Source organism: Polyangium sp. 6x1 (assembly GCF_029946515.1).
Lineage (GTDB): Bacteria > Myxococcota_A > Polyangia > Polyangiales > Polyangiaceae > Polyangium.
The window spans coordinates 115,344-173,014 of the sequence record NZ_JARZHH010000015.1; the positions used below are offsets into that span (position 1 = coordinate 115,344).

Here is a 57,671-nt window from a genome sequence, read left to right on the forward strand (position 1 = left end):
GGCGGGCTCGAGGCCGCGTCGTTGCTGACGAGGATCTTGTCGCTCGTGTGGTTGAAGGCGCTGAAGGTGCCGCCGAGGCCGGAGCCGGGCGGGATCGCGCCGTATTGCGCAGGGGCCTGCGTGAGGTCGACCGTGATCTGCGGGAAGGGCGTGCCCGTGTCGAGCGTGGCCATCATGGTCTTGCCGTCACGGCTGACCGTGTGGCAGCCCCAGCAGCCGCCGGGGTTGAAGAACTCCTCGGGCGTGGCGGAGTCGGGCTTGATCTTGAGGATGCGGCCGTTCGAGTTGCCGCCGCAGTTGCCGGGCAGCTCCCAGTAATACACGGCGCCGCGGACGCGGCCCTGCGCGACGTGCCAGGTCTGGCTCGTGGGCGCATACGCGCCGCCGCCGGGCGCGAGGCGCGAGAGCTGCACCATGACCGGGTCGCTCTGCGCGCCCGTGCCGGAGGCGCCGATGTACTCCCAGTCTTTCTGGTCCATCAGATACCGAGCCGGCGCGCCGGCCTGGAAGTACGCGACGTACTCCATGTGCTTCTCGGTGATCTTGAGGCGGTAGGTCTCGGTGCCGCCGACGCCGTTCCACTGCATCTCGGGCGCGAGGACGCCGAGCGGGAAGACGGTGTCGTGGTACGGATAGACGATCTGGACGCCCGGGTCGGGGCCGATGGGGTTGTCGAAGGCCGCCTGTTGCGCGGGATCGAGGCCCGCCCCGTTGACGGTCTTCTTGACGTTGACCGTGACGTTGGTGTTCGCCTCGGCGTTGTTGAGCTTCGCCGTGAGGACGCCGGTGCCGCCGACGTTGCCCGTGGGCGCGAAGGTCGCGCCCGTCATGTCGCCGATGTCCGGCCGCTCGTAGACCCACGAGACGAGGTTCGTCACGTCCTGGCCGGCCTGGGTCTTCACGGTGAAGACCTGCGTCGGCTTGTTGAGGTCCACGACGCTCAGCGTGGGGTTCAGCGGCGTGATGATGAGCTGCTGGACGTTCGGGTCGGCGCCACTGCCGCCCTGTCCGCAGTTGAACAGGCAGCCGCCCTCGCCGCCCTGTCCACCCGAGCTGGTGTTGCTGCTGCTCCAATCGCCGGCGTCGCCGCCGTCACCGCCCGAGCTGTTCGAGCTGTTGGCGCTGCAGCCATAGGCGAACATCGCCACGCCGAGCGCGCTCACGATACCAAGAAATGCGAAGCGTCTGCGCATGCCCCTCTCCAACGTGTGGTGTCGCCGACCGTACCTGGCGGGCGAGAGGGCAGAAGGATACCACTGAGCGGAGAGGCTCTACAGGGCGAAGTGGCAACTTTCCAACGGGATTGCCCGACGCGTCAGGCTTTTCGATCTGCGCGGGAACGTGGAGTGCCGGGCAGGAGGCGGAGGATCAGCGGCGGGACGGCCTGCGGCGAAGCGCGAAGGCGGCGCCGAGGATCAGGGCGGCGAGGGGCGCGCCCGAGGCGGGGGCCGGGGCGTCGGCGACGCGGCAGCCGCAGCCGCCTTGCTTGGGGGGCTCGGAGGGAGGCGCCTCGGTGGGCGTCTCGCCGGTGGCCGCGGGCTCGGAGGGCGTCTCGGCGGCGGCAGCGGGCGCGCCCTCGCCGTCCTTTTTCTCGGCCGCGGCGTCGTCCTTCTTCTCCTCGGCGGGCTTCTTCTTCTTTTCGCCGGCGAAGACGATGGCGCGGCGGTCGACGATGGGGTTGTCGCCCTTGAGGATCAGCTTGATGGTCTGGCCCATCTGGGCGCCGTCGGTCTGGCGGGTGATCTTGAGATCGTATTCGCCGGCCTCGAAGCCCTTGTCACGACGGATCACGAAGTCGAACTTCGTGATGTTGAAGACCTTGCCGCTCGCGTCGGAGAAGCCGACGTCCATGCTCTCGTTGATGCTCGGCTGGCCCTTCAGCGGGAGCCTCGTGAGGATGGGGCGCTCGGGCGACTGGTCCGTGAGCGAGCGCTCGTAGAGCACGACGGGCGTGAAGCTGAAGATCATCGGGATGTACGAGATGTCCGGCTTCGCCCCGTAGTTGATCGTGAAGTTCAGCTTCCACTTGCCGTTGACCTCCTCGGGCTCCCGCGTGGCGAGGGTGACGGTGCCGGCGGCGCGCGCGTCGGTCGGCGCGAAGAGCACGAACGCGAGCGCGAGGGCGGCGAAGAGCGCGCGGAGGAGGGCCGCGCGACGCGGCGGTGGCTGCTGGATATGCGCTGATTTCATGGCGGAAAACCTATCAGGTTCGAGAGGTCACGGGAACCAGAGGAGCTTGTCCTCGGCGCTCTTGTAACAATCGGCCTGGGCCTGCTCCTCGTTGTCGCCGCAGCCGCCGCCGAGGCAGCTCGCGATGTCGTGGAGCGCGGCGGCGTTGTACCGCGTCGTGAACATGGCCTGCTGCGCGGGCTCGAGGCGCTTCATCGCGGCCTTGCACTCGGCGAACTCGACCTTCTCGCAGCGCGTGGCGCGGTTGCAGCGGGCGTCGATGACCTCGTCGACGCCGGGGCCACTCATCGGGAGGTCGACGAGGGCCTTGTCGTTGCACTCGGAGAGGAGGAGCGCGCGATCGGCGGCGGCGGGATCGCCGGCGGCCTTGGCCTCCTCGACGCGGTCGAAGTAGCACTTCGTCATGCCGCGGATGTACGCCGGGGAGGCCTTGGGGGAGGCGCCGCGGCACTCGGTCATGCGATCCCAGGCGCCGCCCGGGCCCTCGGACTTGGCGAGGGCATCGCACCACGCGGCCTGCGCGGTCGTGACGTCGGGGCGGTCGGGGAAGTTCGCGTTTCCGCCGCACGCGACGATGGCCAAGCCGGTGACGAGCAGGGCCACGGCGCGGTGCGCCGCGCGCAAGCGATCCTTGGGAGGGGAAGGGACGTCGTGCATGACGCGACGGTACCACGCACGCGCCGGAAGGGACGAGTTCGTCTGCTCGGGCGACCGCGGTTCGGCCGTCAGCCGCCGCCGCGGATGCGCGCGAGGACGGCGCGCGCGGTCGTCGAGAGGCCCTCGGGATGCAGCGCTGCTTCCATCACACGCTGCTTGTGCGCGACCTCGAACGCCTCGGCGCGGCCGGCGTCGTCGAGGTCGTGAAAGGCCGGGTGGGTGCGGACCTCGCCGAGCGCGCCGCGCGCCCGGTAGGCGGAGGCGAGGGCCTCGATCAGCGCGTCGCGGTCGTCGCCCGGGTTGCCGCTCATCGGAGCTCCACGGAGAGGTCGACGTGGTGTTTCTCCAGGCACTCGGCGAGCATTTTTCGCGCGCGGGTGAAGTTCTGGAGGAAGGTGTTGATGCGCATCCCGAGGCGCTCGGCGAGCGTCTCGTCAGGCTCCGTCCCGCCGCTCGCGAGCCGGGCCGCGAGGACCTCGGCAGGTTTGTCGGGGAGCTTTTCGTGGCAATCGGCGATGAGCTTGCGGAGGAGCGGATCGGGGGCGCGGGGCTCGACGGGGTCGATGTGCGCCTCGTCGAGGTCGTCGGTCTCCACGGGCGCGAGCCGGGCGCGGCGGAGGTCGTCGATGCAGAGGTTTCGGCCGATGCGGATGGCGAGGCGGAGGAGGCTGTTCGGGCGGCCGTCGGGCGCGTGGCGAGGCGCGACCTGCCAGACGCGGAGGAGCGTCTCCTGGAGGACGGCCTCGGTGTCGACGCGGGTCGCGTAGGGGCGGAGGCTCGCGCGGACGCGGCCCTCGGCGCCGGCGAGGAAGCGCCCGAAGGCGTCGGCGTCGCCGGCGGCGATGGCAGGGAGGAGGGCGTCGAGGTCGAGCATCACGCGGGGGCGATCGTGGAGACGGGCGCGGGCAGGAGGCCCTGTCTGCCCGGCGCGGCGGGCGGCGCGGCGGGCTCGCGCAAGGCGTAGAGCAAGCCGGCGAGGAGCGCGAGCAAAACGAGCACGAGGAGGACGAGGGCCCGGCGCGAGGCGTGCTTCTTCGGCGCGGCGAGATCCGCATCCACGGAGAGGGACGGCACCGGCATGAGGGGGCTCTGCGGGGACGGCGGGGTCGCCCGGGGCGCGGCCGACGGCGCCGGAGGAAGTCCGCGGGGCGCGGCCGACGGCGCCGCGATCGCGCTCGGCTTCACGAGCGGGCCTGCGGTTGCAGTGCGCTCCGCCATGGGCGTCGTCTTGCCGAGCCGCGCTTTGAGGTCGATCTTGGGCTTGGACGCGGCTTGCTTGGGGCCCGCGACGGGCGCTTGCGCCGGGCGGAGGCCGAGGCCCTCCGCGGACATGCCGTGCGGCAGCTCGTGCGGCATGCGTTCGCGGAACCGCGCGTCGTCGGGGTCGACCGTCACGTCTTGCGAGACCGCGAGCCACGAGGTGAGGCGCGTGGCGATCTTGTAATCGAGACCGATCTGCTCGATGGCTGCGTCGATCGTGTGTCGAGCGCCGCCCCGGGCGAGCGCGAGCTCGAGGTCCTCGACCTTCTCGCGGCCGAAGAGCGCCGTCGCCGGGCCGTCCTCGTCTCCGTCGATCGCGGGGACGTCGAGGCGCTTTTCCCAGGTGCCGTCCCGCGTTTGTCCACGGACGAGGAGGCTGCCGCCCTCGGGGCGGAGCGCGAGCGCGACGAGGACGGGCGCGGCCGCGAAGAGGTCGGGGAGGCGCAGAGGCGCGTGCTCGACGAGCGCAGAGCCCGAGATGTCGAGGTTCACGAGCACCGGCGCGGTCGTCCGCGCGACGAGGCGCGCGGCGGCCCGCTCCGGGTCCTCGCCGAGGCCGAGGACGACTTCGAGGCCGCGGCCGGCGCGCGCGGCCGGCGCGGTGAGGGATCGGTTCACGGCCGAGCCCACGCCCACGGTGTGCAGGCGCGACGAGGCCGGCAGGTTGTCGAAGATCGCCCGGAGCACCTCGGTCTCGAAGCCGATGTGACCGTCGGTTACGAGCACGACCTGGCGCTGCGCGTCGGGCCGGAGCGTGTGCAGCGCTTCGAGGATGCCCGCGCGCATCTCGGTGCTGCCGGAGGCGCGGAGCGCGCGCAGCCAGGCGAGCGCCTCGCGCTTGGCCGAGGTCGTGGCCCGGACGGGCTGGTTTTGCCAGCGGCGCGGCGCGCTCGAGAACTCGATGAGCTCGAGCTGATCATCGTCGCGCAGGGTGTCGATGAGGGCGGAGACGACGCGCCGTGCTTGATCGAGCGGCTCGCCGTCCATCGATCCGCTCGTGTCGAGGAGGACCACGAGATCCCGCGGCATGGGGCGAAGCGCGGGCGATGCGGCGGGCGGGACGATGGTGAGAAGGCCGTGGGCCGTTTGCGCGAGATCGCCCGGCCGGCGCGAGGTGTCGAGCGAGAGCCCGACCTTCGGCGTGGCGACGGGGATGCGCACGACGAGGTCGCGATCGAGCCGCACGCCGGCGCGCGCGCGGAGGTTCACGACGAGGCCCTGCTTCGGATCGCCGCTGATGTCGAGGGCATGCGAGGGCGACTCGGGGGTCTTTCCCTCGGCGAGTTTGTCGTGGACGAGAAGCGTGAGGCCGAGGCGCGCGGGCAGCGGGCCGTCGGCGACGTCTTGCGTGAGGCGCGCGGCGTCGGGGACGCGGCCTTCCTCGCCGAGGAAGCGGGGCGCGACGACGGTGGGGAAGCGCCACTCCCACGCGCCCTCGTCGAGCCAGGCGAGGCGCTGATCGATCACGATCTCAGCGACGATCTCGGCGCCCGGCGGGATGTTGCCGATCTCCTGCGTGAAGAGGCTCGACCGGTCCTGTTCGAGCAGCGCGGCGCTCTTGCCCTCGACGAGGGCTTGCTCGTAGCGCGCGCGGGCGTCGTCGCGGCCGCGGATCTCGCCGACGATGCGCTGATCGCCGATGCGGAAGGAGAAGGCGCTGACGGCGCCGTCGGCCGGGAGCGGGAGGCTGTAGGTGACCGCGAGGGGGATGTCGTGCGGGTTGGCGAAGCGCTGCTCGAGGAGGACGCGCGCGACGCCGCCTTTGGCGTCGGCCTGGAGGGTCGCGCCGCGGAGAGGCAGGACGCGGCCGTCGGTCGCGACGAGGCGGGCGCCGTTCGTGGGCGCGGCGGGGACGAGGTTCGGGGACGAGGGGGTCGTGCGGGGGAAGAGTGCCAGGGTCATCGGTGCCTCCGCCCGACCAACGAGAGGGGCCGCAGGCTGGTGACAAAAAATCGTACGGGCTCTCGAGCGAGGTGACCAGACGGGACAGAGGGGGCGCCGGGGCAGGTGGCGAGGCCGTCGGGAACGGATCCGTTGGCCGTCAAAGCAATGGCGATTCGTGAAGGATGTCCGTGCGTTCTCCATAATGGGCGGCGCAATCTTTACGCTTGCCTTTCTCACCTATGTCTCCGAAGGTGATGAACGAGCGTCTGCCGCCATGACGAACACCCCGGAGACCATCTCCGCAGCGCGAACCGTGAGCGGCTGCGACGTGAACGAGCCTCCAGATCCGGGCCTGCTCATGTTCGGGCGTGGCATGAGCCGCGCGAAGCACGTGAAGGTCACCGATCTGCTCGATCCGCGGCGTTTGGGGGCCGAGCTGCGGGCGCCTGATCTGGCGAGGGGCCCGCCGTCCGAGCGCGCGGAGCCATAGCCGGGGCAGCGCAGAGCCGCCGCCGCGTCCATTTCGTGTCGTCTTCACGGATCGGGCGCCGGCGGCGATCGGCGTTCCGCGCGCCTCGTCCTTTGGGATTCGCGTCGTCGCCACGAGCGCCGGGATCTCGGTCGGCACGGAGCGCCTGATTTCGTTCGGCGCGCCGGCGAGGGCTGGATCCACGGGCCTTCGTGCGTGCGCCGCGACGCCGCTCGTCCGCGATTTCGATCCTGGAGGGGACGATGAGGTTTTCGTACATTCTCACGCGCTCCGAGCTCGTGCTTTTCGTGAAGCTCGGGCTGTTCGTGTCTTGCGTCGTCGGATTGCGGTCGCTCCTCCAGGTCCTGGGCCCGGAGGGCGACGACGATACGCCGGACGAATGATTCCCATCAGGCGTGGCGCGCGCGTCGTGCCGCGCCCGAGCGTCGCCATTTCATCTCGTGCCCCGGGAGGTCCACGCCCATGTACCCCACTGCTCCGAACCTCGTGATCACGACCCAGAACGCAGAGCGCCTTCGCCTGGTCGTCGAGCTGCATCTCGAAGGCGCCACGCGCGCCGCCGCAGAGGCGCTCGACACGGAGATCGCGCGCGCCCGCCTCGTCGCGCCGGCCGCCGTGCCGGGCGACGTGGTGACGATGAACAGCCTGGTGCTTTATCTGGACGAGGTGACGCAGAAGCGCCGCGAGGTGGTGATCACGTATCCACGGGACGCGCGCGTCGAGGAAGGGCGCGTGTCCATTCTTTCGCCCATTGGAACGGCGCTGCTCGGGCTCTCCGTGGGCCAGGGCATCACGTGGCCGATGCCCGCGGCGGGTTCCAGGCGGCTGCGCGTGCTCGCCGTCCCCTATCAGCCCGAGGCCGCGGGGAATTTCCAGCTCTGACGCGCGGGTCTTTGGGCTCGTCCGGCGGCTTTCGTGGCAGAAGCCTTGCTTGCGAGCGACGTGGAACGGAGGGTGTCATGGCAAGCGAGCTCGGGGGGATGCGGGTGGCGATTCTCGTGGAGAATGGCTTCGAGCAGAGTGAGCTGATGGAGCCGAGGCGAGCGCTCGATTCGGCAGGCGCGCAGACGGCGATCGTGTCGCCGGTGAGCGGGCAGGTGCGGGGCTGGAAATCCGGCCAATGGGGAGATTCGATCAACGTGGACGTGCCGCTCGCGCACGCGCGGCCCGAGAATTTCGACGCGCTCCTCCTGCCGGGCGGCGTGATCAATCCGGACAAGCTGCGGATGAACCGAGCGGCCGTCCAGTTCGTGCGCGCGTTCTTCGACGCCGGAAAGCCGCTCGCGGCCATTTGCCACGGGCCCTGGATGCTGGTGGAGGCCGACGTGGTGCGGGGTCGTCAGGTGACGTCGTGGCCGTCCGTGCGAACGGACCTCGTGAATGCGGGCGCGACGTGGGTCGATCGGGAAGTGGTGAACGACAATCAGATCGTGACGAGCCGGAAGCCGGACGACATTCCCGCCTTCAACAACGCGATGATCGCGCTCTTCGCGAAGACCCGGATCGGGGTGAGGGCGGCGTAGCGTCCGAGCGACCGTACGTCGGGGCAAGCCCTCACGGGCTCGAACAGATCGCCACGTCGTGGCGCCCGGCCTCCCGCACGATCGCCGCGCCGGGGGACGGAAAACGCACGCCGAGCGTCGCATTTTTCTGACGCAATCGGACTTCGAGCCCCTCCAAGCAGACCCGGCCGGCCGAGACGGCGACGAGGGCCGTGGCGCCGAGGCTCGAAGCGTCACGATCGGGGCTCGGCGGGTCGAACTGGACGTCGACGAGGACGTCGGCGAGGAGGCGGTAGGCGTCGGGGTCCGGGCGGCACGTCGGGGAGGCGTCGAGGTTCGTGAGGCTGCCGGCGACGTGGACGGGGCCGACGGTGGCGCGGGCGAGGTCGAGGTCGGCGAGGAGGATGTCGCCGGAGGTGCCGGAGACGGCGCTCAAGGCGAGCCGAGGGGACGCGGCGTCGCCCCCGCGGCGGCGCGCGAGGCCCATGCGGAGGCGGGTGGCGTCGAGGACGCGGTCGATCTGCACGAGGCGGCGGAGGAGGCCGCCGCGGAGGAGGGAGAGGTCGCCGTTCGCGGCTTCGAGCGCGAGGAGGTCGCCGTGGCCGAGGTCGGCGGCGACCGTGAAGATGCCGTGGTGGCGGAGGGCGACGGGGTCCTTGCTCGTCGGGGCGCCCGGGAGGCCGAGGTCGAAGCGGAGCTCGGTCGTGCGGAGGAAGAGGCCGACGGGCGAGGCGTCGGGCGCGAGGAGGACGGGGACGAAGGCGCCCTCGACGCGGGGAGAGGGAGGGGCCTTGAAGGTGGCGCGGCGCGGGGGGCGCGGGTCGAAGGGGAGGGCGACGTCGACGTCGAAGTTGCCGGCGCGGACGACGCCGACGGCGACGCCGGGCGGAAGGAGAAGCGAGGCGGGGAGGGGCGCCGGGCCGGCGTCGGTTTTGCCCGCGTCGCGCGGCGCGGGGGCGCTAGGGCGTTCGATGCGGCAGCGGAGGGGGAGGGAGCCGAGGCGCTTGACGGGCGGCTCGGCCGCGGGGGCGATGTCGGGAGGTGGAGGCGGCGGGGCCGCGGGCGGGGGGCTTCCCCAGCCGAGGCGGACGATGCCGTCGCCGAGGGCGCAGCCGAGCTCGGAGCAGCCCTGGATGAAGCTCGCGTCGTAGGCGGCGTTGAGCTCGCCGACGGGGGGCGGGGCGACGGGGCGGAAGGTGCGGCCGCCGTCGGTGGTCTCGTGGTAGGTGGCGGCGCCGTCGGCCTCGGCGCCGCGCGCGAGGGCGAAGGGGCCGCCGCGGATGAGCTCGACGACGCCGGGCGGGAGCGGGTGGACCTCGACGCGGCCGTCGGGCTGGATGTGGACGCCGGCGAAGCGGCCGCCGAGGCGCGTGGAGACGGGGAGCAAACGCTCGGAGCGGCCCTGGGGGATGGGCTCGGGGCGCTCGGCGTCTTCGGCGGACTCGCCTTCGGGCGGCAGGACGATCCAGCCGTGGATGGAGCCGTCTTTTTCGTCGAGCCAGAAATCACGGTCGATCGAGCGGTAGGGCGGCTCCTCCATGGGCGTGAGGACGGCCGGGAAGGCGGCGCCGCCGAGGGCCGGATCCTCGGGGTCGACGCGGATGACGCGGACGCCTTCGGGCGCGGGTTCGGAGGCGGGTTTCGTGTCCTTGCTGCGGAGGACGAGGGCCGTGGCTGTACCGCCATCGCCGGGGAGGAACCGGTACAGATGGGTCGCGTCGTCGCCGGTGAGGCGTCGCTCGGTCCAGGCGCCGTCGGCGCCGCGGACACAGACGTAGGCGTCGTCGGCGGAGGTCGGGTCGAGCGGCTCGGGCGGGTCGGCGGGGGGCGTCTCGACTTCGGTGGGCCCGAAGAGCTTCGGCTGGCCGTCGTTGACGGGCGGGGCGCCGCGGAAATCGGCGACCGTGGGGACGAGCGCGCCACATCGTCCGGTGAACGCGAAGCGCTGGCCGAGGCCCGCGAGGAAGGTGGAGGGCTCGGGGAAGGTGGCTTCGAGGCGCGGCGCGGAGGGGTCGTCCTGGAGGGCGAGGACGTGGGCGCCGTGGGGGTGGGTGCAGGCGAGCAGGACGTCGGCGCCGCGGGGGATGGGCTGGCAGTGCGCGAAGGGCTCGGCGACGCCGGTCAGGAGGGCGTCGTCGAGGGCCTGGCCGGTGGTGAGGGCGAGGACGCGGACGGATTGCTCGCGGGTGACGAGGGCGCGTCCGCCCGGAAGGCGGGCCCCGGCAAAGACGGCGCTCGCGAGCTCGGAAGGGGCGAGGTTGCGGCTCGGGGAAGGTGTTTCTTCCGTGGCGGAGAGCATCGTGCCCCAGCCGAGGTCATTCGGCGGGTCCGGGGTGATGGGGACGAGGCCTTTGGCAGGGTCGAAGGCGACCGTAGGTTGGCGGCTGCTGTTGAGCAGGAGGAGCCTGTCCGATGCGCCCTCGTCGAAGCCGTAGGTGCGCACGCCGCGCTCGGCGGTGAGGTCGCGGAAGGTCTTGCCGCCGTCGGTCGTGATCTCGGTGCGGCCGAAGGCGTCGAGGCGGACGCCATGTTTGCCGTCGAGGGAGACGGCCTCGGAGAAGCGCGCGAGGTCGGTGCGGCGGAGGGCGGGGCTCGGGGCGCGGGGGTCGAGCTCGAGCAGGCCGAGATCGGTGTGCAGGACGAGGGTGTCGAGCCAGGGGCTCGCAGACACGGCCGCGATCTGGGCGATGGGGCGGAGCTCGCCGAGGAAGGTGTCGGCGCGGTAGGTGCGCGCCTCCGACCAGAAGACGTAGCCGCCGCCGAGGCGCGCCGGCAAGGAGCGGAAGCCGAACAGCATCTCGGGGCCACGTGCCTCGGCAACGACGAGGCCGCCCTCGAGGAGGAGGCGGTTGCCCGAGGCGACGGCAGGCTCGCGGCGCGGCAAGGCGGAGGCGCGGCCGGCCTGGTCGAAGGAGACGCCGACGCCCTCGGCGAGGATGTACCGGGCCGGGCCGAGGAGGGGCTCGGGCGCGGCAGCGGGGGTTGGGCGCAGCGGCGAGGGCGGCGGGGCAGCGGCGTCCGGGCGCGCGGGCTTCGCGGAGCAGGCGGCGAACGAGGCGGCGAGGGCGACGAGGGCGATGGGCGCGGCCCCGGGGAAGGCGCGTTTCTTCATCGGACGATGCCTTCGCAGGTGAGCGGCTGGCGGACCTCGGCGCCGAAGCCGAGGACGACGAGCGTGCCCTTGCCGGGCCCCTTGCCGTCGAAGCGGGCGATGAGCTTGCGGACCGTGCCCGGCGGGTCGTAGTAGCCGATCTCGGTCTCGTGGCGCTCGTCGCGGACCGCGAGCTCGACGGCTTCGAGGCAGACGCGGGACGGCGACCAGCGCAGGACGGCGAACCCCGCCGATCCGCTCGCCACGATGCCGAGGAGCGTGCCCTGCGCGAGGCCGATCTCCGTGTCGAAGGGCAGGACCACGCGGGCGTCGTCGGGCTGGGGCGCGCAGCGAGGATCCGAGCCGGCGGCGAGGCCTTCGAGGGACGCGAGGCGTTTCTCCGGGCCGAGGGTGCCCCGATCCGGGTCGAGCGGCGCGAGCACGGCCTCGCCGCCCGCGTCCACGGCGACGACGACCGGGTCCTGCCCGCGCAGGCCGGCGGCGAGGTCGAAGCGGCTCGCGCCCTCGGGCGGGTGAAGCTGCCCGAGCTCGCGTCGTACGCCCGAGACGACGCCGCGGCCGGGCGTGGGCGCCCCGCGCGGCAGCTCCACGGCGGAGACGGCCTGCCCCTCGCCCGTCCCGCTCACGAGCAGGGCGCGGCTGCCGTGCACGACGCCCACCGTGGGATCATCGATGCACCCGCCGATGGGGAGGGTCAGGCCGGCCTCGTCGACGAGCGGAGCGGCGCAGCGGCCCATGCCCGAGGTCGCCACGGCCCGCACCTTCGCGCCGTCGAGCACGTAGCCGAGGCGGATCTCGTACGGGTGGAACGGCGTCGGACCAAGGCGCGAGAGCGGGATCGTGGCGCGGGTGATCGGCGCGGCGAGGTCGAGCAGGGGCACGTAGGCGATCTCGGCGTCGCCCGTCGTACCCGCGGGCTGCGGGCCGTTCCAGGGGATGAACATCCCGCCCGTGAAGCCGATGCGGCCGGGCGCCATGCGCGCGATCGGGGTCTTCGTGTAGCCGAGGCCAAACGATTCGGGGATGCGCTTGCCTTCCCCCGGCCCGGCGTACCGGCAGGCGAGGCGCACGAGCGGGGGCGCGGGGATCGGGCGCTGGTACTCGGGGTTCTCCTTGGGCGGGGCCGTGTCCTTGGCCTCCGGCGCGGACCCGTCGTTCCAGCCGATCCGCACGAACGTGCCGACCTGGCAGCCGACCTCGCTGCACGACATGGGCTCGGAGATGCTGCCGCTCGGCGGGGGCGCGACGAGGCGGAAGCTCCGGCCGTAGTCCGTGGTCTCGAAGAGGCGATCGGCCTCGGTGCGGACGAGGCCGAAGCGGCCCGCGGTCGCGATGCTGACGGTCTGCGCCGGGAGGGGATGCTGCCGCGGGCGGCCCTCGGGGTCGATGGTCACGGCCGCGAGGTTCGACGCGCTGTGCGCCGAGGGCAGCCAGCCCTCGATGGTGCCGTCGGGCGTGACGTGGAGGTCGCGCTGGAGCAGCCCGTTCATCTCGGCGCCGTAGGTGGTGATGTCGAGCGGCGGCTCGTTGCGGGCCACGCGCACCACGCGGAGGGCGCCGCGCACGGTGACGCGGGGCGCGGCGTGGAGGACCGTGCCGGGGATGGCCACGAGGGCCACGGCGGCGCCCTCGGCGCGCGGGATCCAGGCGACGACGTCGCTCGCGTCGGCCGGCGCGAGCCTGTGCTCGACCCACACGCCCGGGCCCTTGCGCACGCAGAAGACCGGGCTCCTCTGGTTCGAGGCGTTCGTGGGCGAGGCCGAGGCGACGACGTCGGCGGGCGAGCCCGGCGCGGGCCCTTCGCACGGGCCGATGAAGCCGAGCGCCTCGCCGTCCGCGACCACGAAGCGATCCCAGATCGGCGCGTCCGGCAGGTCGAACGTTCGCTCCAGGCGCCCGCCGTTCTCCAGGTCGAGCACCGTGGCGCGGTTCTTCGACTCGCAGACGAGCAGCGGGCCGTCCTTCACGCGGAGCGCCTCGCACGTGTCGTCGGACGTCTCGAGCGCGAGGAGCGCGGTCGCCCGGCCCGTGCGCAGGTCGACCCGCGCGACGGCGCCCTCCGTGACCGCGAGGGCGTCCCCTTCGCGCCAGCGCAGGCCGTACGCGGCCGCCCCGACGAGGGGCGACACGGCGGAATCCTCGGGCCATTGATCGTCGAGGTCGGGCGGCATCTCGTGGCGCTTCGGGCCCTGCGGAGGTCGATCCGACACGATGGAGCCACGCGCGTCGACGAGCCGGCTCTCCTCGCCCCGGAGGAGGACGTGCAGATCCTCGCCGCGGACCTCGATCTCCGTCGCGTCGGGAAGCTCCGCCGACACGTCGCGGAAGGTCGCGCCGCCGTCCGTCGTGAGGCGCGCGTGGCCGAACACGGTCAGCACGAGCGCGCGGCGCGCGTCGGCCGCGAGCCCGGTGGCAAACCCGGGCAGGTCGAGCCTCCGCGGCGCGCCTCCCGCGGGCGACACCACGAACACGCCGGCCTCCGTCACGAGCCCGACGCCGTCGACCCAATCGAACGCGCTTTCCACGGTCGCCGGCAGCTTCCCGAGGGGTCGGGCCTCGCCGAGCCACGTGGCCGCGCCAAACACCTCGCGCTCCCGCCACAGCACGTACCGCGCGGGCGCGGCCGGCCCGGCGCTCCACGGCGGGGCCGCCGCTGCCCCATCGAAATCGCTCGTGTCCTCGGCCCGCGCGATCACGTCGGCGCCGCGCGATTCCACCCGGCGGCCTCCAGCGAGCGACCGATCGACCCCGCCCTCGGTCCGCTCGATCCACGCCGCCCCGTCCGGCACGACCCAGCGCGGCGGGCCCAGCGTCGACGCCCGCGGCGCTGCTTTCTCCGCCGTGCGCGCCGTCCCCGCGGGCGGAGGCGTGATCGGCTCGGGACGCGCCCCCGTGCAGCTCGCCGCGGCCACGAGCAGCGCGCAGGCCGACGTGAGGGCGGCGCGCTTCATCGGGCTCGCTCCTCCGGCGCCGGTTCGAGCTTGCAGGCGAGCTCTTGCCGCAGCCCGCCCGCCTGGAGCATGGCGCCGCGGCGCTTGCCGCCCGAAGCTTCCCAGCGCACGACCAGGTTCCCCTCGCTGCGCGTGCCGTCGTCGGGCCGGCGCTCCGCCCCGACGTCGAGCGCCTCCACGCACACACGCTCCTCCGTCCAGCGCACGAGGGCCGCGCCCGACGCGCGCAGGGTCACGCCCGGCAGCGCGCGCGTGTCGAGCCCGAGCCACGCCGAGGGCTCCATCGGCACGAGCGCGCGAAAGCCCGTGGCCTTCTTGCAGCGCGGATCGTCGGCCGGCGTCGCGGTCGACCACGGCGCGAGCGGCTTCCGCGGCCGCGGGCTCAGCGTCGCCGGATCGAGCTCCGCGACCGCGACCACGCGCGGCGGGCTCCCGTCCCAGAGCAAGAGCCCGATCGCCCCGTCGTCCCGCCGCGCCAGCGTGAGCGGCCTTCGCGCGCCCGTGTCGCGCTCCTGGCCCACGAAGACGGGCGGTCGCAGCGGCGCCTGCCCGTGGTCCTCGATCGTCATGCGCCGGCGCATGTCGCCCAGCACGAGCGCGCGCTCCGGCCCGAGCAAGAGCCCGCCACCCGACCCGCCCTCGCTCGTCGCGTAGCGCCGCGGCTCGAAGAGCGGCAGCATGGTCACCCGCTCGTTCGTCGCCACGAGCTCGTGCTTGTCCGTCACGAACAGCAGCCCGATCTCCCCCTTCGGCGTGAGCAGCGGCGTCACCACCACGCGCCGCGCGTCCTCCAGGTCGGCCCCCGTCGCGTCGATCCGGAGCGGCGACGCGGAAAGCTCGAACGGCGCCCGCATCAGGAGCGAGTGCGTGCGCAGCGCCAGGCCACTCGCCTTCCGCGGCGGCGTCTTCGCCGCCGTCGACGGTACGACATTGCCGAGCTGCGCGGCCTGCGCGCCCTTCACCATCGCCTGGAGCGCGTCCTTCGGGATCTGCGCGAGCACCTCCGGCGGTAGCATCTGCGCGAGCTCGGGCGGGATCCCCGCGATCCCCGCTTCCTCCCCGGGCGCGTTCTCCACTTCGCGCACGAGCGTGACCACGTCGCCGAGACCCGTTTGCCACGACAATCGGCCCTTGTCCGGCACGATCGCCGCCTCCGGCACGAGCTCCGGCTTGCCGGTCGGCGTGCACGTGAGGCGCAGCGGCGCCTTCGGCTCCGGCTCCTCGAAGGGTTTGGCCGGGTACACCACGGGCGCCGCGCCCGTCGAACCCCAGCCGAGGCGCGTCATGGGGCCGATCACGCACCCGAGCGGCGAGCAAAACCCGCCGAAGGCCGCGGGAGGCAGCGGCGATCGCCCCGCCGCGCGGAAGCTCCGGCCGTGATCGATCGTCTCGTACAGATCGCCGTCCCGCGTGAGCGCCACGCCGAAGTCGCCGGTCACGATCATGCCGAGGACCCGCGGCGGCGTGGGGAACGTCGTCACCCGCCCGCGCGGATCCACGACGACACCGGCATACACGCCGCCCACCTCGCCCCCGTTCGGCGACACCACCCAGCCCTCGACCGAGCCGTCCTCGCGCGCCTGGAACCGCCGCTCCACGAGCGGCCCGAGCGGCCCGCGCATGCCGCCCGCGTACATGCCGTACGGATTGAACGACGGGCGCGAGAACACCATCCCGGAGACATCGGCCGGCACCCGCACGATCCGCACGCCGCCCTGCACGACCACGCTCGGCGTGTCGTTTTTCCCCTCGGGCAAACCCTCCGCGCGGGGATCGACGACCAGCGCCACCGCCGTCCCGTCCCGCCGCGGCGCCCAGCCGTACACCTCCTGCCCGGGCGAGAGCTCGATCGCGTGCTCGACCCAGTCGTCCGGCCCTCGCCGCACGCAGATCCGCGTCGCCGGCCGGATCTCGCTGCCGAGGTCCATCCGCGTCGGATCGTTCGGATCGAGCAGCCGCGGCGTGAACTTGCACGACCCCACGAACGCGAGCGCGCCCGCGTCGTCGGACACGAAGTAGCCGTCGTCGCTGAAGGCACGCTCGACCACGGGCGGGAACGCCCCGTCCCGCAGGCTCATCACGTACGAGCTCGTGTCCTGGTACATCTCCCAGCCGCACACGACGAGCGGCGCCTCGGGTCCCGCCACCGCCCCGCACATCAGCCCCGGCTGCGGAAAATCCGTCACGGCGCGCAGGAGCGAGGCCCGGGCGAGATCCACCTCCGCCACGGCCGACGGCGTCATCGCGAGCGCCCGCCCCGCCGCGGTCCTCGCCCCGCCGAGCACCGCGGCCTGGATCGGCGGCGTATCCCGCCAGATCCACCAAGCGTTCCGATCGTCCGCCCTCGAACCGGGCAGGATCGGCTCGAACCCGCGCCCATGCGACGATCCGTGCTGCGTCCCCTCCATCGGCCCGAGCCGCCCGTCCGCGCCGAGGGGGAACCGCCCCATCCACGTATCCACGGCGAGCGCGCCCGGCTGCACCAGGAACGTCTTGCTCCCGAGCCCCGCGACGCCGGACGCGTCGTTCCACGTCGCCCCCCCGTCCCCCGTCGAGGCGAGCCTACCGAGGTAGTCGACGCGCATCGCGCGCTTGCCGTCGAGCGCCGCGAAATCCGCGAGCCCCGCCTCGCTCGGCGCTTCGAGCTCGTCGCGGTCCTTCCGCAGCGCCGCCGTCCCCGCCTCGCCGAACACGACCACCGCGTCGAGCCCGCTCCGCGCCCCGCGCACCGCCCCGATCCCGAGCGCCCCGGCGACCGTGACCGGCCGCAGCGGCCCCGTGAACGTGTCCGACCGGAACACACGCCCGCGGCTCCAGTGGACGAACCCGCCGCCGAGGTGCGGCGCGACCACGAGCGACCCGACGAGCGGATCACTCTTCAGCGCCAGATCGACGTCCCACGCCGCCCCGAGCACCTCGCCGGTCTCCGGCGCGAGCTCGAACCGCACGCCCGCCGAGACCAGCCGATCCCGATCCGCCTCGTGCGACACCCAGAACGCGTCGTCGACCGCCGTATGAAACAGCCGCGCCCCGCCGAGCAGCGGCGCGTCGAGCCCGAGGGACGGCGCTCGTTCGGGCTCGCTCGTCGCGTGCGCCGGCGCAGGCGCGGGGCGCGTGCAGGCCCCGAGCGCGAGGGCCGCGGCGAGGAGAGACGGTCGGTCGAGTCGTCCCAGCATCGGGAAAGCGCGCCGACGGTAGCGAAAGCGGCGCCTGGGTCCTAGGGGTTTTTGCTACCTCGCCCCGCGCCCGAGCGGCACGTGCGCCTGCGAATACGTGCGCTTCTCGCGCACCTTGCCCCCCTCGAAATGCAGCACGTCGAGCCCCTGCCAGGCGAAGACCCGCCCATACACCCCGCGGACCACCAGGTTTCGCACCTCGGCGAGCCCCGGCAGCGCCGCCTGCCCTCCTTCGAGCTCGTGCCGGCAGGTCCACCGCACCATTGCTTTGCCGGCCTCCTCGTCGAGCAGCCGGTCCTCCGTGATGAATGACACCTTGCCGAATTCTCCACGGAATTGCGGCTCGAATGCAGCGCGGATCCGCGCCTTGCCCCGGTGCTCCTTGCCGTCGTACGTCACGTAGAGCGCGTCCTCCACGAATTGCTGCATCACGGCGTCGAGGTCGTTCCGGTTGAACGCGTCGACGAAGTTGTCGACGAGGACGAGCAAATCGTCACGGGAGAGCGCGTGGATCGCCATCGGGCGCGGCATCGTCGCCGCCGCTCGTCCCCTTGTCAACACGCGGAAGGGACGCGGAGGGGCTCGCATCCTCCTTCCCACGAGCGCCCCTCGATGTGGTACGAACGCCCGCGGCGGGTGCGTCCTCGCCAGACGCGTCCGCCATGTACGCCGGCCGCGTCGCCTCCCGATGTTTCGGATGTTCCCATGTGTGGCCGATACACCCTGACCAACGTAGCGCCGAACTTGCTCGGACCGCTCTTCGGGGTCGAGCAGGTTCCGCTCCTTTCGCCGCGCTTCAATGTCTCGCCCACCCAGGACGTGCCCATCGTGCGTGTCCTCGCACCCAGCGCGCCCCGCACGATCGAGCTCGCCCGCTGGGGCCTCGTCCCCTCGTGGGCGAAGGACGTCTCGATCGGCGATCGCATGATCAACGCCCGGGTCGAGACCGCCGCCGAGAAGCCCGCGTACCGGTCGAGCTTCAAGTCGAAGCGCTGCCTCGTCGTCACCGACGGCTTCTACGAGTGGAAGAAGCTCGGCACCGGCAAGAAGCAGCCCTGCCGCATCCACATGCCAGGCGAGACGCCCTTCGCCTTCGCCGGCCTCTGGGCGCGCTGGAAGAACGCCGAGGGCAGCACGCTCGAGACCTTCACCATCCTGACGGCCGAGGCCCGCGCGGCCGTGGCGGACGTCCACGATCGGATGCCCGTCATCCTCGCCCCGGATGCCTACGGACCCTGGCTGGATCCTGACGAGCAACGTGCCGATTTCCTGCAGTCGATCGTCGCCGCGCGCGTCGGCGACGACCTCGTCGTGACGCCCGTCTCCACCCGCGTCAACAACCCCCGCAACGAGGGACCGGAAAACGTGCGTCCCCTTTTCGCGCAGGATTTACCGTGAACCCGCGGCATGCGAGGGTCGCGGACATCAGTGCGACGTCCAGGCATCAGCACCCCGCGCACAGGACATACCGCCTCCGCGCGATCTTTGCGCGACACGCGCCGGCTTCGCGCGTCATCTGCTCAATCGGGGGCTTCCCGACGGCATCCATGCCGTGGCATAAGAATTGTTTAGGTTGGTGGCGAATCCCCTGAACCCCCCGCCCCCCGGAGGAGGTACGTCATGTCCGCATTCGCCCTCGTCGCCGAACCCGATCCAGCGCTGTCTGCCGCCCAGGTCGCCGTCGTCGACGCCCTCGGTCTCGTCCCGCTCGTCGCGCAGGACGGAGAGCGCGCCATCTGGCTGCTCCGTCGCTTCGGGACGCCGGCGCTGCTCGTCACGTCGCTCTCGCTCCCAGTCGTCGACGGCTTCGAGGTGCTCGACTGGCTGCGCGCGCGCATCAGCGGTCGCGGCGCAAAGGTCATCGTCACCTCGCCGTTCCCCGAGCTCCGCGCCTTCGCCGGCGCACTGCGCGAGCACCTCGGCATCAGCGCGATCCTGCCCCGAAACGCCTCGCCCGACGCGCTCCGGGCCGTCGCCGAGTCCTTGCTGAAGGGCGAGGAGCTGCCGGCGCCGCACTCGGAGGCAGCCCTCTCGGCGTCGGTGAACTCCGTCCGATCGATGCAGGAGGCCCCGCGGGATCCGCGTCTCGACTGGTTCGTCCGGTCGGCCGCGGAGGAGCTCCACGCATCGGTGGCGCTGGCGATCGTGGCCCAGGGGGAGGGCCGCGCGCTCGTGTCGGCGGTGGGGATGGACGCGCGCAGGTGGCCGGTGCTCGGGGGGATCGGCCGGCACGTGCTCGGGGCGGGAGAGACGCTCGTCGTGGCGGACGCGTTCGCGCACCCGTTCTTCCAAGGCGACGTCTCGGTGATGGAAGGGCTCGTGCGGGGGTTCGCGGCGGCGCCGGTGCTCGACGCAGCGGGCCGCACGCGGGGCATGCTCTGCGTGATCGAGCCGAAGGCGCGCCTGCGCATCGGACCGGAGGGCCTCGTTCGCCTCGCCGAGCGGGCGCGGCTCATCGGCACGGCGATCCCCACCCTCGAACCCGGCGTGGGCCGCCTCCTCCGCGCCAGCCGCCGCCGGATCATCGAAGCGATGCCGGACAGCGCGCCCATCAGCAGCCCGCGATAAAGCAGGAGGCGCCGCGCCGGGGCGCTGCCCCGGGCCCCGCGGGGGCTGTTCGCCCCTCGACCCGAACCAGGGCCAGCCCTGGACCTCTGGGCATCGACTGCGCGAAGCGCAGTCGATGCGGGGAAAGATTTTTGAGCTGTCCGCCCCTCTTTGCAGGGCCAGCCCTGGACCTCAGGGGGAAGAACTGCGCTCCGCGCAGTTCTTCCCACAGGCCGCCGCTGGTGCCACGTCGCCCGTTGAACCGTCAGCGTGGCTGTCTTGGTTGGCAGGGTCGGTTGCGGTCTTGACCTGGCCCGTTCGATGAACTGCGCGGAGCGCAGTTCATCGACCACGAGTCCAGCGCTTGCGCTGGTCCGGGTCCCGGGGTGGACAGCCCCGGGTGGGGCCTGGGGCAACGCCCCAGCGAAGCGCTTCCCAGATGACACCAATGCTCAGCCTCGCAGGAGAGAGGGGCCTCGGGTGAGGTCGAGGCGAGGGCCTCACTCCCAGGAAAACCGTTCGATTCATGCGGCATGCAGGCCGAAGCTGGCCTTCCATCTTGGATTCCGGTATCAGTGGCGCATGCCCCCGGTAGGCCCCCCGAGAACCCACTCCAGTGCGGAAGACCACGTCCGCTGGGGTCGGGGGGAGCTACGCATCAAGGTCAGCGACGACGTCGTTTACGAGCAGGTCAGCGGGTACCTCGAGAAAGAGGTCGTGAGTAAAATCACGCAGCCCATCGACAAACTGATCGGCCAGGGCGCCAAACCCATCATCTTCAACGACTGGTGGGAGCTCAGCGGCTACGATTCCGACGCCCGCCTCAAGCTGACCGATTGGATCTTCTGGATCCGCGGCAAAATCGTGGGCAGCCACATCCTCGTCCGCTCGAAGATCGTCAGCATGGGCGTCTCGATCGCGAACCTCGCGCTTGGCGGAATGCTCACGGTCTACACCGATCGGCAGGAATTCACGCTCGCGTACCATCGTGCCTTGCGGCAGAGCATGAAGCCGCCCCACACGTCGCCGTCCTCGGCGTCGAGCCCTGCCTCGATGTCTTCGCCCTCGTCCACCGCGACTCCGCCCTCCTCCTCCTCGCCGACCGGCTCCTCGCCGGGGACCTCGCACGACGAGCCGGTGCGGCCTCCGCGCTCGATCCGCTGAGCGTCAGCGGGCCGGCGCACGTGCGGCGAGGCGTGATGTCAAGGGGCAAGGACCTCCCGGGGGGCTTTCGTCGCGTCCGTCCGACGTGGTAGGAGTCGGGGAGGAGAGGCGGCCATGAGCACTGACAGCCCCGGGCTGCACCCCGACATCCCTGAAGGCGCGAGCGTCCCGCGCGTGCCTGCCTGGTACGTCGATCGAACGGCTGCGCGTGAGCGCTTTGGCGAGGCCGTCGACTCGTTCGGGCCCTTCCTCATGCGCGGCGACCCGCCGGCCGACGAGCTCGTCGCCGTGCTGAACGACCTTCGCCCTGCGCAGGCGAACCGCATGCTCGCGCAAGCGCTCGACGAGGGCATCGCGAGCGTCCGCCGCCCGCCGCGCGCGTTCGTGCAGTTCTTCCGGCAGATCGACGAGATCCCGCTCTGGCTCGACTGGGACAAACTCGATCGCGGCGGCCGCGCTGTGCTCCGCACCGGCCCTCTCGGCGCGGTCGTCCTTGCCTGTTACTCGCTCCCGCTCTCGTATGCCTCGCCGGATGGCTCGAAGCCCCTCACGGCCTCGGGCAGGCTCGTCCAGCGCGCCTCCCGCAGGCTCACCGAGACCGCGCGTTTCCTCGTCGAGACGTGCCGCCCGGGGGGCCTGCGCCGCGGCGCCGAGGGCTTCAAGATCACGATCCGCGTCCGGCTCATGCATGCCCAGGTGCGCAGGCTCCTCCTGCAGCGCAAATCGTGGCCTTACGAGCGCTGGGGCCTCCCCGTGAACCAGGCGTACATGGCCGGGACGAACGTGCTCTTCTCGTCGGTCCTCATCGAGGGCCTCTCGAAGCTCGGCTACGAGGTCCCCGCGGAGGAGCGCGACGACATCGTGCAGCTCTGGCGTTACGGCGGCCTGCTCAGCGGCGTCGATTCGAAGATCTGCGCGGCCACGGAGGCCGAGGGCTTGCGCCTCATCCGGCTCATCCACGCCGTGATGGATCCGCCGGACGACGACTCGCGCGCGCTCGTGAAGGCGCTCATGGAGGCGCCGCTCGAGCTCGCGAAGAACCCGGCGCAGCGCGCGGTCGCGCAGCGGCTCGTGGATCTGCTCTACGGTGTGTCGCGGCACCTCGTCGGCGAGCCGCTCGCGGACGCGCTCGCGTATCCGCGCACGCCGTGGCGCCACGCCGCGCCGATGCTCCGGGGGATGAACATGATGATGAGCTCCTTCCAACGCCGGGTGCCCGAGAGCCGCGACCCGCTCTATCGGTTCGGGCTCGAAGCTTGGGAGAGGGTCATCGAGAACGGCCTCGCCGGGATCCCGGCGGCGTTCGATTTCCGCAAGGCGACCGTGGGGGATGGAGGTCCGACGCATGCTCCGTGACAAGCTGAGTTTCCTGGGGGATCAGGACATCGAGCTCCTGCTCCGATCGAGCCAGAGGCGGCACGTCGTGCGCGGCGAGACGATCGTCCGGGAGGGCCAGAGCCCCGAGGCCATCTTCCTCGTGCAAGAGGGCTTCATCTCGGTCCGCGCGGGCGGCGTCACCGTCGGCTACTTCGGCCCGGGCCAGATCCTCGGCGAGATCTCCTTCCTCGAACGACGCAGCGCGAGCGCCACCGTCGTCGCCGAGGGCGACGCCGTCCTGAACCGCATCGACAACGCCGACCTCGAGGCGCTCCTCTCCGCGCACCCCGACCTCGCGGCCCGCTTCTACCGCTCGCTCGCGGTGAGTTTGTCCCGACGCGTGCGCGCCTTGAGCGGCAGCCTCACGAAGATCCGCGGCCAGCGCTCGCACAAGGCGCGCTACGGCCAGCTCTCGGCGCGGCACGTCCCTTCGAGCCTGATCGAGGGCCTCACGAGCGTCTTGCGCGAGGTCCAGCGCGTCGAGGAGTCGCTCGCGGCGCGCAGGACGACCGTGGACGCGGCGGCGCGCGTGGTCGCGTCTGCGTGTGATCGCGTCGTCGCCTTGCTCGAAGAGCACACCACGGAGAAAGCGCTGCTCGCGATCAGCGTCGACGACCTCCTCACGTTCCGCGACATCAGCCGCCTGCGCGAAGGCGTCGGCAGCTTCGTCTTCCGCATCTGCTTCGCGTTGCTCATGTCGAGCGCGACGATCGCGCGTGTCTACGACAAACCCGGCGGCGTGGCCGAGGACGACGGGACGCGCCGCGCGGTCGCCGACGCGGACGCCGAGGGCGACGGCCTCATCGGCCCGCTCGTCGACCGTTGGTTCCTCGATCGCCCTGTCTGCCGTGCGCGCCGCGAGAGCCGCAAGGCGATGGTCGCCGAGGTCGTCCGTCGCGCGACCGCGCACGCGGGTTCGGGCCCGTTCCTGGTCACGAGCATCGCGAGCGGCGGCGGCGACGAGCTGCTCGACGCGATGGACGAGGCGGGCGAGGGCGCGATCGCGGCGACGTGCATCGACCCGGATCCGGACGCGCTGCGCCGGGGCAACCACCAGGCCTCGGAGGCGGGCCATGCCTCGTCGATGACGTTCCTCTGCGCGGAGCCTTTGAGCCTCTCGGGCTCGGGCTCGGAGATCTTCCTTGGACCGCAGCACATGGTCTACGCGCTCTGCTTCTTCGATTACCTCTCGGACGACGACGCGGTGGCGCTGCTCGACTGGATCTGGGGCCACCTCGCGCCTTCGGGGACCGTGGTGTGGACGGCGCTCGGCCCGGACCTCACGGATCTGCCGATGATGGAGCACCTGCTCGAATGGGCTGTCGTCCCGCGCGACGCCCCGGCGATCCGGGCGCTCGTCTCGCGCACGCGCTTTGGCCGTGCCGTCGAGGTCCAGACGCTCGAAGGCTCATCGCTCCACATGGTCACGTGCACGCGGGAGTCCGGCCCGTGACGATTGTCCCTTCGAGTCGCGTCGGGCCCAGGGAGGTCTACCGCAGCCCGTACATGGTCCTGCGGCACGACGTGACGCGGAGGCTCGTGATCGCGACACGGACGAGCGTCCCTTATCCCAGCATCGATACGCTGCGGGAGACGTTCGTCGAAATGGAAACGGCGATCGGGTACGTCTCGCGCCCGCGGACGATGATGCTCATCGACGCGCGCCCGGCGCCGCCGCGAAACGACCCTGATTTCGAGGCGGAGTTCGGTCGATTGCGGAAGTACTTTTTGAGGGACTTCCAGAAGATCGCGACGCTGGTGCAGACGGCGGTGGGGATCCTGCAGGTGACGCGGCAGGTGCGCACGGACGAGCGGCCCGTGGGTGTGTTCACGGACCCGAGCGAGGCGCTCGCGTACCTCGGGGTGACGATGGAGCCGGAGCGGGTTGAGGTTCGGCTGTAAGGGGCGTCCTTTGTCCATGAGAGAGGCTTCTCGTCACGCCTGATGCGTCGACAGCCCCTGTCGTTGCACGTGGCGGGCGACCTCTTCGAGAAGGCCAGGGAGCGACGCAAGCCTGCTGAGTTCTTCGAGCGTCGACCAAGAAAGAGCGATTCCCTCTCCCTCGCGTGGCTCCGCGTCGCCGCTCACGTGATGGGCAAAATAAAAAAAGCCCTCCCAGGAGATCCCAAAAAGATCGAAGACGCCTTGATGGATGAGCTCCAGCGAGGCGAGCTCCGCGTCGAGCCCCACTTCTTCGAAGAGCTCGCGTCGGGCTGCTTCGATGGGTAGTTCGTCCCTCTCGACTTTGCCTTCCGGAAAGTTCCACCACGTGGAGGCCAGAATGGCCAGGCGGGGAGTTGGGAGAGCTGCTTCTCGACGACGGTTCCGTGACAGGGATGCCCATTCGGCTCGAAGGGGCCGATACCATTGGCGCGGGAGGTTCCATGCGCCGTGACGTCTTCACCTCGTTCCTGCTGCCGCTGAGCCTTCTCTTCTGCGCTTCGCCCGCGCGTGCGCTGGAGTTCCGCGTCTGCGTCAAGCCGCCAGACGTCCCGCCCGGCCTGACCCAGTGGGCCTATGAGCAGGGGTCGGCAACGGTGTGGACCACGCGCAGCCGGATGGAGTTCGCGCGGAAGGTCGAAGGGCGCGCCACCTTCACCTACGACCCCTATGCGCCGCCAGAGAGCGTGCGTGTCTTGCCGATCCCGTACAACACGCTGAAATGCCCGCCGCCGCCGCGACCGAAATCGCCGCCGGCGAAGGATGCGCCGAAAGAGGAGAAGAAAGCGGAGGACGGGAGCCCGAGCCAAACGCCTGGCAAGCGCGGCGGCGACGAGGAACGCAAAGGCGGCGGCGACGAGGGCAGCGTCGAGAAGCGCGTCGAGAAGCATCGCCTCCCGCAGCCGAAGGAGGGCCCGCCGCCTCCGCGTGCTTCGGCCCCGGCGCAGCAGCAAGATCCTGTTTTGCCGCGACAAGGTGTCCTGCCCCGCGAGTCGATCCTCCCGCAGCAGGAGGCGAAGTGGGCGGACAAGGAGCACGGGCTCGTGGATCGAGGCGGCGCGCTCCCACAGCTCGTGGACACGGCAGACCGGAAGCCGTTGAACGTCACTTCATGCGAGCAGACGAAAGAGGGCTGCCCGGCGCGGAAGCAGAAGACGCGGGCCGGGGCGATCCTGGAGCAGGTGGTGATCGCGGGGGCGATCTTCAACCTGCAAATGAACGAGGACCTCTATCGGCCCGACGGAAAGGAATACGGGATTGTCGGCGGGATGAACGAGGCGCACCAGGTGGTCACGAACAAGCTGCGCGAGGCTATGAAAGGGATACCGTTCGACGACCTGCCCAGGATCTGGAAGGCTTACCAGAAAGTCTACGCGGACTCTCCCCACTGGCTCAAGGCGATCGAACATTACTTCGATTGATTGGGTGAACCGGACGTCGAGCGATGAAAACCAAGGTAAAAATATCTTTCCACGGCCACCATGTCCCAGAGGGAGAGCAGACCATCCTCGCTCCGGCGGGCTGCGGGACGGATGTCGTCACGGTGCACGATTACAAAGTTCTACGGCAGGTTCTCGTCGACGTCATCGTGGACGTCGAGGACCCTCGGCTGCCCCTCCTGCAGAAGCTTCTCCTTGCCTACAAGGTCGAATGGTTCGAGGATCGCTGGGACGAGTACACGGACGAGGAGTTCGAGGCTGCTCGATTGATCGTGGCGCTCAGCCCCTCGGAAATTTTCGTCCTCGGGGGGCCTCGGTTCGGCACGGACTACGACATCTCGACCGCATGCCCGGCGTGTGGCGCTGGGATGCGGCAAACCTCGGCGTACGTGCTCGATGGCTCGGACGCGGAGAGCATGGGCAAGCTCCGGCAGTTCCGCGCCGTGTCCAGCTACGACGAGATCCTGGTCGACGAGCGTCTGGCCGAGACCCTCGAAGGCGCAGGCCTCTCGGGGATCTCCTTTCGGAGCGTGTACGCAAGGCAGAAGGACATGCGGCAGGTCAAGCTCCCCTGGAGGCAGATGTGGGCGTCGCATACGCTCCCCCCGATATCGCCGCACTCGACCGGGATCGAACGGGGCAAGGTGTGCAAGTCCTGCCAGCGCAGCAGAATAGGCTACTCCCTCAAGGAACCCACGCGTATCGCCTACCGCGCCCTGGACCTCATCGGGGCCCAGGACGTGAATCGGATGTGGGAGCATTTTGGTATCGCGCGGTGGAACGGCGATCTGAAGACGGCCGTACTCTCGCAACCCAAGTTCCTGGTCACCCCCAAGGTCTGGCGCATCTTCAAGGACGCGGGCGTGACCGGGTTCAAGTGGCTACCCATCCGTGTCGTCGAGGATGAATGACGGGACGGCCCGGAGACGCTCTTCGAACGTCGCGAATATCCTCTTGCTCCCTTCACTCACACGCCGTTACCTTCCCCGCCGCCGACGACGTACACGCGGAGCGCGTCAATGCCGCGCTCTCCACGCTCCTATCCCCCTATCTCGCCAAAGCCTCTGGCGAGACCATGCCCGACGTCACCGTCCTCATGCGCCTCCTCTCCCACGCCGACCTCGAATCGAAGACCCGCAAGGCAAGCTCCTCCGACACCCCCCTTCATGATGGAGCCGGAGCGGATCGAGGTTCGTACGTAGGGGTGACGTCCGCCACTCCGTAGCGCCTCGGACCTGGTTCCTTGCCTCGCCGCCTCGTCGTGCGAGTTCCTCGGACACGCTGGCCCCACGTACCGCCGCCTCTCACAACGAGATACGAGGCACTCGCCCGCGCCGAGGTGAGCCTGCGCTGAGCATCTCGGACCTGCTCGCAGGGGGTGGGCTCGGGGGCTTCGAGCAGGTCCGACCTGCTTGCGGTAGGCTGGCCTTGGCTGTTCGAGCAGGTCCGAGATGCTCGTCTGATGTACATCTCCGTACATCGAGCAGGGCGGACAAGCTGTCTGGAGGCTCGGAGGCGTGGGCAGGAGGATGTCGGAGCAGCGTGCCGGGGGAGGCCGTGGGGCTCAGGGGAGGTGCGAGTTACCGCTTGGCGGGGTCCGGTGGCGGGGCCGGCACGTTCGCGGAGCTCCTCGCAAGTGCGAGTGTCAGGGCGCAGCGGATCCGACCTCCGTCGATGACGTGGCAGTACCGAACGCCCCACGCAGTCTTCATTCGCCAGACGTTTCCCCTGACGACTCCTCCTGTGCCTGCACGCGCTTCGCCTTGAGCGCCTCCGTCTCCGCCTGGACTTTCGCCGTCGCCGCCTCCATCAGACGCATGCTCCACTTGAGCAGCCGCTCGACCTCCTTGACGTGGAGCTCGTCTGCGCCGGCCACCGTCTGGCGAAGCGCGATATCGGTCAACTTGCGCACCGCCGGTAAGAGCGCCGGATCGTCGGGGCCGGCGACGTGAGGCTCGAGCAGCTGCAAGAGCCTCGTCGAGAGCTCCTTCGCGCGCGGCAGGTTCCCCTCCGCGAGCCGCGCCTCCGCCGCGTGGTCGAGCGCCACGTGAAGGCGCAGGCTCTCGCTCCCGAACTCCTTCTCCGCGACCGAGAGCGCCTCTTCGTAGAGCGACGCCGCGCGCGCGTGATCCCCGCGTTTCGTCGCGACGTTCGCGAGGTGGAACGTCGGCACCGCGCAATGCGTGCTCTCGGGGGGGTAATGCACTGCATAGACGTCACGCATGCGTTCGAACGTCTTTTCGGCGGCGTCGTAATCCTCGAGCGCGACGTACGCCTTGCCGAGCTCGTCCAGCACCACGACGAGGGAGAGGTCCTTCGCCCCGCACGCTTTTTCGTACATCTCGAGCGCACCCTCGAGTGGCCTTTCGGCGAGCTCCGGCTTCTCTTCGGCGAGCGCCGCGCGCCCGTAACGCAGGAGCGCCTCCCCCATCTTCTGCGGGTCGCCGTCGAACGCCCTGGCCGCGATGTCGACGGCGAGCCGGTAGCTCTTGCGCGCCTCCTCGTGGTCTTTCAGCGCGACGAAGACGTCGCCAATTCGGAGGACGTCCGTATAGACGTCCGCGGCATGGTCGGTGAGGTGCTCGCCTCGAATCTTGAACGCCGCGAGCGCGGCGTCCGCGGCGCCGTCGAGCTCGCCGCGTTCGAGCTCGATGTCGGCGAGGAGCGCGAAGGCCGAGGCCACCTCGATGTGCTCTTCCCCGAGGATCTTGCGCTTGATGTCGAGGACCTTCGTCGCGGCGCGGCGCGCCTTGTCGAGCTCGCCTTCGTGGCGGAGCAGCCGGGCGAGGTCGGACAACCCTCGGAGGGGCTTTTCGAGCGCGGCAGGCTCCTCGGCGCTGCGAAGCATGCGGGCGTCGAGGAGGCGTTCGAGGAGGCTCAGGGCGGGGGCCCATTGTGCGAGCTTGGTATAATGCGTGAGCGCCGTGGTGGCGGCGGCGAGGGTGTCGAGGTGAAACGCGCCGAGGTGCTTGTCGCGAATCTCGAAGAGCCGTTCGGCGAGCGGAGCGGCGAGCTCGCTCCGGCCTTCGGCCTCGGCCGCGCGGAGCTGCACGTCGAGCTGCCAGGCCTCGACCGCGGTCCCCTCGTCGTGGTGTGCATCGCTGTCGGACATGGCAAGGGAGGGTACCGGTTGGGGCAACCAGGGAAGAAGTGAAAACGTCTCATCTCGAAGGCGCTTCGCTGGGGCTTTGCCCCAGGCCCCACCAGGAGCTATCCGCTCCTGGACCTGGACCAGCGCAAGCGCTGGACTCGTGGTCGATGAACTGCGCGATGCGCAGTTCATCGAACGGGCCAGGTCAAGACCACAACCGATCCTGCCAACCAAGACAGCAGCGCTGCCGTTTCAACCGGCAAGGCGGCGCTGCCAACCAAGACAGCAGCGCTGTCGTTTCAACTGGCGACGCGGTGCGACCAACGGCCTGTGGGAAGAACTGCGCGGAGCGCAGTTCTTCCCCAAATGGTCCAGGGCTGGCCCTGGCGCGGGTCGAGGGGCGCGTAGCCCCCGCGGGGCCCGGGGCAGCGCCCCGGCTCCACGTCCCCAGGTTGAACCAACCCTGGCAAACCCCCCACCCTCGTCCCCGGTTTCACCGGCCGTCCCCCCGGGAAACCTCTTGCCGCGGGATCCCCCCCCTGCCAAAAAGGCGCCCCTGTTTCTCGCGCCGACCGATCGCCATGTCGAGCTCGCTCTTGCTGCGCCGGGCCAAGCTGCTCGCGGCGCCAGGACCTTGCGCGCCTTCGTGCAGGGCGCCCTCGCCATGGTCGAGCCGGATTGTGGCCTCGCTTCGAACGCCGTCACCCGCCTCGTCTCCCGCGTCGCCCTCGAGGCTGGCCCCGTCGCTGGCGTCGATCTTCCTGACCCACCGGCCGAGCGCGTTGCGTTTGCCGACGTCGTCGACTCCGCCCTCGGCCGCCTCCGGCGCGCGGGGGTTCGGCCGGACCACCTTTTCCAGGCCGAGGGCCCCCAGGCCGCGCTCCTTGCCGAGGTCATGCGCCGCGCCGACGAAATCCTCGCGCAAAAGAGCCTCGTCGATCCCCGCAGCGCCGGGTTCGTCCTGTCTCGGGCCCTTCGCCGCGGCCCTTGTGACGCCCTCCTCCAGGAAATGTCGGCGTACGACGTCACCGTCTCCGGCCTCCTCTCCTTCGAGGCCGACGACCTCTCCTGGCTCGAAGCCTTGCATGCCCGCGCACGCGAGGCCGGCGGCCGTGGGCTCGTCGTCGAGATGCCGCTTTTCTCGGGCGAATCGCTGTTCGACCCGACCGACCTCGACGAGGAGGCCGTCGGCGGCGTCGCCACCGTCCTCGAAAAACGCTGGTCCGAGCTCACGTTTGGCCCCTCCATCGATTGGAGCGCCCTCGGCGACGGCGCGGCCTCCCTCGTTTTGCGCGCCGCGGGCCCCGAGGGCGAGGCGCGCGCCGTCGCGGCCGAGGTCCTCTCCGCGCTCGGCAGCGGCGTCCCGCCCGAATCCATTGCGATCCTCGTGCCCGCGCTCGACGACGGCACCCTCGATCCGCTCCGCGCCGCCCTCTCCGACGCCCGCATTCCTTTTCACGAGCCGCGCGGCCCCTCGCCCGACGCCTCGCCCGAGGGCCGCGCCTCGCTTGGCCTCTTCGCGCTCGCGGCCGGGCCCGTCACGCGCGAGCGCGTCATCGATATCCTTCGCGCGCCCGGCCTTCATTCGGGTATCTGGGTCTCCGAGCGCGCCGAGCGCGACGCCGAGGCGAAGGCCGCATTGCTCGCGCACAGGCTCCGGGACGTCCCCGTCGAGGTCGATCGGACCGGCACGCTGCTCGTCGAGAATCTCCGCGCCGTCATCGAAGCTTCGGGCGACACGGACGAGGCGTGGATGCCGGACGCGCTCACGCGAATGCTTTCGAGCGTCGCGCTCCTCGCGGAAGGAAAAACCCGGGCCGAGATTGCGGCGCGGTTTGGCGCGCTCTGCGACAAACTCGATCTCGGCCGGCCCTCGATGGGCGAGCTCGGCGCGGCGCTCCGCGTCGAGGCGCTCCGCGGAAGGTCCCTCGCGCTCAAGGCCATTGGCGAAGGACAGGCCGCGGTGCGGGCCATTCGTGACGCGACGCGCGCCGTCGTGGAGGCGGCGGCCATGCTCGGCCTCGAAGACGCGCCGGCCCGCGTCGACGAGCTTTATGCCGAGGTGCGTCGGGCGGGCGCCTTGCAGGGGCGGTCCGACGGCGGCGGCAGCCGGGCCAGCGCCGTTCGGATCGCCCGACCTTCCGAGCTTTGTGGGATCCGGTACGAGGTCCTGATCGTCACGGGCCTCGGGCCGGGCGGGTATGGGCCGGAGTCGGACGGCGGGCTCATCGACGAGCGGCTCTGGTCGACCCTGCCGGCCTCGGCGCGTCCGCCGACCTCGCGCGAGCGCGATCGCATCCGGCGCGCCGAGCTCGCGTGGGCCATGGGCGGGGCGCGTCGCGTCGTGCTCGCGTACAGCACCACCGACGACGAGGCGGCCCCGCACCCGACCGTCACGCGCGCGCTTCGATCGCAGATCCCCGAGCGCGTCGAGCCCTCGTCGCGTGTGTCGCGGGCGGCCTCGCGGATCGATCCGCGCGGGGCGGAGCTCGTCGCGCTCTCGGCTGGCTCGCTGCCGGCGCCGCTCATCGCGGATCGTGTCTCCATCGAGCGCGCGCGCCTCGCGTTTTTCCTCGATCCACGCGCCGACGCGGGGCCCTTCACGGGCCGGATCGACGCGGCCGATCCCGAGCTCGCCGCGCACCTCCGCGCTTGCGTGGGCGGCGACATGCCCTCGCGGCCGATCGCGGTCACGCACATCGAGAAGGCCGCGGGCTGCGCGTTCGCGGGGTTTGCTCGGCGCGTGTGGAAGACGCGTCGCCAGGAGGACGCGCTCGAGGCGGCCGATCCGCGCGAGCGCGGCACGCAGGTCCACGCGGCCACGGCGGCGGCGTTTCAGGCGGCGTGGGAGGCGGGCGGCCGGGCGAACCGCCGCAAGGCGCTCGAAGCGGCGCGCGAGGCGGCGTTGCGCGCGGTCGGCGCGGACAAGGAGGCGGCGCCGCTCCGGCGGGAGCTCTTGATCGCGGCCGTCGACGTCGCGCTCGGGTTCGTCGCGCACGGCCTCGACGAGCAAGGTTTTTCCTTCGCGCTCGCCGAGCAGCCTTTCGGCCCGCAGGGCGCGGCGCCGTGGGACGCGCTCCCGATCGCGCCGATGCCAGGGGAAGGGGAGGGGGACCAGCCGCCGGGCGCGTCGGTCTTCGTCGAGGGCAAGATCGACCGCGTGGATCGGGGCGACGGCGGCAAGAGCGCGGTGCGCGTCGTCGACTACAAGACGGGCCAGATCCCCAGCAAGAGCGAGCAGGGAACGCTCCACCTGCAACTGCCGCTCTACGCCGCGGCCGTGGCGCGGGCGACGGGCGCCGAGGAGGTGCAGGCGCTCTACCTCGGCGCGGACAAACGCGGCGAGATCAAGGCCTCGCCGGCGAAGGACACGGATCGACGCGCCATCGCAGACAAACGCCTCGACGCCGAGCGCACGGCCCGCAAGGTGGTGCTTTCGCTTTGGGACGGAAACATCGAGCCACGCCCCGTGAAGGGTGATCTCTGCGATCGGTGTGACGCGCGGGACGTCTGCCGCAGGCCGGCCGTGGTGCCGGGCGAGGCGGACGAAGAGGGCGGCGGATGACGACGATCACGCTCCCGCCCGAAGACGCGCTCCTCTACGCCTTCCGGCGCAACATCGTCGTCGCCGCGAGCGCGGGCACGGGCAAGACGTACCGGCTCACGGCGCTCTACGTGCTGCTCACGCTCGGGCTCAGCTCGATGGGCCGGGCCGAAGGCGACGAGCCCGCCGAGCCGATCCCGCCCGAGCGGATCGTCGCGACGACCTTTTCGCGCGCGGCGGCGCAGGAGATCGCGGCCCGCGTGCAGGCGGCGCTCTCCGAGATCGCGGCGTGGGACGAGCAAGGACCCGCGCCCAAGCTCGCCGCGTTGATCGATGCGCGACGCGCTGTCCTCGACGATCCCCCGTCGATCCCCGAGATCAAGCGCCGCGCGGCGGACGCGCTCGGTCGCTCCGCGGGTGCGCGCATCGACACGCTGCATGGCCTCGCGCAGCAGATCGTCCGCACGCATGCGCTCGCGCTCGGCGTCGATCCGCAGGCGCGCGTCGTCGAGGAGGACGAGGCGCAGGCGCTCGCGGATCTCGCGGTGGACGAGGCCCTCTCGGCCGCGCTCTCGGCCGGCGGCGACCGCGCCGAGGCGGCGCGCGCGCTCGTCGCCGCGGCGAACGGCGTGTGGGGCGCGCGCAAGCAGGTCGCGAGCCTCTGCGACCGCCTCGACGAAGAAGGCCTCTTGCCTTCGGAGCTCCTGCTCGCCGAACACGAAAGCGGCGCGCGCTCCCTCCGCGCCTCGCTCGACTCCATCGTCGCCACGTGCATCGCGGGCGGACAGCGCACCAAGGACGCAGCTCAGGTCCTCGCGCGCGCCCTCGCGCAGGCGAGCCCCGGCGAGCTCGTCCCCGCTGCGGCCGAGGAGCCACTCCGCGAGCTCTTCGCCATCGCCATGCGGGGCAAGACGAGCGACGCCGACAAGGAGTTCGCCGCCTTCCGCGAAGAACTGCCCGGCGACAGCAACGCCGAGCGCGCTGCGGGCCTGCTCGCCATCCTCCGCGAGGCGCCGCATCTCTCGGTGCGCGAGCGTGGCATCGTCGCGCTCCTCGAAGACGCGCGCACGCGCCTCGGCGCCCTCCGTCGCCAGGAAGGCCTCCTGAGCTTCGGCGACATGCTGCGCATGGCCCGCGACGGCCTCCGCGATCGCCCCGAGATCGCCGCGCAGGTCCGCGCTTCCATCGACGCGCTCCTCGTCGACGAGTTTCAGGACACGAGCCGCGCGCAGCGCGACATCGTCTACCTCCTGCGCGAGCGCGAGGACAGCGATCGCCCCCCCGGCCGCGCGCCCATCGCGGAAAACCTCGTCGCCCACGGCCTCTTCCTCGTCGGCGACCGCAAGCAATCCATCTACGGCTTCCGCGGCGCCGACGTCGCCGTCTTCTCGCGCATCACGGGCGAGCTCTGCGGCCCGCTCGCCCGCGAAGCCCTCGCCCTCGCGCCCGAGATCTGCGCCCCCGAGGCCCGCGCCGACCTCGTCGCGCTCCGCGAGAGCCGCCGCAGCGGCGGCAAGATCCTCGACTTCGTCAACGCCTTCTCCGGCCACGATTTCCACACCCCGAAAGACGCATCCCCGCGCGACTTCGAGGTCGTCTACGGCCCCGCCGATCACCTCGTCCCCGTCGCGGAAGCCCAAGGCGCAGGCGAGGTGGTGCTCGTCGACGACGACGGCGCCTCGCCGCCCGACGCCGAGCCCGTCGTCCGCGGCGCCACGCGCTCCATGCGCGAAGCCTTCGTCGCCGCCGCCTTCACCGCGCGCTACGTCCGCAGCGGAGAAGGCTCGTTCCGTGACATCGCCATCCTCGCGCGTCGCAGGAAGACGCTCCCGCTCCTCGAGCTCGCGCTCGCGCGCATCGACGTCCCGCACGTCGTCGCGGGCCGCGCCCTCTTCGACACCTCCGAGGTCCGCGACGTCGCCGCCGTCCTTCGCCTCCTCGTCGATCGCCGCGACCGCCTCGCGCTCGCCACGGTCCTGCGTGGCCCCGCGGTCGGTTTGTCCGACGCCGCACTCGCGTGGCTCGGCGCGCCGAAAACGGGTTTGTCGTTGCCCCTCGAACGATCGGACGCCGCGCGCCTGCTCCCGACCTTGCCCGCGTGGGAAAGACTCGGCCCCTCGGATCGCACGCGCCTCGAAGACTTCGTCCGCCGCTTCGTCGAGCTCCGTCGCGCGGCCTTGCGCCTGCACCCCGGCGAGGCCATCCGCGCGGCCGTCGCAGCCTTCGACCTCGACCGCGTCTTCGCCTCCATGCCTCGCCCCGAGATGCGCATCGGCCACGTCGATCGTCTCCTCGGCGTCGCGCGGCGTCGCGGCGGCTCGTTGCCCGGCTTCGTCCGCTGGCTCGATCGCCGCATGCGCGACGACTCCGACGAGCGCGACGAAGCCACGTTCGCCGAAGAAGAAGACGCCGTCCGCCTCATGACGATCCACGCGAGCAAGGGCCTCGACTTCCCCGTCGTGATCGTCCTCGACCTCGACGCAGGCGTCTCGCCGCGGCCCTCGGGCCTCCAGATCGCCTCCCTCGGCGGCCCCAAGCCCACGCTGATCCTGCGGCACCACGCATCCAGGCCGGACCCGCTCTCCGACGTGATGCTCTCACGCCTCGAACGAGGCGAGCGGCCCGTGCTCGACGCACTCCGCACGGAAGCGCAAGCGAAAGCAGACGAGCTCGCCCGCGCGCGCGAGCTCGCCGAGCGGCAGCGTCTCACGTACGTCGCCATCACGCGCCCGAAGCGCGCGCTCGTCATGATCGGCGTGCCCGACCCGCCGGAAGGGGCCCGCAAGCGCGCGAAAGGCGGCTCCGCGTTCGAGTCCCTGAAAGACGGCCTCTCGAAGCCCACGATCAAGGACGCCATCACGCGCCGCGAGCAAGCCTCGGCGCTCCTCGCCGACCCCCACGCGCAGCCGCGCGAGGCGCGCCACGGCGCCGTCTCCCCCACCGGCCCCGCGCCGCCCTGGCCCGAGCGTCCGCCGACCCGCACGATCTCGATCGCCACGACCCCGCTCTCGCTCTTCCAAGGCTGCGCGCGCCGCTTCCGCCTGCGCCAGCTCATGGGCTTCGACGAGCCCATCAGCACAGGCTACGTCGAGCTGCCCGGCGACCCCGCCGCCTCGCCCGTCGAGGTCGACACCGAAGCCGACCTCGATCCGCGCACCCGCGGCCTCGCAGCGCACGGCGTCCTCGAACGCTGGCCCCGCGAAGCGTTCGGCCGCCCCGTCGACGTCGCCGACGTCCGCCGCCGCCTCGCCCTCGCCGGCCTCCGCCCCGAAACGCCCGAAGCCTCCCGCATCGCCGAAGGCATCGCGCGCTTCCTCGACGGCCCCTACACCCGCGCCATCCGCGATCAAGGCCTCCGCATGCTTCGCGAAGAGCCGTTCGTCCTCACGATCGGCCTCTCCCCGGCGCCCGACGGCTCCCCGCGCGCCATCGGCCTGCGCGGCGCCGTCGACTTCGTCGTCTTCCGCCCCGACGGCACCGTCGACGTCATCGACTACAAACTCTCACGCCCACGCTCCGACCTCTCGGTCTACGCCTTCCAGCTCCACGCCTACGCCCTCAGCATGCACCGCCGCGAGCCCGAACGACGCATCCGCGCAGGCGTCGTCTTCCTCGCAGGCTCCTCCCCCGAGCCCATCTTCCTCGCCACGGACGGCGCAGACGGCACCATCACCAACGCCGAGCACGACCGTTTTTCGAACGAGCTCAGGACCCTCGGCGAGCGCTTCGCCGAAGCACGCTGGGCCGACCGCTTCGACCCCGTCCCGCTGGATCGTTGCCGCAAGCTCCACTGCGGCTTCGTCGGCGCCTGCTACGGGCCTGAATCGACGCTCTGACGCCGATCGGTGTTTGCAACGCGTGCAAACGGCACAACGCACGCTCGAAGACCCGTTCGCAACGCGTGCAGACGGCACAACGCACGCTCGAAGACCCGTTCGCAACGCGTGCAGACGGCACAACGCACGCTCGAAGACCCGTTTGCAACGCGTGCAGACGGCACAACGCACGCTCGAAGACCCGTTTGCAACGCGTGCACGCGGCACAACGCACGCTCGAAGACCCGTTTGCAACGCGTGCACGCGGGGTCTTGTACGCGCTGATCAGCGTTTGCAACGCGTGCAAGCGGGGTTCGGTACGCTGCTACGCCCTCTCGGGCGGTGAACCTAGAACTCCCCGTCCGCAACCGCCCGCATGAGCACCTGCATCGTCACGATGCCGAGGTACCGCCCGTGATGCTCCACGATCACCGGATCGTACGTGCGCGGCTCGTCCCGCGACGTCGCGAGCCGCAGCGCCACCGGCAGCGGCGTCGCCTCGTCCACCCGGAGCGGAAGCGGATCCATCAGCTCCATGATCGGGCGGCCGCCGCGTCGCGTGTGCGCGAGCTCGTCGAGCAGCCGCTCTCGCATCGCGAGCCCAAGCACGTGTCCATCACAGTCCACCACCGGCAGCGCCGCGTACGCGGTCGATCGCCGAAGCGCCTCCGCGACCTCTCCCGCGGGTGCCCCTGGCAGCACGGACGCATGCGAGCCGCGGAGCGCGCTGATCGTACGCGGCGGCGGGATCGACCGGCCATCCCCCTCCGCCTGCTTCGCCGCACGCCGCACGAGATCCTTCACGGTCGCCGGCAGCGCGCAGAGCTCCGGCGCAGGCCTCGCGAGCAAATACCCCTGACCGAGCTCCACGCCGCACGCGAGCAGCGCATGCAGATCGTGTTCGTCCTCGATGCCCTCGGCGATCACCTGAATCCCCGCGCGTCGCCCGAAATCCGCGAGCGATCGAACGAGGTGCGCGCGCAGCGGATCCCCCGAAAGGTGCCGGACGATCGCCTTGTCGAGCTTCAAAAAATGCGGCCGCACGCGTACGAGCGCCGTCAGCGACGCGTAGCCCGCGCCCACGTCGTCGAGCGCGATCCGGAACCCTTGGCTCGCGTAGTGCCGCACGATTCGCTCGAGCCTGTCGCTGTCGAGCACCGCCCCCGACTCCGTCAGCTCGAGGACGATCCGCGTCGGCGCGACCCCATGCTCCTCGAGGAGCCGCCGCGTGAAACCCGCGCTGAAGGCCGGGTCGTCGATCACCCGGGGATCGACGTTCAGGAAAAACACGCCCTCGGATCCGACACGCGCGAGCGTCTCGATCCCGATCTCGCGGAAGCGCCGGTCGACGGCCACGAGTTTTCCGTGCGAGTGCGCCATCTCGAGGAGCGCCTGCGGCCCCGACACACCACGCGCGTGCGCCTCCGACGCACCCGGGCCGAGGCGCCCGAGCACCTCGCGCCCCATCACCTCGCCCGTGCCGAGATCCACGATCGGCTGGAAAGCCACGTGCAGGTGTTCACTGACGAGCAGCTCGTCGAGCCAGGTGGCGGTCGTCGCCACAGCCCCCGATCCTGGAGGGATCGTCCCGAGGGCCTCATCCCTCGTCATCGACAGCGCATCTGCGCGTTGCTCACCCGCCTTCATCGGTAGGTCGATCCTCCAGGTATCGGCATACTACCGGTTTTTTTCGGGACGGTAGCAATCCCGTTTCTTGCGTACGTACGTACGCAGTCGTTCGTGGTTTTGCTCGCGTATGCACGCTTTCGAGTCCGCCCGCTTGGCACTACGGCTTTCCTTAGGGGAGGACGTATGCGGAGGGAACGGGCCGAGCTCGAAGTCCTGGTCACGACGCCTCACGGCACGCCTGTCCAGGGTGCATCCATACGTCTCCTCGGCCCGCGGGGGGCCGCGGTGGCGGAGGAGATCGCGCCTGGCCAGAGCCGCGTCATCTTGCCGCGACGCGGCGACTATGAGCTCGTCGTGGAGCCCGGGGCCTCGCCCTTCGTTTTGCGCTCGCTTCGCACCACGCTTTTCCTGACACCCGGGAAATGTGGCAACGTCCTCGCCGCGATGAGCGCCCTCGAAGGCGTCCGCTCCCGCGTCGAGCGCGTCGATTGCGGAAAGGACCGCATCACGGCCCACGTCGTCCTCGATTACGTGTGGTTTTCCCACATTGGATATCCCCCGACGCTCGGCAATCGCGTGGACGTGCTCGTCGACGGGGAAGACGGCTGGCGCGCGGTGGCCGAGGCGCTCCTCGCGGCGCGCCGCTCGATTCGCGCCGTCACGTGGGTCTACGAGCCGGAGCTCGAGCTCTTGCGCCCCGAGCCCCTCGCGGAGCCCGCGGAGCGCGAGGCCTATACCATCCAGCGCATCCTCGAATCCCGGGCCAAAGAGTCCGTCCTCGTGCAGCTCCTTCTTTGGGACCCGCCGCTCTTGCCCATGCCCGGCGAGGCGCGCCGCGTCGCGCTCACCGCGGGGGACGGATTCGAGGTCCTCGCCGAGAAAAACCCCACGGAGCGCCCGATCTTCGACGCGCGGCATTCGCTTGGAAACCGCCTCCTCGGCGAGGTGCAGATCGGCTCGTTCCACCAGAAGACCGTGGTCGTCGACGGCCGCGTCGGGTTTTGCGGCGGCATGAACATGCGCCAGAACGATTGGGACACCCGCCACCACCGCCTCTTCGAGCCGGGCCGCTGCCGATTCATGCGGCCGAGCGCATTCCGCGCCCGCGTCAAGGACGGGCTCTCTGCCGCCGACAACCCCCCCCGCCACGATTTCGTGGCGCGCATCGAGGGGCCGAGCGTCGCCCACCTCGAAGAGAACTTCCGCGAGCGGTGGAATCGGCTCCTCGATCACGGCGCGCCAAACGCCGAGCGCTCCACGTACGTCCCGCCGCCCGAGCCCGCCCTGCTCCCCGAAGCCCCGGGACGCTCGGCCGTGCAGGTCGTCCGTACCATGCCCGCGCCGCACGCCGAGCGCGGCATCCTCGACGTCTACCTCCGCGCCATCGCCGCCGCCCGTCGTCTGATTTACGTCGAGGATCAATACTTCCGATCCACCTACGTGAGCGAGGCGATTGCCGAGGCGGCCCGGAAAAACCCGCGCCTCGCGGTCCTCGTCATCACGAGCGAGGCGCAGGCGAACCACCCTTTCAGCGGCGCCTGGAGCCACGCCTGCTTCGAGCGCATCCGCGAGGTCCTCCCCGATTTCGAGCTCTACGCGCTCCGCTGCGCGGGCCGCGACGGCCGCGGCAAGCGCCGCGTCCAGGAGATCGACCATCATGGAAAGCTCCTGCTCGTCGACGACGTCTTCGTCACGGTCGGGAGCTGCAACGTCAACGATCGGGGCTTCGAATACGAGGGCGAATGCAACGTGGCCATCGTCGATCCCGCCTTCGTCGCGACGCTCCGCCTCGGCCTCTTCCGCGATTACCTCGGCGGCGACGGGCGCCTCGGCCAGAGCATCGAGCGCGACGTCGAGGTCTTTCGCGAGCACGCGGCGCGCAATGAAAGCGGCCCGCCCGACGGCGCGTCGCACCCGTATCTCGTCCCGTTTGCCCCGCGGCCGCGCCGCTCGCAGATCTTCGACCGCCGCGTCTTCTGACGCTCCCCGCGCGCCTCCCCCTTGACGTCCGCGCCTCGCTCCGATGTTCTCTCGCTGCCATGCAGATCGACCGCTCCCGGTTTCTCCTCCTCACCGCGACGATGGCCTCGGGCGCGTGCGGCGGCGCCGCGCAACCCGGGGCGGCCGGCGATCCCGTCGTCGCGGCGCCGGTCGTCACGTTGCCCGAGGAGGGCCCGCCTGCCGCGAAAGGAAGTGGGGCGGCGCATCCGCCGGGCCCGCCGGGCGCGGGCGAGCCGAGCGAGCAAGTCTTCGTCGCATCCCTCGACGGGCAGACGACCCCGGATCTGGGACTCTCCGCGTGTGACGACGACGGCGTCGCGCCGAAGGGGTGTGACACCCTGCGCGCGCCGGGGCCTCAATGCGAGAGCTTCATGGACACGCGCGACATGTGCGGCAAGCTCGCGCACGGGCTCAAGCCCCACGTGGCCGAGAAGGCCGTCGATTGTCTCCTCGCGAAGAGCGGCAAGCAATCGATCTGCACCTTCGACGCCGCGAACCAGTGCGCGATGTCCGCCGTGCGCAAGGCGCCTTGCATCGAGCCCTCCACGCAATCGGCGTGCGCCCCCGTCGTCAAGGCCTGCGGCGGCAGGCTCGCGATGAAGGATTGCCAGGCGCTCCTCTCGTCCGTGACCAGCCGAAACCGCCAGAACATGATCGCCTGCGTGACCGAGGGCTGCTCGACCGATTATTGCATGTATTCGGTGGAGTGACGCGAGATCAGGCGGGCAGGGGAGACCGAGCGCCGCGCAGGCGCCGCCGCGCGAGGGAGAGCAGGCCCGCGCCGAGCGTCGAGAGGACCACGACGAACGTCCCGCGATCCTGGTTCGAGCCGGGGCCGCTGCCCGGCAAGAGGACCACGCCGGACGGGCAGATCGACTCCACGTTCGTCGACGAGCGCGCCCGGATCTCGTGCTCCACCTCGGATTGGCTCTCCGCCGGCTCGACCTCGAGGTCCTTCGCCAGCGCCGCGCGCGGCAGCCTCGCTTCGAGCCGCGTCAGCCAAACGTCGCTCGGGTGCAGGCCATTGAGCGCCGTGGCGACGTCGTCCATCGTCGAATCGACGATCTCGTCGCTCTCGCCGCACTCGAAGACGCGCGCGTCGATCTCCCCCGCGGCGACCTCCCCGCACGACGGATCGTTCGAGGGTTTGCCCGCCGGGCACGGATCCACGACCATGCGGTTGTCGCTCGAGAACGTCGAGAAATTGCTGATGCACGTCTGGTCGCTCGTCTCCTTGTTGATCACGCCCTGGCCGATGTACCCCTCGGCGATCGTGTTCGCGAAGCTATTGGGGAACCCGAATTCATCGACCCCCAGGCTGATGGACAGCCTCCCCTGCACGGCGCCCACGATCGGCCCGAGGAGCGCCTGCGGCTTGGCGAACGTCGTGATCCACGTGGCCCCGCCGTTCGCGGCGAGCGTCTTGTCTCGCAGCGTCGCGTAGTTCGAGGCATTCGTCGCGAAATCCCACGACACGAGGTCCGCCGGGACGAGCGCATTCGCGAAGTTCTTCGCGCCCCAGCGCCCCTCGGTGATCAGGAACAACGTGATGTCCACGTTCGCGCCCGTGCCCACGGCCACCATGCGCAGCGGCAGGGTCGGGCTGATGCCGGGTTGCACCACGCGGACCGGCTTCATCTCGTTCACGCCTTTGCCCGGCTGCAACTTCAGCGCGATGAAATCGAACCCTTCCGCAACGTACGCGTCGATGATCGGCGCCGAGTCGTCGGGGATCACGTATCCGGCGTTCGTCAGCCAATCGTCGAGCACGCCCGGCGTCTCCGTGCTCAGCGTGACGGTCTGGAACGGGCCCACCGTGCCGCGATGCACCACGGTCACGCCCTCGCCCGGCCCGAACTCGCCTCCGCTCCCCGCGGCATCGGACATCGCCCCGCAGCCGCAATCGAAATCGGGGCTATTGCTACAGCTGATGGGCGGCGCGAACACCGTGGTCGACGTCGCCGCGTCGAGCGTCTCGAACCAGGCGTCCGTGGAGATCTCGATGACCGCGCCGGGCTTCACGGGCAAAAGCCAGCCCCAGCTCTCCGGATCGCCGTCGTAACGAATCTGATCCCAGAGCACCGTCTGCTTCGGCGAGACCGAGAGCGCCATTCGGTGCGCGTTCACGATCGTGTTCACCATGGGCGGGACGACGCATCCGCCGCACGCGTGGGCGTCGCTCGGCGCGAGCAGCGCGGCGAGCGGCGCGGAGGCGAGGAGGATCGCAAGCAAGGACGTCTTCATGAAAGGTCTCCCATCACGCCGGGAAGAGGCGCGGCGCCCGGCCATCGTAGAACAAGTCGCGCCCCTCGATCGCGCTTTCTCCCTCCGCCCCGTCGCTCTAGCCCCGTCGCTCTAGCCCCGTCGCTCTAGCCCCGGCGCGGGGCGGTTTCGTCTCGGTGGTCCACGCCCGGGGGACGCAAGGGCAGCTCCACGAGGAACGTCGCGCCGGCGTCCGGCTTGCTCTCCACCCGGACGGATCCGCCGTGCGAGCTCACGATCCAGCGCACCAGGTAAAGCCCGAGGCCGAGCCCCCCGAAATTCTGCGCCGGCGCCGCGCGCTCGAAGCGATTGAAGATCTTGGCGTGATCCTTCTCTGCGATCCCGATTCCGTGGTCGCGGACGATGAGCAACGCCGAGGCTGCCCGCCTGCACACGGACACGTGAATGGGCTGACGCGAGCCATACTTCATTGCGTTCGACAGGAGGTTTCCCAGGACCTGCTCCAGGCGCGACCTGTCCCATTGCCCGACCACCGGATCGTTCGTCTCGACCTCCACCCGGCAGCCCGCCGTCGCGAGCTGCGGCGCCATTCGCTCGACGACCTCGCGCGTCAGGGAGGCGAGGTCGACCGGCTCGAAGGCGAGCGTGAGCCGTCCGCCGTGCAGCCTGGAGACGTCGAGCAGATCGTCCACGAGATGCCCGAGCCGCCCGATCTGCCGATCGAAGACCTGGAGCATCGTCTCGATCCTCGCCGGCGCGAGGCTCGCGGACGGGTCGCGGCGCATGAGCCGCCCGACGAGCTGCGTCTGCATTTGAAGCGCGGCGATCGGGGTCTTGAGCTCGTGCGAGGCGATCATGAGGAATTCGTCCCGGAGCCCGATCGCCTCCTGGGCTTTGGCGTAGAGCCGTGCATTGTCGAGCGCGAGCGCCGCGCGGCGTCCGAGCTCCTCGGCGAGCGAGAGATCGGCGGCGCCATACCGACGTTCGGGCGCGGTCGAAAGCAGGAACATGACCCCGAGGCATCGATCTCGCGCGACGAGCGGGACGCGGAGGTAGGCGTGGACGTTCCGCTGCTCGAGGAGCGGCGCGGCGCGGGCGTCGCCGATCTCCGGCTCGGTCGGCGCCGACACCACGAGCCCGGTCAGCGCCTCGCGCAGCCATTCGAGCTCTCCGGCGGGCACGCCTCGGGCGGCCGAATGGAGAGACGTGTCGTCCTCCGAGGGGACGTTGACGATGCATTGATCGGAGAGCTCGGGCACCGCGAGATCGGCCACGTTATCGAGCGTCGCGTCGTAGCCCAGCGTCATCAGCTTGCGGGTCGCCTCGGCCAGGAAGCGCTGGGCCCGCTCGGCCTGTTTGCGCTCGGTGATGTCGGTGGAGATCCCGCAGAGCGTGTGCGGCGTGGCGCCTTCGCCGAGAGGAAATTTCACCGACAGGTAGGTGCGCGACCCGTCGGCGAACGGCACCTCCTCCTCCCATTCCATGGGCGCGCCCGTCTCGAGCACCTGCCGGTCGTGATCACGAATGGCCGCTGCGCTCGGAGCGGGGAGGAGATCCGCGTCGGTCCTCCCGAGGATCTGCTCGCTCGGGCGCCCCAGGAGATGGCTCACGTGTCGATTGGCGAGGAGAAAGCGGCCCTCGCTGTCCTTGAGGTAGATGGCCGCCGCCGAATTGTCGACGATGGCCTCGAGGGTCTGCTCCGCCCGCCTCCGCTCGGCGTTCTCCTCCTGGAGATCCGAATAGAGCATGGCATTCTCCAGCGAGATGGCCGATTGCGATGCGAGCAGCTCGAGCACGTTGAGCCGCCCGGGGGTGAACACCCCGGTGACGAGGTGGTTCTCCAGGTAGAGCATTCCGAGCAGCCGGGTCTGGCGCGAGATGGGGAGGCACAACAAAGACCTCGGCCGCTTGCGCTTGAAATATTCGTCCTCCAGGAACGGGTGGCGGGCGGTGGCGTCGTCGAGCAGCACGCGCTCGCGGCTCCGGCGAACGTAGTTGAGGATCGATTGCGGGAGCGCCGCCATCGATTCTTCTCCCGGATCGAGGCATTGCACGGTCCCGCTGCTCGCGTCGATCGCGGCGGCGGTCGAAAGACGCTCGTCGCGGACGAGGAGCACATACCCGACGCCGGCGCCCGCGTGTTCGATCACGACGCGCAGGAGGGTCTCGAGCAAGCGCGGCAGCTCGAGCTCCCCGGAGATGCTTTGCGAGGCCTTGACGACCGACAGGATGTCGAACTGCTCGGCGCGCAGCGCGAAGGTGACGGTGGGGGCGATGGGCTTGCGCTCGACGAGGTGGGGAAAACGCTGGTCGAGCTGCTCCACCTTGGCGTGCGCGCCCCAGCGGAAATAACCGGCGCGCGCCTTTTGCAGGTAGGCGTCGGCGGCGATGGAAAGGCCGCGCGCGCGGTAAAACCCCGCGGCGAGCTCGCAGGCGATGGCCTCGTGCTGGACGAAGCCGTGCTCCCGCGCCGATGAAATGGCCTGCTCGTAGAGCCGGATGGCGTCCGCCTCGTCCCCCCGGAGCCGCGCGATTTCGGCGCGGAGCAGGGCGTGTTTGTGGAGGAAGTTTGCGGGGCAGCTCGAAGCCCACACGCCGAGCTGCCGCTCGCAGGCCAGAAGCCCGTCGGGGGGCTCCCACAGCGACGACGGCGACGCCTCGTCGCCGAGGGCGGCGAGCGCGAGCGCGCGATAGTAGACGCGATCGACGCAAAATGGGGTCATATTGACCGTCCAGGCGTGCTCGGCGGTCGCGCTCGCCGTCGCCGCGGACGCCTCTCTGGGGAAGCCCAGCACGAAGAGCGCCTGTGCTTTCAAGATGTAGTAGAAGGCGTAAGCTCCCTGCAAGTCCTTCGGATCCAGCCGCGCCTCGAAGGCATCCTGATCCAGCACCGATCCATCCAGCATCGAGAAGTGGACCGGCCTCCCTCGCAGCGTCTGGATCAGGCTATGGATGCTCAGGAGTGTGTCGCAAGCGAACGCGTGACGGGCCCTACGCACGAAGCCGAGTCGATATTCGACCGCATGAAGGACGTCTTCCAGAGGCTCACCGCAGAAGAGCGGGAACAACGGGGCAAACTGGCAACTGGTACATGCCATGATCAAATCACCGGAGTCGAGCGCGGCATTGAAGCCAATGCGCGTGTAGAAAGGAGTCTCTCGGTAGTGCCGCCTCCAATAAACGAGGTTGTGCCCAAAGATGGTAAATACGAACGATTTCGTGGTGAGGACGCTGCTCCTGTCCGCCAGCTCGTAGGCGAGCTCGCCGAATCGGTAGGCATCCTTGTATCTGTCGAATCTCCGACCGATCTCCACTGCGAACAGGGTGTACGCCTGGCCGGATATTTCGGCGTTGCCGTGGCGCAGGCTGAGCTCGACTTCGCGCAGAGCGACGAGATACAGTAGATTCGGGTCGAAAAAATAGGCGGCGTTGGTCATGCCGTGCAAGACGCCCATCGCGACCTTGATCTCCGGGTGCGTCATGGGGGGCAAATGGATCAGATCCTCTATCGCGCGGTCGCCCAGCATTTGCCACACGCGCTCGGTTTCTACTTCGATCTCGGCGTCGGTGGGATGGAGCGATAATTCAATGCCGAAGGCGCGGAGACACGGAAGCCCGATCTCCACCGCACGGGCGCCCTGCCCGCGGGCCACATGAACGTTCGTCGCGAGCTCGACGACCATCGCCCGATCGATCTTGGTCCGGGCTCGATCCATCAGCTCTTCGATCAGTTGCCCAGCTTCTTCGAAGCTGCCCGTGGCGTACGCGGCGTGCGCGCGCTCGAAGGTCAGGTTGTAGGTCGACTCGTATTGCGTCTCCCAGCGGTCCGGCGCGAGCAATGCCACCCCGGCGGCAAAGAGGGCAGTCGCCGCCTGGAACGCCGCCGCGGCCTTGGCCTTTCTGCCGGCGCGGAGGTTCCATGCGGCGAGCTCGTCTTTCTCCGCCTGGGAACGGATGAGCACCGCGCCGCGATTCAGGTGGCCGACGACGTCGAAGATCGTCTCCTCGCGCTCTTCCGCGCGTTGTGCCTTCAGGAGCAGCCGGCCAATCCCCAGGTGCACCTTGGCGAGTTGCCCCGCCGGGATCAGCGCGTAGGCGGCTTGCTGCACGCGGTCGTGGAGGAACCGTAGAGTCCCGCCCTGGCAAAGGAGCAGCCCCTCCCGCACGGCCCCTTCGAGGGCCTCGCGGAGCTCTGCCGCCGGACGCTTCGCGACCACGGCGAGGGTATCGAGGTCCAGGCGGTTGCCAAGGCACGCGGCGAGCTTGAGCGCGTCCTGCGTCGGAACCGAGAGCCGCGAAATCTTTCCCGCCATCAGCTCGACGACGTTGTCGGTAAAACCCTTCTCGCGGATCGCGGCGATGTCCCACCGCCACGCGCCGGCCTCCGCATCGAGGGCAATGAGCCCCTCCTGGTGCAGCGCAATCAAGAACTGGAGCACGAAGAAGGGATTGCCGCCGGTCTTCTCGTAGACCAGCCGCGCGAGCGGCTCGGCTTGCTCCGCGCTTTCATGGACGGCCTCGGCCACGAGCGCTCCGACATGGGCGGCGGAGAGCGGGGCGAGGACGATGTCGTCGACGGCGGCGCCGCGCTTCTTCACGTCGGCCAGGGTGAGCGAGAGCGGATGCGCGGGGCTCACCTCGTTATCACGGTAAGCGCCGATCAGGAGCAGGTGCGCCGCCTCGGAATACGTCACGAGCTGCTCGAGGAGCTTCAAGCTGGCCGCGTCGGCCCATTGCAGATCGTCGAGGAAGAGCACCAAGGGGTGCTCTTTGCGGGCAATCGTGGCGACGAAGCGCTGGAGCGTCACGTGGAGCCGGCTCTGGGCCTCGATCGGCGGCAGCTCGGGCATGGGCTCTTGCGGGCCGACGAGCCGCTCGATCTCGGGGAGCAGGTCGGCGAGCAGCCGGCCATTGGGGCCGAGCGCCTCTCGCATGCGCTGCCGGAAGCGCTCGACCTCGGCCTCGCTCGCGCTCAGGATTTCTTGCAAAAGGCCGCGGAATGCCGGGAGGAATGGATGGTAGGGGATGTCGCGATTGTATGGATCGCACTTGCCGGAGAGGAAAAACCCCAGCTCTCGCACGACCGGCTCGTGGAGCTCGGCCACGAGGGACGATTTGCCGATGCCCGAATAGCCCGACACGAGCACGAGTTCCGGGCGGCCCTCTGCGAGCACCCTAGCGAACGCGGCGCGCAGGGCCTCGACCTGTCGCTCGCGTCCATAGAGGCGTTGCGGGATCTGGAAGCGGTCGGAGAGGTCCCGCTGCCCGAGCGCGAAGGTTTGAATCGTGCCGCTCGCTCGCCACTGGGCAAAGCATTCGGCGAGGTCGTGCCGCAGGCCGAGCGCGCTCTGGTAACGCTCCTCGGCGGCCTTGGCCAGGAGCTTCAGCACGAGCGCGGAGAGCTGTGGCGGAATGGACGGTGCGATCGCGTGGGGCGGCTGTGGTGTCTGGGCGATATGGCAATGGACCCATTCCACGGGGTCGTTGGCCTGGAAGGGCAGGGTGCCCGTCAGCATCGCGTAGAACGTCACGCCGAGGGAGTACAGGTCGGTCCGTTCGTCGATCCAGCGGTTCATCCGGCCTGTCTGCTCCGGCGCCATATAGGCCAGCGTCCCCTCGATGAGGCCGGCGTGGGCGAGGTCCTGCGACTCGCGTGGGGCCCGGGTCGCGATCCCGAAATCGGTGATTCTGACCTCGTCGGTATCGGGGTTGTAGAGCAGATTTTGAGGCTTGATGTCCTTGTGGATGATGTGGTGCCGATGCAGCTCGGCGAGCGCCGTGGTGATGCGGAGGGCGAGGGAGAAGAAGCGCTCGAGCGGCATGGGCCCGTCGAGGAGCCGTTCGAGCGACTGTCCCCCGAAATCCTCCAGGACCAGCGCCGGCTGGCCGTCGATCGCGTCGATTGCGTAAGGCTTGACGACGGCCCAAGCGTCGATGGCCCGGGCGATTTCATACTCGTGATACAGCCGCCCGAGGGCGCGGGGGCCGGCCTGGTCGCCGCGCAAAACCTTGAGCACGACCGGCCGATCGTCTTCCTTGCGACGGGCTCGAAAGACGAGGGTGTCTGCCCCTTCGTGGAGGATTTCGAGTCCGACATAACGCGAATCACGGGTCATGGGAGCCTTGGAGCGATCGTGGCGCGTCGGTCCATAGAGCCATCGGCACACTTGCGCATCGCAGGGACCGGGAACGGAAGCCCCTGCTCGACCTCCTTCACGCGAGCCCCTACGAATTTCCCGGACGATGCTCTAGGCTCGGGCCCATGTTTCCGCCGCCGCCCCGCTTCTCGCGCCGCATCACCACCGCGGGCGTGACCGGCACGAACGGCAAGACCACGACCACGACATTCCTCGCGGCTGCGCTCGCCTGCCTCGCCCGGCCCGTCCTCCGCGTCACCACGCTCGGCGCCTTCCTCGACGACGAGCCGCTCCCGTTCCCGAAGACGCACGACGATTTCCTCGATGCCATGCGCCACGGCTTCGAGCAGGGCGCGCGGTATGCCGCCGTCGAGGCCACGAGCGAGGCCCTCGCGCTCGGGTTCGCCAAAGCCTGGCCCATCTCCCTCGCGGTCTTCACGAACCTCACGCGCGATCACCTCGACGCCCACGGCTCGCCCGAGCATTACCTCGCGAGCAAAGCGCAGCTCTTCGTGCACCTGCCCGCGGGCGGCGCGGCGATCCTCAATGCCTGGGATCCCGCCTCGGAGCTGCTCGCCGAGGTCGTCGCGAAAGGCGCGCGCACGGTCACGTACGGCCTCCCGTCGCGCGCGCCGACGAGGCCGGTCCTCGCGCCGGATCTCGTGGCCGAGGGGATCACCGTGGGCTGGGACGGGACGCGCGGCCGGCTCGCGCCTTCGGCCCGGTATCGAGACTTGCCCCAGGAAATACGCATTCGCGCGATCGGCGAGCCCTTCCTGGAGAATGCGCTCGCCGCGCTCGCGGCCGCGATCGAGGCAGGCGTGCCTCCCGCCGACGCGGCGGACGCGATCGCACGCGTCCCCGCGCCGCCCGGTCGATTCCAGGTCCTCGGCGAGGGGCCGCGCGCCGTCGTCGATTACGCGCATTCCCCCGACGCGCTCACCCGCACGCTCGCCACGGCGCGTGGCCTCACGTCGGGCCGCGTGTTCGTGGTCTTCGGCGCCGGCGGCGATCGCGATCGCGGCAAACGCCCCGCGATGGGCGAGGCTGCGCGGCAGGCCGATCACGTCGTGCTCACGAGCGACAACCCCCGCAGCGAGGATCCCGCGGCGATCGCCGAGCAGATCCGCGCAGGGCTCGGCGATCACCCCGGCGTCCGCGTCGTCCTCGATCGCGCCTCTGCGATCCGCGGGGCGATCGCGGAGGCGGGCCCTGCCGACGTCGTCGTGATCGCGGGCCGCGGCCCGGAGACGACCCAGGTCCTCGCCTCGGGAAAACGCTCGCTCGTGGACGCGGAGGTCGCGGCCGAGGCGCTCGCGAAGGCGTGAAGCAAAAAAAGAACTGCGTTCGTCCGTACCCGACGGGCGCCGTTCGGGCATGATGCCCGCGATGCAGCGAGGGTTCGTCTTGCGCCTTGTTCAGCGCGTCGTCGCCGTGCGCCCCGAGGAGACCGGCGCCGTGGTGTGGGCGTTCGTTTACTTTTTCCTGCTCCTCTTCGGGTATTCGCTCATTCGCCCGCTGCGCGACGCCATGGGCATCGCGGGCGGCGAGAAGGCCCTGCCGTGGCTCTTCTCCGCGACGTTCGTGGTGATGCTCTGCGCGGTCCCGCTCTACGGCGCCCTCGTCACCCGCCTCTCGCGCCGCCGCATCGTCCCCTTCGTCCACCGGTTCTTCGCGGCAAACCTCCTGCTCTTCTTCGCGCTCGCGTCCTTCGGCGTCGCGCGCCCGATCGTCGGACGCGTCTTCTTCGTGTGGACCAGCGTCTACAACCTGTTCATCGTCTCCGTCCTCTGGAGCTTCCTCGTCGACGTCTTCACGAGCGAGCAAGGCAAGCGCCTCTTCGGCATCATCGCCGCGGGCGGCAGCGCGGGCGCGATCGTGGGCCCGCTCGTGACGGCGTCCGTCAGCGAGCGACTCGGACAAACCCACCTCTTCTGGTTGCTCGTCCTCTCGGCCCTCACGCTCGAAGCGTGCGTCTTCTGCGCGCGGCGCGCCGAGCACCACGCTGGCGCTCGCATCGAATCGGCGGCGCGCGCCGCCTCGGACAAACCCGTCGGCGGCTCGCTCTTCGCCGGCGTTCGCCTCATCGTCGCCTCACCGTACCTCGCGGGCATCGCGCTCGCGATGCTCCTCCTGACGACGATGAACACCTTTCTTTATCTGCAGAAGGCGGATCTCGTCAGCCGCGCGGCCCAGGGCGCGGCCGCGCACACGGCTCTGTTCGCCAAGAACGACACGGCCGTGAACGCCCTCTCCGCTGCGCTCTCGTTTTTCCTCACGGGCCGGCTGATGACCCGGCTCGGCCTCGCGACCGCGCTCGGGGTGCTCCCCGTCCTCTCCGGCCTCGGATTCTCGGCGCTCGCTCTCCATCCCTCGCTCGTGGTCGTGGCCGTGGTCGAGGGCCTGCGCCGCGCGGCGCAATACGCGATCGAGCGCCCGGCGCGCGAGGTCCTTTATACCGTCCTGCCGCGGGAGGCGAAATACAAGGCGAAGAGCTTCATCGACACCGTGGTGTTCCGCGGGGGCGACGCCGCGAGCGCGTGGGCGCACGCGGGCTTGCTCGCGCTGGGGGTGTCGTCGTCGGGCATCTCGCTCGTCGCGGTCCCGCTCGCGGGCCTCTGGTTCGGCGTGGCGCTCTTCCTGGCCCGCCGCGAGAAGATCCTGGCCGGGGAGACCCCCGAGCCGCGCGCGGCGACGGCGGACGCGCCGCCGGCTTGACGAGCGCGAACGCGCCCTCAGCCGTACCCTTTTTCGCGCAGCCAGGCGAGGCTCCTCGCCATCCCCTCGTCGAGCCCGATGCGCGGCGCATGACCGAGGGCCTTGATCCGCCCGATCCCGTATTGCCCGCGGCGGAGCACGTATCGCACGGCCTCGCGGTTCATTTCGAGCTCCCGCCCGAGCGCGGCGGCGGCGCGGTCGAGCACGGAGGCGGCGCCGAGCACGAGCGGCGCGGGGAGATCGGGGAGCCAGCGCAGGCCCAAGAATCGCTGGTAATGACCGAAGAATTCGCGCGCCGTCGTGCGCCTGTCGTCCGTGACCGTGAAGGGAAGGCCGCTCTTTTTCGCGGCGAGCACGAGGTCGATCGCGTCGAGGAGGTTGTCCACGTACACGTGGTTCACATGGCGATTCTTGCCATCGACGTAGATCCACGACCGCGCGGCCATCATGCGCGTCGGCCTCTCCGTCCAGGGGATCGAGCCGGGACCATACACGTCGCCGGGCCTCACCACGTAGACGTCGAACACGCCCGGCTCGTTCGCCGCGAGCGCGAGCGCTTCGCTCCGGATCTTCGTCGCGCAATAGGGGTTGTCGAGGCCGCCCATCGGCCCGTCCTCGGGCACGCCGTCCGGGAAATCGAAGCCGTGCACCATGACCGACGAGATCATCACGAAATGGCGAACCCCGGCGCGCCGCGCCGCGACCAGCATCGCGGCCGTGCCGCCCACGTTCACCCGCTCGAAGAGCGCCATCGGGCCCGACTCCCGCACGACCGCGGCCGTGTGGTAGACGATCTCCGCCCCCGCGCAGAGCGCCGCGCAGGCGGGCGGCTCCGACACGTCCCCGCGGACGAGCTCGATCGACGGGCCGCCCTCGCGATCCGGCGTGAGATCCAGCCCTCGAACGCGCCTGCCCGCGGCGAGCGCGCGCGCCACGAGCGCCCGGCCGAGGAACCCCGATGCGCCCGTGATGGCCACGACCGATCCGTTCATTCTCGTGCCCGCTCCTCCTCTCGAAAGCAAACCTTGACCACAAGGCCCCTTTCGGTTTCCTTTCACGCCATGCCCCACGTCGATCTGAATGGCCAGAAGATTTTCTACGAGGACACCGGCGGCGACGGACCGCCCGTCGTCCTCGCGCATGGCTTCCTGATGGATGTCACGATGTTCGATCCGCAGGTCTCGGTCCTCGCGCCCGAGTTCCGCGTGATCCGCTTCGACGCCCGCGGCTTCGGCCGCACGCAGAGCGACGGCAATCGCTTCACGTACTGGGACTCGGCCGAGGACTGCATTCGGCTCCTCGACCACCTCGGCATCGAGCGCGCCGTCGTCGGCGGCATGTCCCAGGGCGGCTTCCTCGCGCTGCGCGCCGCCTTGAAGTGGCCCGATCGCGTGAAGGCCCTCGTCCTCATCAACACGCAGGGCGGCGTCGACGACGCCGCGACGCTCGCCGGCCACCGCGGCATGCTGGAGACCTGGCGAACGCAGGGCCCGATCGACCCGATCGTCCACACAATCGCCGGCCTCATCCTCGGCGCGCCCGAGCACTGGGAGCCCTGGGTCTCGATGTGGCGCAAGACGTCGGTCGAGACCCTCGTGGCCCCCACGCTCGCGCTGATCGAGCGCGAGGACATCACCGAGCGCCTCGCCGAGATCAAGCAGCCGGCGATCGTCTTCCACGGCGACGCGGATCAGGCGATTTCGCTCGAGCGCGGCCGACTGCTCGCGGACAAACTCTCGGGCTGCAAGAATTTCGTCACGGTGAAGGGCGCCGCGCACGCGTCGAACCTCACGCATGCCGACCAGGTGAACCCGCCGCTCCTCGCGTTCCTCCGCGCGTACGCGTGAGCCAGACGGGCTGAACATCCGAGCAGACAAACCGGGGCCCTCGCGCTAGGATGCGCGGCATGCCGCGCCCCGTGCAGAACCCGCCGAACCCCTGGGCGAAAACCGAGGTCGAGTGGCTCGACGAGCCGCCGAACGCGACGCTCCAGGTCTTCGAGGAGCAGGCCCGCTCGATCCTCTCCGAGAACGAGAGCCCGGATCTGCCCTTCCGCTTCAGCCTGAACCCCTACCGCGGCTGCATCCACGCCTGCGCCTACTGTTATGCTCGCCCGAGCCACCAGTATCTCGGCTTTGGCGCGGGCACCGATTTCGATCGCAAGATCGTCGTCAAGATGAACGCGCCGCGGCTCCTCCGCGAGGCCTTCGAGAAGCCGAGCTGGCGCGGCGACGGGATCGTCCTGTCCGGGAACACCGATTGTTATCAGGCGCTCGAGGCGAGCTACGAGCTCACGCGGCAATGCCTGGAGGTTTGCCTCGCGTTCCAGAACCCGGTCTCGATCATCACGAAGAGCCGCCTCGTGGCGCGGGACGCGGACCTCCTCTCGGAGCTCTCGCGGCGGGCGCGGGCGCACGTGTTCCTCAGCATCCCGTTCGCGCGGGACGAGGACGGGCGCAAGATCGAGCCCTGGGCGAGCAAGACGAGCCTGCGCTTCGGCGCGATGCGCGCCCTCGCGGACGCGGGGGTCCCGGTCGGGATTGCCGTTGCGCCGGTCATTCCGGGGCTCAACGACGCGGACATCGCCGAGCTGCTCGAGCGCGCCCGGGAGGCGGGGGCGGAGGCGGCGTTCCTGCAGCCGCTCCGGCTCTCGGCCGAGGTCCTGCCCGTCTTCGAGGAGCGGCTCGCCGAGGCGTACCCGCTCAGGGCGCAGAAAGTCCGCAATGCGATCCAGGAGATGCGCGGCGGCAAGATGAACGAGAGCGCGTTCGGGGCGCGCTTCTCGGGGCTCGGGCCCCGGTGGGCCATGATCGAGCGGATGTTCGAGGCCCATTGCGCGCGTCTCGGCCTGAACCGGCAGCGGCTCACCCGCGAGGAGCCGACCACGTTCCAGCGGCCGAAGAGGCAGCTCTCGCTCTTCGACGACGGATCGCAAAACCGGTAACGATACCACGGCGCTGGGGTGCGGCGCGCCGTTTTCCCTGCCGCGGCGCCGCCCGCCTGAAAATCGACGAAACGACAACCCTCCAGGTTACCATCACGAGCAGACGGCCGACACGAGAATTTGCCGGGCCTCTTGAATTCGGTCATGAATTGAGAGGTTTCTTACGGAACCCCCGGCTTCGTCCGATTCGGCACCAAAAATGAAGGAACGCGCCGGCGGACACGCTACGGTGGAGATGGTCACTGCGTAACGACGTTCGGCGCCGCCCCCCCATCCGGCGTGCACGTCTCCGCAGTGCCGGAGGTGACGTGTGTCATGGCCAAGAGCCCGTCAATTTTTCGTCAGTTCACCGTCCTTCTCCCTTGCGTGACGCTCGCCGCGACCCTCCCCGGCTGCATGCTCGACGCGGAGGAGCCGATCGATATCGCGCAGATTGAAGTCGAGCTTCAGGACGACGACGAATCCAGGGAGGTCGAGGTCGAAGAGGACGAACCCGAAGGGAAACAAAAGGCCCACGATGGCTCGATTTCCCAGGCCGGAGCGACAGTTTGCACGGCGTCGGCCACGTTCAAATACGCGACGTCGGGGGACGTCACGACCGCCTCGATCAACACCACGGTCGTCGCCTGGTTCACGAAAGGCGCCTATACGGTCCGGATGACCGGCCCCTCGCGGACCTTCGCCGCCGGGGTGAGCGGCGTCCCCTCCGTTACCTCGACGACGTGGATTCGCACCCTCGCCACGCCCTTCGATCCGGCCACGATGAGCACCACGGCTCGCAGCGCCTGGCTCAACGCCGCGCGCGCCGTCAATTGCGTGACGGGGACCTCGGACATCCTCGCCGTCGCCTACGAATACATCGAGGGCGCGTCGAAGGACGCGGGGTATGCGAACGGCGCGGATTTTCACGATTACCTCGGCATCTCCTGGGATCCGTCCGACGCGAGCCTCATCACGGCGGATTCCACGCAGCTCGGCAAGCTCGATTGCTCGGGGTTCCTGCGGCTCATCTTCGGCCAGCGCGCGAATTTTCTTTATGGAGGCGTGGAGGCGAAGATCCCGATGTCGCTCTACGTGACGGGCACGCTCACCCGCGCGAGCAAGGACCAGTATCAATCCGGGCCAGGCAAGATCATCGTGCCGTTCCGCACCCAGCCCTCGGGCGTCGCCGCGTTCAACGGGACGCCGACGGCGACGGAGCTCTCGTCGATCCAGGTCGGCGATATCGTGTTCTTCGATTCGAGCTGTGATTATTCGGTCGCCGCCCCCTCCTGCGGCACGGACTGGACCTCGATCGGCCATACCGGGATCTACGTCGGTCGCGACGCCTCGAACAACGCCCGCTTCCTCTCGTCCCGATCGACAGCCGATGGCCCCACGGTGGCGAATACGGGCGGCTGGTCGGTCTTCAACGACGCCGTCGGCCTCAGCGGGACCTACCCGAAGCGCTTCCGGGGCGCGCGGCGGTTCTGAATCTCGTGTTGGGTGAATTACACCGGTTCCGCCCGAAAAGAAAGGGAAAGCGATACGGAGGAGCCACGCTATGCTGGGTACTTCACAGCGCGTCGTGGCTTTTGTAAGGGCGCGCGTGAACATACTTCCTTGGAGGTAACTCCAGATGGCAAATCGTGTTACCGACCTCCGATCGGGCGCCGCGATTCTTCTCTCGTTTGCGTTCCCTGTGTTGCTCTCCGGCTGCATCCTCGACGCGAATGGCGAGCCCGAGCCGCCCGAGGACGAGGCCATCGACTCGATATCGCAGGCGATATCGGCGTGTGCCCCGTCCTCGACATTCAAATTCTCGACGTCCGGAGACGTCACGACCGCGCGCCTGGGCGGCGCTGTCATCGCCTGGTTCACGGAAGGCGCGTATACCGTCCGGATGGTCGGGCCCCCGCGGACGTTCGACGCCGGCGCGCCCGTGCCGCTCATCACGACGACGATGTGGGTCCGTACCCTGGACAGGCCCTTCGATTCCGCGGCGATGTCGATCGAGGAACTCCGCGCGTGGCTCGACGCCGCGCGCGCCGCGAACTGCGCGACCGGGACGCCCGACCTCCTCGCCATCGCCTTCGAATACACCGAGGGCACCCCGAACGACGCCGCGTACGAGTACGGTGCAGATTTCCACGATTATCTCGGCGTCGATTGGGATCCGCCGGACGCAGATCTCATCCCGGCCCATCCCGAGCAGCTCGGCAAGCTCGATTGCTCGGGCTACATGCGGCTCGTTTTCGGGGTGCACGCGAAAATCCCACTCTCGCTGCACGAGGCCGGCGCGATTCCCCGAACGAGCAGGGAGCAATATCGAGCGGGGCCGGGCAAGATCCTCGTCCCGTTCCGCACCGAGCCCCCCGGCGCCGCGCGTTTCCACGGTGAACCCACCGCCGAGGAGCTCGCCGCGATCGAGGTCGGTGATCTGGTCTTTTTCGATACCGACTGCGATGCCAACGCGGTGATGCCCTCTTGCGGCACGGATTGGACCACGATCAGCCACGTCGGGCTCTACGTCGGCCTGGATGCCGTCGGCGACCGCAGGTTCATCTCGAGCCGCGTCGTGGCCGATGGTCCGACGGTCGCGAATACAGGCGGCTTTTCGATCTTCAACGAGACGCCGGGCGTGCCGCACGACTACCCCACCTGGTTCCGGGCCGCGCGACGTTTCTGACGTCGTAAATTCGTCCGGCACACCCCTTGCAGCTTATCGTGGCCGAACCACGCCGCCTCCCCCGGCGGCAGGCCCGGTTTCCCCCGGCGCCGTGTAACCCCGACCTTCGGAGGTTCCCCCTATGGCCACGATCCTCGCTGCGGTTCGGTCTTTCGCCACCGTCCTCCTCCCCGGATTCGCGCTCGCCGCGAGCCTCACCGGGTGCCTCGGAGGCAATGAAAAGATTGCGGGGGACGAAAAAGAGTTCGCAGGGGGGAACGAGGCGGGGGAGACGGGCGGGGACGAGGCGACGACGCCGCCCGGCGGCGAGCCGGGCGTGGAGGTCGGGGGCGAGGAGCCGGAGGCGCAGAGCGCCGGGCCGTGCGCGAAGATGGCCGCGTTCAAGTTCGCGACGTCGGGCGATACGGTGATCGCGTCGCTCGACGGCGCGCCGGTCGCGTGGTTCACGCACGGCGGGTATTCCGTGCGGATGGCGGGGCCTTCGCGCACGTTCGGAGCGGCGAGCACGTCGGCGGCGACGGTCACGACGACGACGTGGGTGCGGACGTTGAGCGAGCCCTTCGACGCGGAGAAGACCTCGGAGGAGACGCTCTCGGCGTGGCTGAACGCGGCCCGCGGCGTCAACTGCGACGCCGGCACCGAGGACGTGCTCGCCATCTCCTACGAGTACGTGGAAGGCGGCAAGGAGGACGCGCGGTACGCGCTCGGCGCCGATTTCCACGACTTCCTCGGCATCGACTGGGATCCGATCGACGCGAAGAACATCCTGCCCGACCTCGGCCTCGAAGGCGCGCTCGACTGCTCGGGCTACATGCGCCTCGTCTGGGGCAGCCGCGCGAATTTCAGCTTCGAGGGGAAAGACGCGAGCATCCCGCTCTCCCTGAAGTCGGTCGCCGGCCACCTGCCGCGCACGAGCGAGGACATGTACCGGTTCGGCACCGGCAAGATCGTCGTCCCCTTCCGCACGCAGCCCGCGGGCGCCCCCGCCTTCCAGGGCGCGCCGACTTTGACCGAGCTCGCCTCGATCGAGCCTGGAGATCTCGTCTTCTTCGATACCGAGTGCAACTACGCCATCGCCACGGCCCTGCTCTGCGGGAAGAGCCCGACCGCGATCAGCCATGTCGGCATGTTCGTGGGTCGCGATAGCGGCGGCAATTACCGCTTCATCTCCAGCCGCTCGACGGCGAACGGCCCGACCGTGGGCAACACCG

At 70.2% G+C, this 57,671-nt stretch carries 40 protein-coding genes (2 of these 40 cut by a window edge); 23 read left to right on the forward strand and 17 right to left on the reverse strand.

The window, feature by feature from the left end; genetic code table 11:
• The 6 genes from QHF85_RS16790 to QHF85_RS16815 all read right to left on the reverse strand — a co-directional run.
• Positions 1–1,193, reverse strand: partial view of a hypothetical protein gene (locus QHF85_RS16790; protein WP_281328205.1) — the 5' portion only. Its footprint begins 844 nt before the window's first position; 1,193 of the gene's 2,037 nt are visible here — the first part of the coding sequence; its start codon is at positions 1,191–1,193; the stop codon falls past the left edge of the window.
• A gap of 175 nt (positions 1,194–1,368) precedes the next feature.
• Complete coding sequence (locus QHF85_RS16795; RefSeq protein WP_281328206.1) at positions 1,369–2,190, reverse strand: MYXO-CTERM sorting domain-containing protein; 822 nt, start codon at positions 2,188–2,190, stop codon at positions 1,369–1,371.
• Between the two features lie 27 nt (positions 2,191–2,217).
• On the reverse strand, positions 2,218–2,847 hold the full coding sequence (locus tag QHF85_RS16800) for a hypothetical protein (protein ID WP_281328207.1): 630 nt from the start codon (positions 2,845–2,847) through the stop codon (positions 2,218–2,220).
• A gap of 68 nt (positions 2,848–2,915) precedes the next feature.
• The gene (locus tag QHF85_RS16805; protein ID WP_281328208.1) at positions 2,916–3,158 is read right to left on the reverse strand and encodes a hypothetical protein; all 243 of its coding nucleotides are present in this window, start codon (positions 3,156–3,158) and stop codon (positions 2,916–2,918) included.
• A complete protein-coding gene (locus QHF85_RS16810; protein ID WP_281328209.1) occupies positions 3,155–3,721 on the reverse strand; it encodes an RNA polymerase sigma factor in 567 nt (188 codons plus the stop codon). Before QHF85_RS16810 ends, QHF85_RS16805 begins: the two co-directional genes overlap by 4 nt.
• Positions 3,721–6,009, reverse strand: coding sequence for a VIT and VWA domain-containing protein (locus tag QHF85_RS16815; RefSeq protein ID WP_281328210.1), 2,289 nt, complete (start codon positions 6,007–6,009; stop codon positions 3,721–3,723). Before QHF85_RS16815 ends, QHF85_RS16810 begins: the two co-directional genes overlap by 1 nt.
• Before the next feature lie 256 nt (positions 6,010–6,265).
• On the opposite strand from QHF85_RS16815, the gene QHF85_RS16820 reads away from it, so the two are divergent.
• The 4 genes from QHF85_RS16820 (at position 6,266) to QHF85_RS16835 (ending at position 8,004) form a co-directional block, all read left to right on the forward strand.
• On the forward strand, positions 6,266–6,481 hold the full coding sequence (locus QHF85_RS16820) for a hypothetical protein (RefSeq protein ID WP_281328211.1): 216 nt from the start codon (positions 6,266–6,268) through the stop codon (positions 6,479–6,481).
• A 242-nt stretch (positions 6,482–6,723) separates the two neighbouring features.
• Positions 6,724–6,864, forward strand: coding sequence for a hypothetical protein (locus QHF85_RS16825; RefSeq protein ID WP_281328212.1), 141 nt, complete (start codon positions 6,724–6,726; stop codon positions 6,862–6,864).
• Positions 6,865–6,943: 79 nt separating this feature from the next.
• A complete protein-coding gene (gene rnk, locus QHF85_RS16830; RefSeq protein WP_281328213.1) occupies positions 6,944–7,363 on the forward strand; it encodes a nucleoside diphosphate kinase regulator in 420 nt (139 codons plus the stop codon).
• Between the two features lie 77 nt (positions 7,364–7,440).
• Positions 7,441–8,004 (forward strand): type 1 glutamine amidotransferase domain-containing protein, encoded by a 564-nt coding sequence (locus tag QHF85_RS16835; RefSeq protein WP_281328214.1) that lies wholly within the window; start codon positions 7,441–7,443, stop codon positions 8,002–8,004.
• Positions 8,005–8,035: 31 nt separating this feature from the next.
• On the opposite strand, the gene QHF85_RS16840 is transcribed toward QHF85_RS16835, so the two are convergent.
• Genes QHF85_RS16840 through QHF85_RS16855 form a run of 4 tightly spaced genes read right to left on the reverse strand, consistent with a single transcriptional unit; the run spans position 8,036 to position 17,753 of the window.
• Positions 8,036–11,095 (reverse strand): hypothetical protein, encoded by a 3,060-nt coding sequence (locus QHF85_RS16840; protein ID WP_281328215.1) that lies wholly within the window; start codon positions 11,093–11,095, stop codon positions 8,036–8,038.
• Positions 11,092–14,046, reverse strand: coding sequence for a hypothetical protein (locus QHF85_RS16845; protein ID WP_281328216.1), 2,955 nt, complete (start codon positions 14,044–14,046; stop codon positions 11,092–11,094). The genes QHF85_RS16840 and QHF85_RS16845 overlap by 4 nt, the downstream gene beginning before the upstream one ends.
• On the reverse strand, positions 14,043–17,222 hold the full coding sequence (locus tag QHF85_RS16850; RefSeq protein WP_281328217.1) for a hypothetical protein: 3,180 nt from the start codon (positions 17,220–17,222) through the stop codon (positions 14,043–14,045). The genes QHF85_RS16845 and QHF85_RS16850 overlap by 4 nt, the downstream gene beginning before the upstream one ends.
• Positions 17,223–17,276: 54 nt before the next feature.
• Positions 17,277–17,753: a nuclear transport factor 2 family protein gene (locus tag QHF85_RS16855; protein ID WP_281328218.1), complete on the reverse strand. Its 477-nt coding sequence runs from the start codon at positions 17,751–17,753 to the stop codon at positions 17,277–17,279.
• Between the two features lie 174 nt (positions 17,754–17,927).
• Between QHF85_RS16855 and QHF85_RS16860 the strand changes: the two genes are divergently transcribed.
• The 6 genes from QHF85_RS16860 (at position 17,928) to QHF85_RS16885 (ending at position 24,212) form a co-directional block, all read left to right on the forward strand.
• On the forward strand, positions 17,928–18,620 hold the full coding sequence (locus tag QHF85_RS16860) for an SOS response-associated peptidase (protein ID WP_281328219.1): 693 nt from the start codon (positions 17,928–17,930) through the stop codon (positions 18,618–18,620).
• 222 nt (positions 18,621–18,842) lie between these two features.
• Complete coding sequence (locus QHF85_RS16865; RefSeq protein WP_281328220.1) at positions 18,843–19,790, forward strand: hypothetical protein; 948 nt, start codon at positions 18,843–18,845, stop codon at positions 19,788–19,790.
• A gap of 561 nt (positions 19,791–20,351) precedes the next feature.
• On the forward strand, positions 20,352–20,933 hold the full coding sequence (locus QHF85_RS16870) for a hypothetical protein (protein ID WP_281328221.1): 582 nt from the start codon (positions 20,352–20,354) through the stop codon (positions 20,931–20,933).
• A gap of 114 nt (positions 20,934–21,047) precedes the next feature.
• The gene (locus QHF85_RS16875) at positions 21,048–22,289 is read left to right on the forward strand and encodes an oxygenase MpaB family protein (protein WP_281328222.1); all 1,242 of its coding nucleotides are present in this window, start codon (positions 21,048–21,050) and stop codon (positions 22,287–22,289) included.
• Entirely contained in the window at positions 22,279–23,763 is a 1,485-nt protein-coding gene (locus tag QHF85_RS16880; RefSeq protein WP_281328223.1) for a cyclic nucleotide-binding domain-containing protein, read from the forward strand. Before QHF85_RS16875 ends, QHF85_RS16880 begins: the two co-directional genes overlap by 11 nt.
• Positions 23,760–24,212, forward strand: a complete 453-nt coding sequence (locus tag QHF85_RS16885) for a hypothetical protein (RefSeq protein ID WP_281328224.1) — start codon at positions 23,760–23,762, stop codon at positions 24,210–24,212. The genes QHF85_RS16880 and QHF85_RS16885 overlap by 4 nt, the downstream gene beginning before the upstream one ends.
• Positions 24,213–24,245: 33 nt before the next feature.
• Here QHF85_RS16885 and QHF85_RS49790 read toward each other — a convergent pair whose 3' ends face one another.
• Positions 24,246–24,644 (reverse strand): NUDIX hydrolase, encoded by a 399-nt coding sequence (locus QHF85_RS49790; protein ID WP_348652742.1) that lies wholly within the window; start codon positions 24,642–24,644, stop codon positions 24,246–24,248.
• A gap of 50 nt (positions 24,645–24,694) precedes the next feature.
• Between QHF85_RS49790 and QHF85_RS16895 the strand changes: the two genes are divergently transcribed.
• Positions 24,695–25,672 (forward strand): hypothetical protein, encoded by a 978-nt coding sequence (locus tag QHF85_RS16895; protein ID WP_281328226.1) that lies wholly within the window; start codon positions 24,695–24,697, stop codon positions 25,670–25,672.
• 23 nt (positions 25,673–25,695) lie between these two features.
• Complete coding sequence (locus QHF85_RS16900; protein WP_281328227.1) at positions 25,696–26,601, forward strand: hypothetical protein; 906 nt, start codon at positions 25,696–25,698, stop codon at positions 26,599–26,601.
• 797 nt (positions 26,602–27,398) lie between these two features.
• Here the strand turns inward: QHF85_RS16900 and QHF85_RS16905 are convergent.
• On the reverse strand, positions 27,399–28,802 hold the full coding sequence (locus QHF85_RS16905; RefSeq protein WP_281328228.1) for a tetratricopeptide repeat protein: 1,404 nt from the start codon (positions 28,800–28,802) through the stop codon (positions 27,399–27,401).
• Positions 28,803–29,274: 472 nt separating this feature from the next.
• Entirely contained in the window at positions 29,275–29,706 is a 432-nt protein-coding gene (locus QHF85_RS16910) for a hypothetical protein (RefSeq protein WP_281328229.1), read from the reverse strand.
• A gap of 84 nt (positions 29,707–29,790) precedes the next feature.
• Here QHF85_RS16910 and QHF85_RS16915 point away from each other — a divergent pair, with 84 nt between their 5' ends.
• Positions 29,791–32,346 (forward strand): PD-(D/E)XK nuclease family protein, encoded by a 2,556-nt coding sequence (locus QHF85_RS16915; RefSeq protein WP_281328230.1) that lies wholly within the window; start codon positions 29,791–29,793, stop codon positions 32,344–32,346.
• On the forward strand, positions 32,343–36,161 hold the full coding sequence (locus QHF85_RS16920; RefSeq protein WP_281328231.1) for a UvrD-helicase domain-containing protein: 3,819 nt from the start codon (positions 32,343–32,345) through the stop codon (positions 36,159–36,161). Before QHF85_RS16915 ends, QHF85_RS16920 begins: the two co-directional genes overlap by 4 nt.
• A 327-nt stretch (positions 36,162–36,488) precedes the next feature.
• On the opposite strand, the gene QHF85_RS16925 is transcribed toward QHF85_RS16920, so the two are convergent.
• Positions 36,489–37,703 (reverse strand): EAL domain-containing protein, encoded by a 1,215-nt coding sequence (locus QHF85_RS16925; RefSeq protein WP_281328232.1) that lies wholly within the window; start codon positions 37,701–37,703, stop codon positions 36,489–36,491.
• Between the two features lie 249 nt (positions 37,704–37,952).
• Between QHF85_RS16925 and QHF85_RS16930 the strand changes: the two genes are divergently transcribed.
• Positions 37,953–39,749 (forward strand): phosphatidylserine/phosphatidylglycerophosphate/cardiolipin synthase family protein, encoded by a 1,797-nt coding sequence (locus tag QHF85_RS16930; protein ID WP_281328233.1) that lies wholly within the window; start codon positions 37,953–37,955, stop codon positions 39,747–39,749.
• Positions 39,750–39,808: 59 nt separating this feature from the next.
• Entirely contained in the window at positions 39,809–40,480 is a 672-nt protein-coding gene (locus QHF85_RS16935) for a hypothetical protein (RefSeq protein WP_281328234.1), read from the forward strand.
• Between the two features lie 7 nt (positions 40,481–40,487).
• On the opposite strand, the gene QHF85_RS16940 is transcribed toward QHF85_RS16935, so the two are convergent.
• Both QHF85_RS16940 and QHF85_RS16945 read right to left on the reverse strand, forming a co-directional pair.
• Positions 40,488–42,014, reverse strand: a complete 1,527-nt coding sequence (locus tag QHF85_RS16940) for a DUF2330 domain-containing protein (protein WP_281328235.1) — start codon at positions 42,012–42,014, stop codon at positions 40,488–40,490.
• 125 nt (positions 42,015–42,139) lie between these two features.
• On the reverse strand, positions 42,140–48,109 hold the full coding sequence (locus tag QHF85_RS16945; RefSeq protein ID WP_281328236.1) for an AAA family ATPase: 5,970 nt from the start codon (positions 48,107–48,109) through the stop codon (positions 42,140–42,142).
• Between the two features lie 146 nt (positions 48,110–48,255).
• Between QHF85_RS16945 and murE the strand changes: the two genes are divergently transcribed.
• The gene (gene murE / locus QHF85_RS16950; protein WP_281328237.1) at positions 48,256–49,458 is read left to right on the forward strand and encodes a UDP-N-acetylmuramyl-tripeptide synthetase; all 1,203 of its coding nucleotides are present in this window, start codon (positions 48,256–48,258) and stop codon (positions 49,456–49,458) included.
• A gap of 61 nt (positions 49,459–49,519) precedes the next feature.
• Complete coding sequence (locus tag QHF85_RS16955) at positions 49,520–50,848, forward strand: MFS transporter (protein WP_281328238.1); 1,329 nt, start codon at positions 49,520–49,522, stop codon at positions 50,846–50,848.
• Between the two features lie 17 nt (positions 50,849–50,865).
• On the opposite strand, the gene QHF85_RS16960 is transcribed toward QHF85_RS16955, so the two are convergent.
• The gene (locus tag QHF85_RS16960; RefSeq protein WP_281328239.1) at positions 50,866–51,840 is read right to left on the reverse strand and encodes an NAD-dependent epimerase/dehydratase family protein; all 975 of its coding nucleotides are present in this window, start codon (positions 51,838–51,840) and stop codon (positions 50,866–50,868) included.
• A 69-nt stretch (positions 51,841–51,909) separates the two neighbouring features.
• Between QHF85_RS16960 and QHF85_RS16965 the strand changes: the two genes are divergently transcribed.
• The 5 genes from QHF85_RS16965 to QHF85_RS16985 form a co-directional block, all read left to right on the forward strand.
• Entirely contained in the window at positions 51,910–52,695 is a 786-nt protein-coding gene (locus QHF85_RS16965; protein ID WP_281328240.1) for an alpha/beta hydrolase, read from the forward strand.
• A gap of 59 nt (positions 52,696–52,754) precedes the next feature.
• On the forward strand, positions 52,755–53,792 hold the full coding sequence (locus tag QHF85_RS16970; protein ID WP_281328241.1) for a PA0069 family radical SAM protein: 1,038 nt from the start codon (positions 52,755–52,757) through the stop codon (positions 53,790–53,792).
• 315 nt (positions 53,793–54,107) lie between these two features.
• Positions 54,108–55,265 (forward strand): hypothetical protein, encoded by a 1,158-nt coding sequence (locus tag QHF85_RS16975; protein ID WP_281328242.1) that lies wholly within the window; start codon positions 54,108–54,110, stop codon positions 55,263–55,265.
• 145 nt (positions 55,266–55,410) lie between these two features.
• On the forward strand, positions 55,411–56,460 hold the full coding sequence (locus QHF85_RS16980) for a hypothetical protein (RefSeq protein WP_281328243.1): 1,050 nt from the start codon (positions 55,411–55,413) through the stop codon (positions 56,458–56,460).
• Between the two features lie 121 nt (positions 56,461–56,581).
• A protein-coding gene (locus QHF85_RS16985; protein WP_281328244.1) for a hypothetical protein crosses the window boundary here: on the forward strand, positions 56,582–57,671 show its 5' portion. The gene runs 80 nt beyond the window's last position; the window shows 1,090 of its 1,170 coding nt (coding positions 1–1,090); its start codon is at positions 56,582–56,584; its stop codon lies beyond the right edge, outside the window.

What these genes read in the sequence shown, in the direction of transcription:
- QHF85_RS16795 (WP_281328206.1), bottom strand. Translation starts at nt 2,190, where the DNA reads ATGAAATCAGCGCATATCCAGCAGCCACCGCCGCGTCGCGCGGCCCTC.
- QHF85_RS16800 (WP_281328207.1), bottom strand. Translation starts at nt 2,847, where the DNA reads ATGCACGACGTCCCTTCCCCTCCCAAGGATCGCTTGCGCGCGGCGCAC.
- QHF85_RS16805 (WP_281328208.1), bottom strand. Translation starts at nt 3,158, where the DNA reads ATGAGCGGCAACCCGGGCGACGACCGCGACGCGCTGATCGAGGCCCTC.
- QHF85_RS16810 (WP_281328209.1), bottom strand. Translation starts at nt 3,721, where the DNA reads ATGCTCGACCTCGACGCCCTCCTCCCTGCCATCGCCGCCGGCGACGCC.
- QHF85_RS16815 (WP_281328210.1), bottom strand. Translation starts at nt 6,009, where the DNA reads ATGACCCTGGCACTCTTCCCCCGCACGACCCCCTCGTCCCCGAACCTC.
- QHF85_RS16820 (WP_281328211.1), top strand. Translation starts at nt 6,266, where the DNA reads ATGACGAACACCCCGGAGACCATCTCCGCAGCGCGAACCGTGAGCGGC.
- QHF85_RS16825 (WP_281328212.1), top strand. Translation starts at nt 6,724, where the DNA reads ATGAGGTTTTCGTACATTCTCACGCGCTCCGAGCTCGTGCTTTTCGTG.
- rnk (WP_281328213.1), top strand. Translation starts at nt 6,944, where the DNA reads ATGTACCCCACTGCTCCGAACCTCGTGATCACGACCCAGAACGCAGAG.
- QHF85_RS16835 (WP_281328214.1), top strand. Translation starts at nt 7,441, where the DNA reads ATGGCAAGCGAGCTCGGGGGGATGCGGGTGGCGATTCTCGTGGAGAAT.
- QHF85_RS16840 (WP_281328215.1), bottom strand. Translation starts at nt 11,095, where the DNA reads ATGAAGAAACGCGCCTTCCCCGGGGCCGCGCCCATCGCCCTCGTCGCC.
- QHF85_RS16845 (WP_281328216.1), bottom strand. Translation starts at nt 14,046, where the DNA reads ATGAAGCGCGCCGCCCTCACGTCGGCCTGCGCGCTGCTCGTGGCCGCG.
- QHF85_RS16850 (WP_281328217.1), bottom strand. Translation starts at nt 17,222, where the DNA reads ATGCTGGGACGACTCGACCGACCGTCTCTCCTCGCCGCGGCCCTCGCG.
- QHF85_RS16855 (WP_281328218.1), bottom strand. Translation starts at nt 17,753, where the DNA reads ATGCCGCGCCCGATGGCGATCCACGCGCTCTCCCGTGACGATTTGCTC.
- QHF85_RS16860 (WP_281328219.1), top strand. Translation starts at nt 17,928, where the DNA reads ATGTGTGGCCGATACACCCTGACCAACGTAGCGCCGAACTTGCTCGGA.
- QHF85_RS16865 (WP_281328220.1), top strand. Translation starts at nt 18,843, where the DNA reads ATGTCCGCATTCGCCCTCGTCGCCGAACCCGATCCAGCGCTGTCTGCC.
- QHF85_RS16870 (WP_281328221.1), top strand. Translation starts at nt 20,352, where the DNA reads ATGCCCCCGGTAGGCCCCCCGAGAACCCACTCCAGTGCGGAAGACCAC.
- QHF85_RS16875 (WP_281328222.1), top strand. Translation starts at nt 21,048, where the DNA reads ATGAGCACTGACAGCCCCGGGCTGCACCCCGACATCCCTGAAGGCGCG.
- QHF85_RS16880 (WP_281328223.1), top strand. Translation starts at nt 22,279, where the DNA reads ATGCTCCGTGACAAGCTGAGTTTCCTGGGGGATCAGGACATCGAGCTC.
- QHF85_RS16895 (WP_281328226.1), top strand. Translation starts at nt 24,695, where the DNA reads ATGCGCCGTGACGTCTTCACCTCGTTCCTGCTGCCGCTGAGCCTTCTC.
- QHF85_RS16900 (WP_281328227.1), top strand. Translation starts at nt 25,696, where the DNA reads ATGAAAACCAAGGTAAAAATATCTTTCCACGGCCACCATGTCCCAGAG.
- QHF85_RS16905 (WP_281328228.1), bottom strand. Translation starts at nt 28,802, where the DNA reads ATGTCCGACAGCGATGCACACCACGACGAGGGGACCGCGGTCGAGGCC.
- QHF85_RS16915 (WP_281328230.1), top strand. Translation starts at nt 29,791, where the DNA reads ATGTCGGCGTACGACGTCACCGTCTCCGGCCTCCTCTCCTTCGAGGCC.
- QHF85_RS16920 (WP_281328231.1), top strand. Translation starts at nt 32,343, where the DNA reads ATGACGACGATCACGCTCCCGCCCGAAGACGCGCTCCTCTACGCCTTC.
- QHF85_RS16930 (WP_281328233.1), top strand. Translation starts at nt 37,953, where the DNA reads ATGCGGAGGGAACGGGCCGAGCTCGAAGTCCTGGTCACGACGCCTCAC.
- QHF85_RS16935 (WP_281328234.1), top strand. Translation starts at nt 39,809, where the DNA reads ATGCAGATCGACCGCTCCCGGTTTCTCCTCCTCACCGCGACGATGGCC.
- QHF85_RS16940 (WP_281328235.1), bottom strand. Translation starts at nt 42,014, where the DNA reads ATGAAGACGTCCTTGCTTGCGATCCTCCTCGCCTCCGCGCCGCTCGCC.
- QHF85_RS16945 (WP_281328236.1), bottom strand. Translation starts at nt 48,109, where the DNA reads ATGACCCGTGATTCGCGTTATGTCGGACTCGAAATCCTCCACGAAGGG.
- murE (WP_281328237.1), top strand. Translation starts at nt 48,256, where the DNA reads ATGTTTCCGCCGCCGCCCCGCTTCTCGCGCCGCATCACCACCGCGGGC.
- QHF85_RS16955 (WP_281328238.1), top strand. Translation starts at nt 49,520, where the DNA reads ATGCAGCGAGGGTTCGTCTTGCGCCTTGTTCAGCGCGTCGTCGCCGTG.
- QHF85_RS16960 (WP_281328239.1), bottom strand. Translation starts at nt 51,840, where the DNA reads ATGAACGGATCGGTCGTGGCCATCACGGGCGCATCGGGGTTCCTCGGC.
- QHF85_RS16965 (WP_281328240.1), top strand. Translation starts at nt 51,910, where the DNA reads ATGCCCCACGTCGATCTGAATGGCCAGAAGATTTTCTACGAGGACACC.
- QHF85_RS16970 (WP_281328241.1), top strand. Translation starts at nt 52,755, where the DNA reads ATGCCGCGCCCCGTGCAGAACCCGCCGAACCCCTGGGCGAAAACCGAG.
- QHF85_RS16975 (WP_281328242.1), top strand. Translation starts at nt 54,108, where the DNA reads ATGGCCAAGAGCCCGTCAATTTTTCGTCAGTTCACCGTCCTTCTCCCT.
- QHF85_RS16980 (WP_281328243.1), top strand. Translation starts at nt 55,411, where the DNA reads ATGGCAAATCGTGTTACCGACCTCCGATCGGGCGCCGCGATTCTTCTC.